The following is a 51,323-nucleotide window of genomic DNA, read 5'->3' on the forward strand; positions in this document are numbered from 1 at the left end:
ATTTCAACGTTCCACCGAAGTGGTCCGTTTTACTCACTCGTTGTTCAGTTTTCAAAGATCAACTTCTTTGTCTTTCGCCGAAAACTCGTTTTCAGCGGCGACCTTTATAATATATCATGGTGCCCATCGTTTCGTCAAGAACTTTTTTTTGAAAACTTTTTAATTCGACATTTTCTTAACCGAATTATCAAAGTCCCTTTCGAAGGGGCGAGTTATAATTTATCACAGAAACAGGTGGCTCGTCAACATAATTCACCAAATTATTTTCAGGCTTCTTTTAACAAACGTCCTAAGACATCTTTGCACGGTTAAGAACATCTTTTTTCTACACTAACGTTAGATACTGTCTCCTTAGATGCTGTTTTATAACCGTTATATCAAATGCTTCGGCACAAAAAAGAAGGACTCGCGTCCTTCCTTAGTCGGTGTAGTACCGGATGGCTTCAGATCCATAAGATCGAATTCCTCTCCATAGCGGAACTTCCTTCACAAGTGATTGATACACCAGCTTGCGCATTACAATCGGCAGCTCTTTGCATACAGGTGCCAGCTCAGGGTGAAGAATAAGCTCCTGTATCGTCCAAGGATTCCGCCGGCTTCTTAAAACGCGAAGCAGCAGCGCTGCTGAGCTCTCTAGCTTGGATATCATGGAGAATTCATAGGCCAGCAGGGCCAGCTCCACTCGCTGCCCGAGCGTTTCCGTACTGACCGTAAGCTCTTCATATAATTTGCGGACGGGTGTATTCAATCCTGTAATCTGCTCCCAAACAGCCGACTCCGGATGAATCCCCCGCTCGATCAGCTCCAGCTGCCCCCAATGATGTAGACCTTCTAATAGAGTATGGTAAGCATCCAGAACCCGCTCTTCCTTCAAGTGCATCTTGGCATCCATATACTTTTGTAGAAAGTGGGCAAAACCAATAAACAATTTTTGCTCCCGGAACGGTTCAGCAAACCTAAGGAAATCACGGCGCAGATTGGACAGGCGATCTTGATCGTCTTTTATGATATCTCCTTCTAGGAAGCATTTGATCAATACTTTGTGTGTGCCGCTCAGGAGTTCCCGATGCAAACCGTCCAGTCCGATACTTACAACCTGGCAGCGTTCCCCGCCTACAATAGAATGCTGGATGGGAGGCTCATCAGGTGTTCCGTCATACACGACGACAATATTGACCTCAAAATCATAAACAAGTAATCCTTGCTGCCTTTTGTCCGAATTACGGTATGCTATCGCCCCTACAGCTTCCTCATCAACCGTATTTCCATAATAAAAAGAAAAGTTGGTTAATTCCACGTTTCCCTCCATACATTCCTTGGCGAATTTCAGCCATTTCAGTTATAATGTAATTCTACATGTCCATGTAAGTTCCTTCTTTTAGGAGATAAGATCTTATGAAGACGACAAACGAAAATACAAGATTTCATTTCTCGGTTCACGTTATTTCATAAACAACTATTTGAATGACAGGAGTTTTCGAGCCATGATCTTTAAGAACGCAAAAATCAACGCCTTCCGCACTTGGGGATTGCTGCTGACGATGCTGGGTATGGGCCTTATGGTGCTTGGTACAGCCGGAATCGTATTCTTCGGCCAAGCAGGCAAAATATTTGCCGGAATCGGATTGGTGTTTGGCCTGATTATGATGCTGGGGAGTCTCGGCATTTACTTCTGGGCTGGTATGTTATCCACGAGTGCCGTCCAAATTCAGTGCCCGGAATGCAATAAATTGACCAAGATGTTGGGAAAAACCGACCGCTGCATGTTCTGCCATACGATTTTGACACTGGATCCAGGTCAGGCCAACATCACAGCAGAAGAGCTTGAAGCCCAGCAGACCAAATCCTAAAGGGATTTGCAGAACCTGCATATTCAATAGGATTCGCAACTCGTAAGACGATTAAACACAAAGAACCCGGTCATCCTCGCGATAACCGGGTTCTTTATTATGATATGAAGATAAGTTCTGTTCATCCTTAATCATGTATGGTCTTTAAAACATGCCAGGTTTCCGGAATGGCAAAGCTTCGATTCCACGAAGCAATGCCGCCGAGCTTCAGTTTTTTGGCCATATTCACTCGGGACTGCAAAGAAGTGCCGTCCTCCATCCATATTTTCTTGATGGATTCTCCCTCTGTGAATTGAACATAGTTCTGCCCTGTACTGGCATCAAGCGTACCTTTCACTTTTTGTTCTTTAAGCAGGGTCTGCAGCTTCTCCATTCCAATCGCTTTCGAGGATACCTTCGTCTCTCCCGCTTCGCTTGTCTCCGTCCACACCCGTGTATATAACGGTACGCCCAACACAAGCTTGGACGACGGTACCGCGTCCTCCTCCATGATTCGCCTTACCGACTGCTCGGCCCATGGCAATGAAGATACGGATCCCGCTTTCGGACTCGCGGCCCAGTGCTCGTCATAAGCCATCACCATCATGTAATCAACCGTCTCTCCGAGCCGCTTCCGATCGAGAAAGAGCGACCACATCTCGCTGTTGGATTTTGGCGTAACATCAATAGAAACGATCAGCCCTCTGGCTTTGGCCAGCGGCTTCATTTCCCTCACGAACTGAACGACATGATCTTTATCCTTGGTATGGACATTTTCAAAGTCGATATTGATTCCGTCGAGTTTATATTGCTTGGCATAAGACAGCATCTGCTTGATAATATGTGATCTTCTATCAAAAGTAGACAGCGCCTCGGTTGTCATATCAGGGTCGAAGCTGTTGTCCATCAGACCCCAGACCTCCATGTTCCTGTTATGGGCCCAGCTTACATACTGCTTAACGGCTTTGGATTTGACCGTGCCCTCACCATCCGCAATGTTGAACCAGGTCGGACTGACCACGTTGACACCGGGCAGTTCGCCAATGCGATCCGTGCTGGGATTTTTGGTATAAACAGCTTCCCATGCCAGATTGACTGACTGATCCTTCCATTCCAGCTCTGCCCGCGAAGGAGTCTGCGCAAGCAACGGAAGTTCCTTCACGTCCCCAAGTTTAATATGCTCTTTAAGAGCATATCCCGTATACCCGTTATCCGCCTGAACGAATAACCATCCCTCTTCTTCACGCCATACGCGAAGCCGCTCACCGGCCGGCATGTCCAGTACAATCGGAGACCTCTTCTCCCCGCTCTCGCGCAGAGCCACGGTGTCCTCAGGGTTACCGGGTGCTGCCTCGGCAAGCTGAATCGAATCCCCCGCACGCATCAGAATGATGGCGCCTGTCTCCGTGTCCTCGTGAACGACCACACCATAATGCTGTTTGAGCGGCTTAATCGGAACATAGGCAATGCCGTCAATCAGCTTAGGTGCGTAGGGAATGCTGACCGCCTTGCCGTTCAGCTCGCCCTTCGTGCTGTCCATCTTCATGCGGAATACCGATTCCGAAGTCGTTACAATGACGGATTCCGTTTTCTGCTCATAACGGATGTTGGCATCCACGCTCTCCTGAATTACCGTTATCGGCAGCAGCAGCTCTTCGCCGGAGCCCCGTGCAGGCTGTTCCTTCAGTTCCCCCTGAACAAAAATCGGCTTGTCCATTCCACGCCAGTCCGGCACGGTATAGGTCTGGTTCGGAAATAATGTGGTAACAACCCACCAGACCCCCGCCGCAATCAACAACAACCCCAGAAAGAAAGAGCTTCCTCTCGTACGCCTCTTCTTTCCCCGATATCTTCTTCTTGCCAACCTACTCCCCCATTTCACTCTTGCTCATGACTAATCCCTTGATACAGAATAACGCCCTTAAAAATAAAAACGTGTGGAATGGTTCATTCCGCACGTTCATTTATAATAACCGGCGTCTATTGGCAGGACTTGCAGAGCCCATACAGCTCCATTCGTAGTCCCTTTACTTCAAACCCGGTGCTTTTCTCAGCCTGTATTCCAACATCTTCAAGGGACGGATAGCTGAAATCTTCGATTTTACCGCAACTCTGACATATAACATGATGATGATCCGATACGTTGGCGTCAAAACGACTCGAGTTATCCCCGTACGTCAGCTCACGCACCATGCCGGCTTCAATAAACATTTTTAGATTGTTGTATACTGTGGCTACGCTCATACTAGGAAAATTAGGTTCCAGAGCCCGATAAATATCATCCGCTGTCGGATGGCACATAGATTCCACCAGATACGTTAAAATCGCATGACGTTGCGGCGTGATACGGACACCGGTCGTTTTCAGTTGTTCCAGCGCATGCTGTACGGACGTTCCCATGGTTGCCCACCGCCTTCAAGTTTAACTGGTTTTTACAAAACCTATACCGTTCTTAGACTTCATTGTACGGCGTTTCTTGGATTGTTGTCAATCCGGCAGAGGCGTCCAGCCCCCGCTGTTCCGGCCTTCCTCCTGCTCCGGATAGCTTCGGTAGATGTTCAGATTACTGTTTCCCTCAATACGTATGGAATGTTCGCCTGTACCGGATTCACCGGAGATGGTTTTCTGTTCGATCAAGAGATTGGGCAGCGTCGTCAGAATTCTGCCGTAGCTAATCGTCCCTTCTAGCTTGTAATCGCCCTCGAGCGGAATCTGAAGATTCATCTCTCCAACCGCACTGTATATATTCCAATCGCCGCCAATGCGGGATGAACGTATAGCCACTCCACCATTGAGAGATTCAGCGCTTAATTGCGACTCTGCCCCGCTGATCAGAATATTGCCGTTCCTCGTCTGAGCCCGGATAAGATCGGTCGTTCGCTTTACCGTCATATTCCCTACTTGCGTGGTTAAATCCGTTTCGCCCGTAATGTCGACGGCCAGCATATTCCCACGATTAGTGGACATTTTAATATTACCGGTAACGCCGCGCGCCGTAATTTCGCCATTTAAGGTCTTGCCCGTAACATTTCCGTATATCCGATCCATCGTAATAGGCCCATTACCGCTCTCCAGCAAAATATTCTCAATCGCTTCCACGCGGTTTAACGTAATGGCTCCGTTCATCGTCCGTATCTCAAAATTGAATCGTCGATCATCCGGAACCGCGATGTTCACGTTCATACGGGGCTGCCGTTTACCCGATTCTCCATAGGCCTTCCCCTTGGAACGAATCGTGATCGTCTTGCCTTCCCCCACTTCGATCGTCGACTGCTCAGCGATCGCTTCAGCTAAACCGGGCTGCTCATGATCGACCCACACTTCCGTCTCCACCTTGATATCGTCTACATCCTGCCGTGTGATGGAGATATCCCCGTTTAAGTGATCAACGATAATTTTCTCGGTTCCAAGCTCCACCGGAATCTCCAATATCGGCTTCTGGAACCGGTTATCTTCAGCTTCGCTGTAATCCACTCCCGCTGCCGTCAAGTTCAGGCTCACCCGGTTCCAGAGATGGAGAAAATGCTCCTGCTGGGAAATGACGAATACGGAGGCCGTAACAGCCACTGCCAGTAAAATCCCCCTCATGTCTGGCCGAAACCGAAATTCTTTGCCTCTGGCTAAGAGACGCGACAGCGTGTACCTGACTAAATATTCAACGCCGAGCAGGATAAACAACAGCGGCCACCAACGCTGGAGCGTAAATATATAATCCGTGCCTCTCCACTCGTCCAGCAGCAATAAAACGCCTGTACATACAAGCAGCAAAGCGGCTGTATATCGTCCCACTCTAATTTTATGTTTCATCCGTCTCCTCCCTCATCTGTTGGGCAGCTATCACCGTACACTGTGTGCGTTATAGGAACTTGCCCTTGTCTCTTCGGTGCCGGAGAGCTTCCCGGATGCCTGCCCATATCCCGATAACGATCAGCATGATGGCAGAGGCTTCCGCACCATAGTCGCGGATTCCTGTCTGCAGCCAAGGCGGCTTCTGATGAAACAAAATAAGCAGGGTCCCGGTAACAACCAACATGATGCCAAAAGCGATTCCCCGTTCACCCCGGAACGGATGGTTCCGTCCTCTTCCGTCCTCGGAGGCAGCGGCTACCTCACCACGTTTTTTTCGGGAAATAATATATTCTGCTGCCTGCAGCACGTCATACACGTTATAGAAATACCCTACCGGAATCAGAAGACCCAGGACGACAAGCAGCGGTACATTGATCTGCATACCGATGGAAGAGAAATATAAAAGCGCCGATATATCCAGCAGCAGCAACATAATAAATGTTATCCCCTTGCGGTACATACCGAGGTATAAATGACCCAGGCCCGGAATGAGAGCGGCTAATAGAAGTGCATATAACTTCCGCTTTTTTCGCTGCAGCCCCGGGTGACGCTTAACCTGGACCTGATGCCGTTTCTTCTTGCTGACTTCGGTCTGTGGTTCGGGTGTTGGATTCATAAACTTCTCGCCTCCTTCCAAACATCCTGGGACAGGCGTTGTTTTACGATGTTTTTCTTTGATAGTACCCCAACGAGGAGCCGAAGTAACTGGCAAAAAACTGGATAGACCGTCCACAGAAGGCCGGCAAGCCCGCAAAAAAACGGCACCGCCGGTGGTTCAGCAGTTGCCGTTTGTTATGGTTCATTCCATATCCTATTCAGCCGTTACCATCGTTACATGACCGACTCCCCGCAACTGCCGGGTAATCTCCATCGGTTCGAATTTGCGATCGGTCAAGACGTGCAGCGAAATTTCGAGCCCTAATACCGCAGGCTGCAGCTCCCCGTATGCCACACTACTTCGTTCGTTAACGATAAGCTTCTTGATCACGAATTCCTGTTCCTCCAGAACAGCGGATATGTCCTCCAAAATATTCGGCGTATTCGCTGCATGGACAGTGATGAGATGTAGTTTGCTGCCGCGGATGTAACGCTGCTCCAGCTTATTGAAGACAACCAGATTAAGAAGAATTAGTACGGTCGATACAATCGAGGCAAAATAAAAGCCAGCCCCGACCGCCAACCCTACGGCTCCCACAACCCAGATGGACGCAGCAGTGGTTAATCCGGTAATGGATTTACCCGTAAACAGAATGGTACCGGCACCCAAGAAGCCAATCCCTGTAATGACGGCCGTTGCCAAGCGCGCAGGGTCAATCCGAACGTTAATCTCGTCTACAAAATCAGAAAAACCGTAAATGGATAACAGCATAATAAGTGTAGAACCCAAGCATACCAATATATGCGTGCGCAATCCTGCAGCATGGTTGGAACGTTCCCGTTCAAAACCGATCAAGCCGCCAAGCAGCATAGCCAGCAGCAATCTTAATAGAATGGATACATTATCTATCACCCAAGGATTATTCAAAAGAACGATACTCCCCTCACGTCGGCTTCAATCGCTTATGCTATATCATTCATTGTATATGAAGATGGAACTCGGTCAATTCCACGCCCGGAGCAACCTCAAAAGCGTGATTCTTTACAAACCCGAATTTCTCATACAACGTTACTGCAGGCGTATTGCGCGTCCCTGTCGAGACCACGAACATGGGTGCCTCCTTGTAGGATTCCAACACATATCGAATTAAAGTCCCCGCGATGCCTTTGCGAAAATGACCCGGATGGACCATCATCCGTGATATGGTGACCTGCTCCTGTTCCGGCTCTACCGCAATAGCTCCGACAAGATCGCCTTCTTCATTTATATAACCAAAAAAGGTTTCCCCGCTCGTACGGATCGTATCGAAGGTATCCTGCAGCGGAGGGATTTCTGAGAATCCAATTAATTCAGCTTCCAAAGGGTACGCCATGTGCTGCAGACTCCATATCTGCTGGACGGTATCCCTATCCTCCAAGGATAATGCTCTTATCATATATTCATCCCCTAACCCAAGTTATTATTTCTGATATCTTAAAAAGGAACTTGCCCCTGATGCGGGGCAAGCTCCCATTATCTAAAAACAATTCGGGAACATGACGGATAAACGTTGATTATCCGTTCAGCACCTCAACCAGCAGTTTGTTGGCCAGCGCAGGATTGGCTTTCCCCTTGCTCTCTTTCATCACTTGACCAACCAGGAAGCCGATCGCTTTCTGTTTACCTGCCTTGTAGTCCTCCACGGATTGCGGATTGTTTGCAACCACCTGCTCGACAATGCTCTTGATCGCACCTTCATCGCTGATTTGGACGAGGCCCTTCTCCTCAACGATTTGCGCAGGCAGCTTGCCGCTCTCCAGCATCTCTTTGAAGACGGTTTTGGCGATTTTGCTGCTGATGGTTCCCTTCTCGATCAATCCGATCATCTCGCCCAGACCTTGGCCCGTGATCTTCACTTCAGACAGCTCCAGATTGTTCGAGTTCAAATAACCCAGCAAATCTCCCATGATCCAGTTCGATACGGATTTGGCATCCTTCGTATAGTTCAAGCTGTCCTCGAAGAAGTCGGCGAGCAGCTTGGACGACGTAATGACCGCAGCATCATAATCCGGCAATCCATACTCCGAAGCATAACGTGCCTTACGGGCATCCGGAAGCTCCGGAATCGTCGCACGAATCGCTTCTTTCCATTCCTCGCTAATATGCACTGATACCAGATCCGGGTCCGGGAAATAACGGTAGTCGTGCGCCTGCTCCTTCCCGCGCATGGAGAAGGTTTTTGCCTGTGCTTCGTCCCAGCGGCGGGTTTCCTGTACGATCACGCCACCCTCATCAAGAATTTCCGTTTGTCGGTACTGCTCATATTCCAAACCGCGCTGTACACCGCGGAAGGAGTTCATATTCTTCAGCTCGGCCTTGGTGCCGAATTCTTCCTGTCCCCATGGACGAAGGCTGATGTTGGCGTCGCAGCGAAGCGAACCCTCCTCCATCTTCACGTCGGAGACGTCGCAGTATTGCATAATCGCACGTATTTTCTCCAGATAAGCCTTGGCTTCCTCGGGCGATGAGATCTCCGGTTCGGACACGATCTCAACGAGCGGCGTTCCTACGCGGTTAAAATCCACCAAGGAAGCATATCCGCCATCCACGTGCGTGAGTTTACCGGCATCCTCCTCTAGATGAAGCCGGGTAATCCCGATTCGCTTCGTCTTCCCATCCACCTCAATATCGATCCAGCCGTTTTCACCGATCGGCTGATCGTACTGGGAAATCTGGTATGCTTTCGGAGAATCCGGGTAGAAATAGTTCTTGCGGTCAAATTTGCTGATATCGCCGATGGTGCAGTTCAGCGCCATCGCAGCCTTCATAGCATATTCCACAGCCTGGCGGTTTAATACGGGCAGCACGCCGGGATGGCCAAGACAGATGGGACATGTATGCGTGTTCGGCGGGGCTCCAAACGCAGTGGAGCAGCCGCAAAATATTTTGGAATTCGTATGCAGCTCTACGTGCACTTCCAATCCGATAACCGTTTCATATTTTGATGTAGACATCGATTGTTTCCCTCCTTCTCTGCCGCCGGTTTACAGTTCAGGGCGCCGTTTATGGTGTTCAGTATTTTGCTCGTAGGCATGTGCGACGCGCAGTACGGTCGACTCATCAAAGGCTTTGCCGATAATTTGCATACCTACGGGCAGTCCGTCCGCGAATCCGCAAGGAACACTGACTGCCGGCACACCTGCCAAGCTGACAGGAATCGTCAGGATATCATTCAAATACATCGTGAGCGGATCGTCCACCTGAGCTCCCAGCTTGAAAGCCGTAGTCGGAGCTGTAGGTCCGATGATGACATCATATTGCTCGAATACTTTATCGAAGTCCTGCTTAATGAGCGTACGGGCTTTCTGTGCCTTCAAATAATAGGCGTCGTAATAGCCCGAGCTAAGCGCATAGGTGCCCAGCATGATGCGGCGTTTCACCTCATCGCCGAAGCCTTGGCTGCGGGACTCATGATACAGGTCGATCAGGCTGCCTGCATTGTCGGAACGAACGCCATAGCGTACGCCGTCAAAGCGGGCCAGGTTCGAAGAAGCCTCCGAAGAAGCGAGCAAATAATACGTTGCTACCGCATAGTCGGTATGTGGCAGGGAAACTTCATCCCAGGTAGCGCCCATTGCTTCGAGCACCTTCAGTGCATTCAGGACGGTTTCCTTCACTTCAGCGTCAACGCCCTCGCCCAGGTATTCCTTAGGCACGGCAATGCGAAGACCCGTAACATCTCCGGATAACGCGCTCAGATAGTCAGGCACGTCCACTTTGGCAGATGTCGAATCCATTGGGTCATAGCCGGCAATCGCTTGCAGGACATACGCGGAATCTTCCACATTTTTCGTCAAAGGTCCGATCTGATCCAGCGATGATGCAAAGGCAACAAGGCCGAACCGGGATACGAGGCCATAGGTTGGTTTCAGTCCCACGACACCGCAATAAGAGGCAGGCTGCCTGATGGAACCGCCTGTATCCGACCCTAGCGCAAAGTATGCTTCACCTGCAGCTACAGCCGCAGCCGAGCCGCCGCTGGATCCACCGGGCACCCGATCTAAATCCCATGGGTTTCGCACCGGGTAGAAGCTGGAGTTCTCATTGGAGCCTCCCATTGCAAATTCATCCATGTTCAGCTTGCCGATTGTCACCGTATCCGCTGCACGCAATTTACCGACAACCGTCGCATCATAAACCGGTGTGAAATTGGACAAAAACTGACTTGCACATGTGGTGCGAAGTCCTTCTGTCACGATATTATCCTTGATTCCGACAGGAAGCCCGAACAACAGCCCGCGCGTCCCCTCTGAAGCCAGCTTCTCATCCAAAGCCTTGGCGGATGAACGTGCACCTTCTTCGTCCAAAGTAATAAATGCCTTCACCCGATCCTCACGTTCGGAAATACGAGTAAAAGCTTGGTCAACCAGATCGGTTACAGAAAGCTCCTTATTCTGCAGCTTATTATGTATCTCCGTTAACTTATAATCAAACAGACTCAAGTGTGTATCCTCCCTTCAGGCTATTCCAAAACAGCAGGTACTTTAATTTGATCGTCTTCTTCATCCGGTGCGTTAAGCAGCACTTTCTCGATGGGCAAGCTCTCGCGTACTTCGTCTTCTCTCATGACATTGCTGAGATGAAGCACGTGTGTAGTCGGCTCAACACCTTCTGTATCCAATTCATTTAACTTCTCGGCATATTGTAAAATCGCATTCAGTTGGCCGGTAAACATCTGCTCTTCTTCAGGCGTCAAATTCAAACGGGCCAGCTTCGCTACATGCTGAACATCCTTATCGGTAATGCTCATGGCTTTACATCCTCCTTCATGCCCCTATCCAGTTAAAGGGGTAAAGTCTGTCACGACAACTTTTCTCATTATATTGTAGAAGCATGCAAGATTCAATCCAAACAGCTTGAAGCTTGCTGCTTCAAAGTTACTTTTCCATCCCATCAAAAAAGAGTCGGCCTCAGCCGACTCTTCTAAATCCAAGCACGAAGATTCACTTGTTTGATGAAATCCGCCTGGGATATTGCTTCCTTAGTCTCTTCTTCCTCTTCAACACTTTCCAACTCGCCGTTCATCACTTGATGAAACAGCTTCTCATTATATGTCGACAGGGCGAAATCGATGAGCGCTTCCCGCTCGACCCGCTCGGCTTCCTGTTTCAACACGATTGATTCCAGCTCTACATCATCTGCCGGAACAAAAAAATTACGGTTGAGGCTCGGAATCCGAATGACGTAATCGAACGCATTGTCCGGATTTCGGTCATAAGCGATGATATAACCGTATTGACCGATTGGAAGATTCTGCTCAAAGGCGTCCGCAACGATTGTAATCTTTTCCCCTAAACGCAGCATCGTCTACCTCCTGAGTTGTCTATCCTTTTTTAAGAGATAAGAAAATATAAACTTCAGAGGCTTATCATCCTTATCTCGCAAGAAAAACTTCCGCTAAATACGGTCTCTCTTCTGATAACGTACGTCGATAGACGTTTTTCTTGTCTTCATAGTCTACTAAAAAAAGATAGAGATGTCCATGTGATTCAGATAAAACCTGAATCTCCCATGGAAACTAGGATTGCGGGGACAATGGACTCCTTCTGAGCAGCTTGGCGGCAACGATAATCGACACCACCATAATCAGCATGGCAACGAGTATCGGTGACCACGCGCTGCTCCCTATGCCAAGGATTCGCTCCGCGGCCATGCTGCTTAACCGGCCCGGGCTCCATTGAACGCGGGAGGGCAGCAGCCCGGATAAGAGCGAAAGTACGCCGGCAACGGCCAAGCTGATGAAGGCCGCAGCTGGCCCGCGAAGGAAGGCGCCGAGCGGCAGCACAAGCGTTACGATCCAGGCCAGCCATACCGCATATAAACCTCCGCCGCTGGTAACCGCTCCCCATTCCAAAGGACCGATGAGCTGATACGTGTAATAAGCAGCACCGCCAAGCCCAAGCGCAAAAGAAACGACCATCAACGTCATCATGGCAGCCCATTTGGCAGCCATCATGGGAATCGTGGATACCGAGCGGGCGAGAACAAGCTCAGCCGTGCCGGTGGCCCGCTCCCCTGCTACCGTGTTCATTCCGGCCAGCACAAGCACCAGCAGGCCGATGGTACTGAATTGGCTCAAGGTTGATGCCATCACGCTCTCAGCGGGCGGGACAGTAAATAACGCCGCTGCCTCCGGGGGCAACTCCCCGGCCATGGTAAGAATCTCCGGCAAATAATAAGTGGATACCGGCTGCATAATGCCAAGAAGCAGAAAGACCGCGGGGACCCAAATCCATTTATAGGTCCGACCTGCCTCGAGCATTTCTTTTTGATAATAAATCCAGAACGGCTTCATGAGCCCACCACCTTCATAAACATATCCTCGAGCGAAGACGTGCCCGCTTCAAAACGAAGCAGCTCGATTCCGTCATCGGCAAGCTCCTTGATTAACGCAGCACGCGCAACATCCATATCCGTCACCATCAGCTTGGCGCCGCGTTTGCCGAGCTCGATCTCATGCACATAAGGACGGCTCGCAAGACTGTCGAGCCAAGCAACCTCCCGCTCCCCCGGTTCAACCTCAATCGATAGGACCGGCTGGCGGTATTTCGTGCGAAGTTCACTAAGGGCGCCTTTCTCCGCAATTTCCCCGTCTACCATCAGTACCATGTCATCGCAAATTTCCTCCGCATCGTGAAGCACATGGGTAGAGAACAGAACGGTGACTTCCCCGCGCAAGCGATCCAAAAGATCCATAACCTCACGGCGCCCGATCGGATCAAGCGCCGATACCGGCTCGTCCAGCATAATCAGCTCGGGCTCATGCACAAGTGCCTGAGCAATGCCAAGCCGCTGCTTCATTCCGCCGGAGTAACCGGATATTCGGCGTTTAGCCGCCTGCTGCAGGCCTACCATTTCGATGACTTCCCGACTTCGCTTAATAGCCTCTCGTCCGGATAATCCCGACAGCTTGGCGCTGAAAGACAAGTACTCCATGCCCGACATCCAGCTATAAAATTTCGGGTACTGAGGCAAGTAACCAATACGGTTACGCCAGCCGATCGTTTGCGTATCGGCTGATCCATATCGGATCTCCCCCCGGGTTGGAGGTATCAATCCAGCCAACATCCGCAATGTGGTTGTTTTGCCGGCACCATTAGGACCAAGCAGGGCGGTGCAGCTTCCACGCTGCAATTCAAATGAGATACCCTTGACCGGTGTGATGCTTCCTATGCTTTTGGTCAATTCATGAATGCTTAAAAGCTTCTCCGTCAAACTTCTCGCCTCCCCGCAACGAAATAAGCAACGCTGCCAATCAGGTTGCCCAGCAGTATAATGAGCACCCACATCCATCTCGCTCCACGAATACTCGCAGGCTCTGCCCTGAACAGAGATACAAGTCCTGTCACCGCGAGAATCACTTGCAGTGCAAGGATCGGCCAGATCAATCCCCAAATCATATCCATTCTTAATCCCCCTAATTTTCCATATATAATGTAAGAACTTAAGACTTGCGGTCATCTTTGTGGATGACGAATATCCAGTAAAAGAGCAGCGGCATTGGCATTGTCGTAGACCCCCATATCCCCCAGAACCAGGCCATCTTGCCAAGCCCCCGCTTCCTGGCATCCAGGAAAAGCCATGTCCCTTGGATCAGCACAAGCACAACGGCAAGGATGATCACTCCCAGCGGGCTCTCGTTAACTTCATTCATCAGATTCCCTTCTTTCCGGCAGATCTCAGACTCTTGGAAAATACAAGAACAGAAATCCCGGCAACCATGCCGAACCCGTGAATAAACAGTAGGATCATCGGCGCCGCCAAGGCAGCCATCAATCCGCCACCAACGATAAAGAGTGCAATCAGAAGAAAGAGTATCAACTCGTATTTCATCCGGCGCCGGCGCCGCTCCAAGGTATGAACGGCCAACTTGTGCATTCCTTCCAGAGAGGGCGACGGCACGTCCTCAAACAATTCATCTACTCTTTTCAACTCTTGAGTCAATCCTTCAATCCAAGCATCATCCACATGCTCAGGCCCTTTGACCATCATCACCCATCTCCTTTCGCAACTGCTTGATACCGTAGGCTGTTCGTGATTTTACCGTTCCCTCGGGAATGCCAAGCATGGTTCCGATTTCATCATAGCTGTAACCGTAATAATGCTTCAGCAGTATGGCAATCCGGTGATCTTCGGATAAGCGCGATAATCCATCCAGCATGTCTGTCCAATCTTCTCCCCGCCGCTCCATCTGCCAGCGCATCCGCCTTGCCGACTGAACCGCCTCCTGCTCCAGCCATTTCTTCTCCCGCTTCCTTCGCCGGGTACTATCGATGAACAATCGAGTAGCAATGGTTATCATCCATGAGGAAAAAGATGACGTTCCGTTGTAACGGTCCATATTCTCCATGCATCGAACAATGGTATCCTGTGCAGTATCTTCTGCAACCATCGGGTCCATCGTCACCTTAAGCAAATATTTATAAAGAAAGGAATAATGCTGCTTGAATAATAGCGCCATAGCCGCTGCATCTCCTAATTGCGCTTGTCGTATCAAACCCGCTTCATCAGGGATCATGATGAAATCATCACCTTCTTTCACATTCCACCGTAATACGATTACCGGCAGTCAATCGTTCAAATGAATATTTATATTTATCGTATACCGAATGATATCATTTATTTAAATTCAATCAGGACGGCAAGAAATTCATCGATATCTGTAAAAAAACTCAAAAAAAAGCAGCCGGCAAATAACCGGCTGCCCTCTCCAATAGAAAGAACACATGTAGTTCATGATGAGGGTGTCATGTTCGTATGTCGATCTATTGATTAGATCTTATAACCTGCAGCCGATGATGCCATGGCTGCTGCGCTATCCCTTCATCCTTTACCAGCCTGTCCCAGACAACCGAGGATATTTCCGTCTGGGTCTGCCGGCGGGACTCCGATTGTCGATCAATCGCTTCGCTTCTTGTAGCCCTTCCGTTCAACAGCGATAGATGATCTTTCCTCACTGGCGCTTCCCCCTAATCACGTCCATGCCAAAAAAACTCCCCATAAAATAAAAGAACGCAAACCGGGATAAATTCCACAGTCTGCGTGCTTCGCAAGGGTAACATTTAATTAACCGTATTGTATCAATGTTGTCTATGTTTGTCCAGACAAAAATTCCCGATTTATGTCGGAAGCTATCTTATCGGCTGACAGGGACGTAAGGATTCCGCTGTTTTTCATAGCCAATGGTTGTCCGGGGTCCATGGCCCGAGTACACAACGACTTCATCCGGGAAGCTATACAGCGTATTTTGAATGGAATCAATCAAATCACGTTCACGACCTCCAGGAAGGTCCGTTCGCCCAACGCCTAGACGGAACAGCACATCGCCGGAAAACAGATCATTTCCACATTTGAAGCTCACACTTCCCGGTGAATGGCCAGGTGTATGAAAGACACTGAAGGTATGTCCGATCAGCTGCAGCTCAAGTCCATCCGCCAAATCGTACTCAGCCGGCTCGGTGGACAGCGGTTCCGTTACCTGTGGCCACATCATCGAGCCGTTAAGCTTCGGATTGGACAGCCATTCACTCTCCAGGGTGTGCAGGTAAACCGGGCAGCCCTTCAGCTTGCGGATTTCCTCGACACCCCCCATATGATCAAAATGCGCATGGGTCAGCAGGATCGCTTCAATTTCCAAATCGGCTATTCGCTTCAACAGCGCTCCCGGGTTCATGCCAGGGTCGATGATGACTGCTTTGCCTTCTGCAGGCCCTGTCAGTAAATACGCATTCGTCTGAAGCGGGCCTAAATTAAAAGTCTCAATATGAAGTGTCATAATTAGAACCCTGACATAAGTTCACGCAATTCCTTAATGATTGCAGCGTGAAACTCATACCCTTCCCCGTAGGCTTGAATAATGCTTTGTCGTGTGACCGCAAGGTTGTCCTGATAGTCCGGTGCTTCACGATCCGGATTGTTCTGCTTAAACTCAATCATAAACTTCTGAACATGCGCCGGACGCGGTCCCCATGTACCGAGAACATGTCCTCCAGTATCCGAAAAGATAACAACCGGAACGGAGCGTCCGCCCATGGTCAGGAACTGATCCATGACGTCCAGATTCTCTTCCATAATCAGCACTTCAGTCTCCATCCCCGCCGTCTCCATCGCACGGAATACGACAGGTATATTGCGTGCAACATCGCCGCACCAATCCGCTGCCAGAATGAGGACCCGCAGGTCATCCCGGAAATTCAGGCTTTCGAAGAACTCTTTATCGTCTTCATTCTCCCAGACAAACTGTTCATACCCTGCCTTGAACGTCTCCTGATTCTTCTGCATGCCGTCCATAAATTGCTGTGGAGATATGCCTGTCCCCAAATGATTTGCCATATTCATACTCATTCGTTATTTCGACCTCCCCTTCGATGTTTTTATCCATTTTATCAAAAAATAAAGAATCATGACGGCCAATGCTCCCAGCAGAATTTCCTGCACGTACGGCCCTGCCTTCTCGTCAATATGCTCCCATTGATCACCCAGAAGCAATCCGAGGTATAAGAATAATGCCGTCCATGGAATAACGGCCAGGGTGGTCAACAGCGTAAACCGTCCCACATGCATCTTGGAGATGCCTGCCGGTATGGAAATCGCATGCCGTACCACCGGTACAAACCGTGCCGTAAATATAACGCCGGTGCCGTACTTGCCAAACCATTCCTCGGCGTAATCGATATGCTTCTTCTTAATCAATATGTACTTCCCGTACTTCTCCAAGAAGGGCCTGCCTCCATAACGGCCGATCCAATAAATAAACAACTGTGCGAGCACGCCGCCAACGGTACCGAAGAGCATGGCTCCGAGAAAATGCACCTCACCCAAGGATACCAGATAACCGCCATAGGCGAGTACGATCTCACTGGGAATGACCTCCACCATCAAACCGAGCATGATTCCGAAATAGCCCAACTGCTGGATCCATTCAAACAATCGGCCTATGGCCTCATATAAGAACTCCACGCTTGTCCCCCGCTTTCTCCCTACGTTGATTTCTTATACTAGCCTATTCTAACACAGCCCGGGACATGCCTTCTACTGCGCCCAATTATAAGCGGCACAGTGACTTTCGCCCGTTTCGGGACATATGGTGAAGCAAAAGGAGTGAGTCACGCATGCATTCTCCCCATGCCAAACAACCTGGCCGCAAGCCCCCCTCCCCGCGCGGCATACGGCGGGCCTGCAGCAAAGAATTATACCGCACGACCAAACGTCTCAAGCTGTACCTTCCTCCGGAAACCTTGAAGCAAGGTGAAGAATTGTATTACCGGAAGGTTATCGGCAATTTGATCTGGATCCACGAAAACCACAGTAATAAGAAACTTTTGTGCGACTGGTGGGAAAAGGAAGTCTGCGGCGAACTGGCCGAGCTGTGGGAGGTTCCGGAACGTCAATTGGCCTCGGCTTTCCGGGATGCCTTCGGCGGATAACACTGCTCTTCCTTGTCCGTTGCCTGTTGTGAAATGGACAAATAGGGCACGATTCGCGTTATCGCTGGCGGGGGATATTCACTTCCACTGGCTGCCTTGCCGCATGCTTCCGCGTTCCCCCTTTCAGCGTTTTCTCCAATCGGTTGGCCTGCCGTACCGCAAGCACAGACAGATCGAATTCCCGGTCATTTCGATGATCATCCATCTCATAAAGATCGGCTGCAAGGGACCGATAGCGCTTCAAAATCTCCAATCCAGCCCGAGCCGCTTCAACCGATCTGGCGGAATCTCCTGCCGTCCGGTGCCAATCTGCGAGGGAAGCCAGCTTCAGCACGGCTCGGGTTTGCTTGATTGAATTGAACCGATCCCGATCGATGGCCGCTATATACCAGGCTGCCGCCTCTTCCGATTCACCTCTAAGCGAGTAAGCCTCTGCCAGTTTCCAGCTCAGCCCCGGGTGATTCGGTGCATACACCAAACTTTCCATCAGCAGCGGGATTCGCTGACTTGGGGGAAGCCAATCCGCCAGGCTCAGTGCCGCCTCCGTGTTGGCGGGGCTCCACCTTAACGAGGATTGGAGGAGGGCGATCTGCCGTGCGGGCGATTCCGAGGCGACCCCACGCTCTTTGACCTCGCTGATGCCCAGCACAGCAGCGAGAAGAACCCAGCCCGCGAGCAGAACGATCGTCGTAACCCTGAGCAGTGGCAGCGACTGTAACGACCGATTTCCCTGGTTCCCTTCATAAACGGCTAGCAGCTTCTTCTCTATTTTGAAGGGTTTGCGTCTTTGAGCTGTGTCAGGGCCATTCTGTACTTCCCGACCAGAAGAGGCCGCAGCGAAGCCCATTACTGTAAGCCACAGCAGCAGCAGCCATACCAGGCCAAAGCTCCAGTCAAAGTCCACCGCCGCGTGTCCGATCAGCACGAAGGCAGCGGGCATGAGTCGGGAGCTCACAGCAATGAGCCTCGCAACTATAAAGCTAACCAGAACAAGGACAAGCAGAAACCCGATCACTCCCGCATTCAGCAGGATATCCATATATCCGCTGTGCACCTCGGCACCCACGTAGGGCTGGGACTGAATGGCAAGGTAGGATTGCCGCCACGTCTCCCCTCCCCGTCCCAGCCACAGCGACGACCGGGCCAGCTGCCATGCGTCGCTGTACATGAGGCGGCGCGCGCTCAACGTTGCCGCGCCGCCCAGAGTCCGATCCTGCACCTGATGCAGGATCACTGCTCCGGCTGCGGCAGCCAGCAGCGCCGCAGCCCCCAGGGCCCCTGGCACGGCATACCCCCGCCGCGGGCCCCCGCTGTGCCGCCAGCGGCACAGCAGCAGGCCGGCGAGGACGCCGCCGGCCCAAAGCCCGGCCAGCCATAGCAGGCCGGGCAGCACGGCTGGCGCCAGCTTGGCCTCCGCCAGTTGGCGGTACAGCAGCGCCGCGCTCGCCAATGGCGCGGCGGCAGCCACCAGGAGCGGCGCGAAAGCACGCCGCTCCTTGGCGAATCCGGCCGCGCACGCGAGGGCGGCCGCGAGCCAGGCGCCGCGCGACTCCGTCAGGAGCAGCGCGGCGGTGTAGGGCAGCAGCGGCAGCAGGGCAGCCGCTGCGCGGAGCGTGCCCGTCCCGTTCCGCAGGACGGACGGCAGCGCGAACAGCCGCTCCAGCAGGAAGGCGGCCATCACGGCCCCGAACGTGTTCGGGTACTGAAGCAGGCCACCAAGCCTCGCGCCCGTCGCGCTGATGTCCGCATCCGCCGTATGATAGATCCCATACGGCAGCTCCAAAAGCCCATATACGGCAAGCAAAGCACCGCCGCAAAGCACAGCACCCATCAGATGCCAACCCGCCTGCATCATACGTAAGCCATCACCTGCACGGCATATACGCCAGGCGACAGCTGCAAAGGAGCCGTAGCTTCCCCACAGGATGATCTCTTTCATCGTGCCTTCCAGGGAGAGTGGTCGCCCGATTGCATGAAGCACATACATGAGAATCATTCCGCAGATGCACCCAAGCACCACTCGCAAACCTTTATCCAAATTAACCAATCCAGGCATCATGCCAATGCCATGAACCTCCTGACCTTGGATTCCACCATGCCGTTTAGTTCCCATCATAAGCAGCAGAAGCACTCCAAAACCCGCTCCGATCCCATAGATATCCCCATCAAAAAACATTCCGCTCCGGATACCTGCCACCAAGACAAGTACAATCAGCATCATCCCGCAATTACGATGTGGGGTCTTCCTTGCCATGAACCAACGCCCCCGTTCTCATGCATAACCATTCAACCTCAGCTGCTCCTTACACGGCATCCGTCCTTCTGGCCAAACCAGCTATTAGCCATTGTGGACAAGGACTTACGTCGTTATTCTTTGAAGCAGCGTCTGTGATCTCATCGGGCTATAAGGCCGCTTGATCCCCTAGATTAAGGCTTCGAATGCCATCATAAGAAAAAGTGTCTATTTTGACGTACATTCTCAGAAGAAAAGACCACGCTTAGATGTTCCCCGGCAGAATCGAAATCACCGCAAGCGGGGGTGAAGATATCTGCTCGATGCCAAACTTTCTTGCGATATCTGGAAGTCCAAGCTTCGAAGTTTATACTTTCTGATACTTAAAAAAGCGATGAAAGTGCAGTTGCACTTTCATCGCTTTTCTGAGATCAACATGATGTTATTTTACGTATCCGGCAGCAAGTCCTTGCACGCCCGCTCAAGATATGGCGAGGCGCTTAAAAAATCGCGGAACGCGGTATATTCCTGCCACAGCTGATCGCGATCTCCGGCAGAACCGCTAACCGCACGGATCAATATATTTTTCGGAGTATGTTCCATATCAATAAACTCCAGCAGCTGTGTCTTGTAGCCCATCAGATCGAGGAGCTTGGCTCGAATGGCGTCCGTGGCAAGCGCCGAGAATCGTTCCTTCAGAATACCGTGGGACAGCAGCGGCTCCATAACAGGGCTTTGGACTTGGGAGAACAGCTCATGCTGGCAGCAAGGCACCGACAGAATAACCGAAGCACCCCAACGGACCGCTTTTTCCAGCGCAGCGTCTGTTGCCGTATCACATGCATGCAGCGTGACCACCATATCCACCTGCTCCAGCTCGTCATATTCCGCAATGTCACCGACAAGAAACTGCAATTGGGTGTAGTTCAGTTTTTTCGCCAGCATACTGCAGTGTTCGATGACATCCGCCTTGAGATCCAATCCGACAATATTCAGCTTTCTGCGCGCGGTTACCGCCAAATAGTGATATAAAGCGAAGGTCAGATAGGATTTGCCGCAGCCAAAATCAACGATCGTCAGTGGACGGTCCTCCGGCAGGTGGGGAAGCACATCCTCAACCATCTCCAAAAACCGGTTGATCTGTTTGAACTTATCGTACCGGCGAGCAAATACTTTGCCGTCCTCACTCATGATGCCGAGCTCCACCAGAAACGGAACGGGCTCTCCCTCTTCAAGGATATACGTCTTTTTCCGGTTATGAGACAAATCCGTCTTGGTCTTGGAGGCGGATTTGGTCAGAATCGAAACCTTGTATTTCTTCGAGATCAGTACCTGATAATCCGCTTCCGGCGTATACATCATCGCTTGCCGGAATACATTCTCGAACATGTCAACCAACACCGCCTCCGCCTCATCCGCCGGCACGTTCTGATGGGTGACTTTGGTTCCGGAATAATAGGCGAACTGGTAGTGCAGCTTATTCTTGAGCTCTACGGGCTTAACCGTTACTTTGCTGTAAGTCATGCCTTCCCGCTTGCGAAGCTGGCTTAGCGTAGCCGTGATCAACGAGCCTTCTTCCATGATGTTATGAATCAATTTTCTTAATGCATCCAAAAGGCACATCTCGCTTTCTTTATGTGATAGACAGGTTAATCCCGCTTAGGTAAACGACTTGTCACCGTTCACCGCTGCATGTGGAAAACGACGGTTAAGCTCATCCATTCCTTCGTAGACTTCCTCCAGCGGAAGCCCGCCCTTCGCCAAATCCTCGGGCAGCTTCAGCTGCAATCTTTGATAGAACTGTACGGCTTCGCCATATTCCATCTTGCCGTTATCCAGCAGTTGGTAGAGGGTGTTCTCCGCTTCCGCGTACATCCCCTGCTGCTCCGTATATGCATAGTAATCCCGCATCGCCGTCTCGGGCAATGCGTATGACCTTAAACGTTCTCTCACCATACCGATCCGTTCCGTCAACCCGATCAGCTTCAAATCCGCTCCTTGCAGGGCCGACTTCAAATACAGCTGAAAAACCTTGGTATAGAGCATAACAGCTTCTTCTTCACGCTCCAGCTCAAGCAGCAGGGATGCTTCCTCTTCCATAAGCCTGACGGCGCTTTGCAGCTTGTCCGCTTCCAGATAACCATGACTCCGAAATAACTGTTCAATATCGGCAGCGGACAATGAGCGAAGCAGCTCTGAATTCAACCGGAACTGCCGTTTGAAGAGCTCATCCAGCTCCCATAGGGCTTCTGTGTGCTTGCGCTCCTGCTTCAGCGAAAACACCTTGGCAATCATCTGTGTCATATCCTCAATTAGCCGCACGAGATAATCCCTGCGAAACATTCGCCCACCCCCAACCTGCATCCATGACAAATGCAGCGTATTCTGATCTTGCCGGGTCCACATCCAAACCGGATCACGATTAAATTGTAGGCTATCCGGGGCCAGAATTCCAGTAGCCGGCCCTCCCCCCATTCTCGGCTCTATTTCAACGGCCGGACAAGCGAACGACGGAGAGTACGCTGGGCACAAAAATAAAACGGATATCCCGCAAGGGGGTATCCGTTCATTATAAACTATCGAAAGATTCTCATGCGTTTATTCATGTTCAAGCCGTCCCATGAAAGAAGTGATGACTTCGCCGAGCTTCTCAGGCGTCTCCATCATACTCATATGTCCTGCGCCCTCGATTACAAATTGGGTCACGTTGTCATGGTCTGTCGTAAAGGTACGCTCTGCCGGAATCAATCCGTCCTTCTCCCCGGCTACCAGCAGAATAGGCAGAATGGACGCCGAGAGCACATCGCGTCGGTCCGGACGCTCACGCATCGCCAGCGCCGCTCCGATCGCTCCCTGAGGTGGCGTTAGATAGCCTATCTCCTTCGCCCGCTGAATACATTCCGGCTTGTTATCCTTCGTATCCGGAGCGAATAAGCCGGGCACCAATCCGTCAACAAAAGCCGTAATGCCCTCCCCTTGGATGGTGCTGACCGCCTTCACCCGCTTCTCCTTCGCTTCGTCCGAATCCGGGTAGCCTGTGGAATGAATCAGGCCGAAGGCGTTCAAACGAGAAGCGTAACGCTGGGCGAAGGAGAGCGTGATGTATCCTCCGAGGGAATGACCGAGTAATGCTGCCTTCGGGATGTCGAGCTCATCCATCAATAGCAGCACATCGTCTGCCATCTGTTCAATGGTATACGATCCCATCGGTGCATCAGACCGCCCGTGACCACGGAGATCCGGTACAATGACTCTAAAGCCTTGAAGAAATGGCAGGACCTGTTCCCAGTAGGCGGAGCTTCCGCAGAAACCGTGAAGCAGAATGATTGGCTCACCTTGTCCCTGATCAACATAACAAATCGTGCTGCCGTTGCATTGTACTTTTTCCATAGCGATACCCTTCTTTCTATTCAGCGGATGCCATGTGATAGACACCCATTATTTTATAAAGAATGATCTATTATTAAACAAAAACAACACCGGCTGAAACGCCGTGTCTTACGGCCTAAAGGCCAAAGGCTATAGCGGCTTGCTTTGCTATCTGCTCCGCCATCCCCATGACTTGGTATAGGGACGTCACTTGGAGAGTCCAATATGGCTTCGGTCCATGGACGTTCACAACCGCTGCCACGCTGTAATCTCCCACTGCCGGAAGCCTCCCGCCGACGGACTGGGCAGGCGTCAGCGGGCCATCGCATGTAAAGAAATATCCGACTGACGAGGCTTGTCCCAGGCATGCATCAATGGCAATAATTTCCTTGTCTTCAGGTATACCTTGAAGCCTTGACTCAAGATTAAAGGCGTCACACGGCTCGGGCAGCGTCCCGATCACATGCGGAAAACCGTATTCCATGAGCCGGCTTCCTGTGAGCGGTCCAAGTGCATCTCCTGTGGAACGGTCGGTGCCTATACATAAAAATACGATGCTGTCCAGCGCATGCCGCTGCGAAATGGACCGAAAAAAATCCGTTAGTTCATGCCCCGACATTTTAGCTTTTACAGCCTGTACGCCTGGCGTCTTGCCGGCTTGTTCGCTCATGACGGACCTCCTCCTTGATTACATCGCTTGAAGCCTTGCTCCCGCAGCCTGAAAAACCTTTTTTTCCTGATTTTAACCTATCTCTGTCTCCGATGGCAAAAACATTGGTCGAGCCGCACGGTAACATGGTACAATACAGGGACGAAAATCGTAAATCCGCCTATGAGAGGATGGTGTTAATCCATGGATTTGAGTGAAAAATCCCAAGCCAATGTCGAGTATATGATTGAACAGATTAAAACCAAGCTTCGGATGGCTACAGGGGCTGCTATGCAAGCCTCCGCCTTCTCGGTTAACCAATATGATGATATTTATGATTTGTACGACATGGTCATGAATAAGCAAAACCTTAGTATATCGGAAGTGGAAGCCGTTGTATCGGAGCTCGGGCAGCTGCGTGGGAACCAATAGATCATCATTGCCCGAAAAGCTTGAAAAGATCAAAAAGAAGAGCCCTTGTATAGCAAAGCCCCCGGAACTTCGCTAATCTAAGCAAAGTTCCGGGGGCTTTCTGTCCTTCTCTACGGCATATCAATCATCACCACTTCCGAGTTCCCCTCACTTGAGTTCCCTCGGAATGTCAGCTCATGACGGCGCTGTATCCTGGCCGCGTCACCCGCTGTAATATCAAACATGCCGTCTTCCGATGATATTTCGACTTGACCGCTAATCACGTACAAATGCATTCTCCGACCTTCGGCCAGGCTGTACGTCAGTTCTTGTCCTGTCTCCAGTATGGTACTGTACATTACAACATCCAGCGACTCGGGCAAGCTACGCTCCCCGTGGCCCGGCCCCATAATCGGAAGCACCTGGTTCAATTGCTGTTCTTTTGTAAAATCGCCTTGGTGATGACTGGTCTCAAGGTTCGGCTCCGCAGGTAGAAACCACATTTCCAGATAGCGTACGTCCTCGGAAGATGAGTCATTCTTCTCTGCATGGTACACGCCGGAGCCTGTATTCACGACATGAATCGAACCGGGTGTCAGCTCCATTTCTTTCCCTGTATCATCTTCATACGTTAACGTGCCTTCCAGCACCAAATGGACAATGACCAAGTCATGATGAAACCTTCGATCAAAACCTTCCATCGGCTTAAGCACATATTCATTATGTGCCAGCAAGCTTCCAAAATGCTCGTTATGTGGGTCTGTATAATCACCAAAGGAAAAGCTGAATTCACTATGAATCCCGTCTTTATGGGTCGTATGTCGTTCCGCTGCCGTCATGATTTTAATCATGGCCGGTCACCTCCGCCGTTTTTACTAATCAATACCCCGGCGGTTTCCGGTCTAATCAGTCATGCTTACGTATGAGTCAGCCTAAATGCGGTTTCCACCCTGCCTACTTTAAGGCCTTCATCGTTGTATAAGTCCTTGGGATACGCGGCTTTCAGGCGATCGATGGTTGTTTTGTTGTTATACCCGATTTGCTCCAATATGGACTCCGCTACCCAGCCCCATTCTTCTTCAGAGCCATCTGCAATCTTGAACGAAATGCCTAGGCGCTCCTTCTTCAGACCCAAGCAGTACACACCTTTAAAGCCTCCCTTGGCCACAATATTATCATCTTCCAAAAGAAGGGTGTCCACCTTGTGATTTCCCGCCACCATATAGGGAGATGCATGCATGGCCTCCGTAATTCGGATGACCGCCCTTTGTGTTGGCTCATCCTCAATAAGTTCCGGGGATGCAAGCTTCATATAGGCTGTAGCCAGAGCACGAAGCGGCATGGCAAATACCGGCAGGCCGCAACCATCGGTTCCCAACCGGATATCAGAGGGAGCCAGTCCGGCCAAATCGGAGATCGTCTGAAGGATCTCCTGCTGCAGCGGATGTTCCGGCTGATCGTATCCCGTCAGCGGATATCCTGCCATCTGGCAATAGGCCAGCATGCCATAATGCTTGCCGGAGCAATTATGGTACCATTTACTCTTGTCTCTCCGCTCTCGCAGAAGAGCTTCTTTATTTTCCTCATCCAGCGGCCAGCTGGACGCGCAAACCATGTGAGCTTCGCTAATATTCACCTTGCGGGCAAAGCCTTCCAATACTTTTATGTGAGCCGGCTCCGCCCGATGCGAAGCCGTCATGATCGCGATTTCCTTATCCGTCAGTCCATAATGGTCAGCAAGCCCGCCGCGGATGGAGGGGATCGCCTGCATCGGCTTGGCCGAAGAGCGCGTAAATGCGACATATTCCGGATCTCCCGCGTAAGCCTGAACGCTTCCTTGTTCATTAACAATACATATATGTCCATTGTGGACGCACTCTAATATGTCCGCCCGATATTCATTCACTAATACAGTGTCCATGTTGAATAACTCCTTCTATAACCGTCTGTGACCGTATTCCTGCCTTAAAAACCTCTTCATGTGTGGTACCTATATTCCTCGCTTATTCGAGGATTATTGCAAATCTGTATTCAGTATAGTACAAAAATCTGCAAATAACAGCAGGCTAAATTCCGTAGGGGACGGACACTCCATTTTATCTCCCGTTTCACGCTGTCCTGTTTCACGATGTGCCCTTAGGTTTAATTACGAGATAAGCAAGCCCACTCGAAAAACATTGCTCTTTAAAAAGGAGGCGATCGTATGTGGGGAATCATCATCAGCATCGTAATGGCAATCATCATCGGGATTATCGGGGATGCACTGGTTGGTCATGAAATGCCGGGCGGAATTATCGGATCCATGATCGCTGGTTTCGTGGGCGCATGGCTCGGACCATGGCTCTTCGGAGCATGGGGGCCTGTCATTGGCGGATTTGCCATTGTGCCCGCTATCATCGGTACAGCTATCTTCGTATTCTTGCTCGGTCTTGTTGCCAAGCTATTTAGACGTACAGCCTGATTCTCGTGTCTATATTCTTTTTATATTAACTAAAAGGAGTGAAAGTTATGAATCACACAGAACAAGAACATCGAGTACAAAGCGGTTCCACATTCTTCAAGGGTGCTTTCATCGGTGCCTTGGTCGGAGCGGCAGCAGCTCTGTTGTTCGCTCCAAAGCCAGGCCGCGAACTGCGCGGGGATTTGTCCGAGAAACTGAGCATGGTAACGGATAAAACCAAGGAAGTTGCTTATACCGTAGGCGATAAAGCTTCTGAACTGGCCAAAACCGTGGGCACCAAAGCCTCCGATGTGATGGCCACCGTGAATGAAGGCCGCCAAAACATTATGTCCAGCGTCAAGGAAGCATCGGCGGACGTGTCCAGCGAGGTTTCTAATGCTTCCAAAGACGTAAAGGATCAAGCGATGGACACTTCTTCCGATGTCAGCCGTGAAATAAAATCGACAACGAATGTTTAATTCGTGAGGTCACGAATAGCCAGCTGACACAGCTGGCTATTTTTGTGCCAGATCTTGACAGTCAGCTTATAAGCATCATATGGATTGATAATTGAAATGAAACGGCGCATCTGCCTAGAAAGCGGGGATATCTCATGAGTAAAGCGAACCCATATCATAGCGGCTCCAGCTTCTCGACCCGGAGCGGCGATCGTTCGACACGACGCGAGGAGCCACGAATGGAATCCGAAACAAGTAAAGAAAGGCGCTCCCGGGAGACGGATGATATCCAGGAGCATCCCTTTGAACTGCGGCACGAAGTAAAGAAACTGAACACGCGTCTGGACAAAATTGCCACCACGCTGGAGAAATCCGAAATGAGGGACATGATCGATCATTACATGAATCCCAAGAAACGCATCATCGCCAACCTCACAGCCGGACTATCCCGGGGGCTAGGCTTAACGCTTGGCACGGCACTCGTGCTGGGTCTTCTGGGTTATATTCTCAGCTTCTTTGTCAACGTACCGATGATCGGGGATTTCATCTCGGATTTGCAAGGATATATTGATCAATCCAGATCCTAGTGTGTCTTTAACTCATGAACACGCCCGGTGCCTTTAGAGGTCACCGGGCGTTGTGATCATTCTTACTGCCATTCATGCATATCCTTCGTACCTTAAAGGTTTTTGTTGCTGGACTTCACTTGAAGCAGGTCCCCCGTCCATCCCTTCGCACGCATCCAAAGATACATCCCCCCGGTCCACAGCAGGGTGAAGCCGCTGATTGCCGTAAATCCCCAGAACGTCTTAATGGCGGGCAAATTCTCAAAATTCATACCCCATATGGCTCCAACCACGGTTGCCGGCGTGAGCACGACCGTAAAAATCGTCAGTGTCTTCATAATTTCATTACCACGGAACGCAGAGATTGCATCGTCTATCGATACCAGCGTATCGATTTCGCGCTCATAATGATGAATCAGCTTTTCCATTCGTTCCACTCGATGAAGGAGCTGTTGAAACGAGCGGCTGCTATCCAGCTCGCCATGATACCCTTCCTTTGCTGCGGCGATCAGCTCCTGAAAAGGAATAAACAGATTACTCCACTCCAACAGCTCAAACCGGGACGACAGTATGCTGTCCATTAAGGACCTTCGGTTGCGTGTACGCATATCGCTTTCAACAAGACGCAGGTTATGCTCGAATTGGTCCATTCCCGCATGGTAATAATGCAGAATGGCCCGAGCCAGCACAAACATGCCGTCGACAGGCTTTTGGCATTGATGAAGCATGGAAGCTCTATCGGACTTAGCCATCACGCTTCGGGTATGCTCATCCAAATTGATGGTGATCAGCACTTGGTGGTCTGTATAAAAATAGAACTGTTCCGACTTGTAATGATCGGCATCATCCGTAACCTTATAAAGCATGGTTCCCATAATGACCGGCTCCACCCCATCCTTGAATCGGACGGATAAGTAGTTTCGTTCCTTTAACGTCGATGCCAGATCAAACCATTCGGCTGTATAAGGATAGCGCGTCCGAAGTTCACCGATCCAGGAGGATTGCCAGTCATCCGTTCGAACATCGTACCACTTCCATCCCCCTGCAAAAGTATAAATATCCTGACCTTCCATCCTATCCGGCCCCAGCATGTTTCCTTGCCACTCCCTTCTATAAATACGAATCGCAGGTTCCAAAAAGGCACGCTTTCCTGTAATGGAGGAAGCGTGCCTTATGTTGCTATGCGTCTGATTCTACGAGGCTTGTCCATATCAGTAAGAAGAATTGGACATGATCTGCTTCAGTTTTTCCGTTGCCCGCTTCTGGATACGCGAGACACTCATTTGCGACACCCCTAACCTCTGAGCGATCGCTCTCTGGGACTGTCCCTCCTGAAATGCCAGCAATAGCACCTTCTGCTCTTGCTCCTTCAACTGGCTCATCGCCTGCTGAAGATCCATGCGCTTCTCAACGGAATCAAAATCATTTACATCCGAACTGATTAGCTCTCCAAGCGTCGCTCCGGTTTCTTCCTGAGATAAAGGGGAATCCAATGATACATAATGATAGCATTCACGTCCGGCTAGTACTTCAACCGTTTCCTCAACGGAAAGATCCAGGTAGGATGCGATCTCATTCACATCGGGAGATCTCTCCAGCTTTACCATTAATTCATCAATCGCTTGCTGAACCAAGGCACCCTTCTCCTTGATTCGCCTTGGTACTTGAATGTACCATGATTTATCGCGGAGGAAGTTTTTCATATGTCCGATCATGCTCTTCATGGCATAGGGCTCAAACGGAATCCCCAGGCTGATGTCATATTGCTGCAGAAGGCGAATTAATGCCATTTGGCCAACCTGATACAAATCCTCATACAGGTCGGGCCGATTTCGGGCAATCTTGCCTGCCGCCATTTTAACCATCGGTTCATATTTCTTAATCAGCACCGTCGCGATATCGTTATCCTTCGTTTGCTGATATTGTTCAATTAAATGAACGGCTTCATCTCTGGACTCTTGGGGAGTCGCCTTATCACTCATACCGGTTCCTCGCTTCTTGCGAGCCGCTTTGTCAGCATAACCTCGGTTCCCTTTCCAGCCTGGTTTGTCACGCTTACCTCATCCATAAGCGCCTCCATCAGGTAGAAGCCTAGTCCTCCGATTTGGACCTCGCTGAGATCTTTATCATGAAGTGTACGGTTGCCAACCGCTCCCACACTGTCGAAACTCTCCCCTTCGTCTCTGACCGTAATGGATAGCGAATCGCTGGTCACTTGAAATAAAACCTCTACCATTCCGCCTTCCTGACTATATGCATACAAGACCGAGTTATTACAGGCCTCCGACACCGCAACCTTCATATCTTCGATCTCTTCATAGGAAAAGCCCATCTTGGATGCTATTCCATAGAGATTCAGTCTTACAATATCCACGTATTCAGCACTGGCAGGCAAATTAAGCGTTACTCTTTGTACATCTGAATTCATTCTTTTCGATCCTTTCCTATTGGGAATTCTTCTTACGACTGAAAGAACTTCGCAATACCCGTCATATCGAACAGCTTTTGAATTTGCGGCGGAACTTCCTCGACTGCAAAGCGTGCTTCCATGCCATGTCTGGCTTTCAGTATCGACAGAAGAATACCAATACCCGTGCTATCAATATATGTCATGTCCTTCATGTTGACGATCAAGTCTACTTCGGAATTGCCGACAAGAGGCTCCATGACTAACCGAAAATCCGGAGCGACGGACAGATCAAGTTCACCGCTCAAAAATACCGTGCATACGCCCTCGTTCATTTGGGTCTTAGCATTGAACTTATCATTCGTTTTTGTATTCATAGACACTCTCTCCCAATCATTTGTTTTCCCTTTACATAACCCGTTATCTCGCTTGTTGAAACAGGTTAAGAGGGTTGTAGACACGCCAATATATGGAAACCGATTGCTGCGCTAACCGTTGATGATGCGAACAGGGCTTGGGGTGATATCCCACCCTTCCGGTTCTACCGGTACATACCGGGATATCAAATGCTTCACACAGCTGATTTTGACCGGCTTGCTGATATATTCATTCATACCCGCGTCGGAGCAGCGCTTCTGAATCCCGTTCATCACATTAGCCGTCATCGCAACCAGAACGGGAGCCTCAGCCTCCGGTTTCATCTGGCGGATCAGACGCGCTGCTTCCAGACCATCCATTACCGGCATCTGCAAATCCATGAAGATCATGTCGTAGACTTTAGGACCGGCAACCATCTCAACCGCCTGCCTGCCGTCCTCCGCCATATCCGCTTTCATCCCCATCTTTTCAAGCATGCTGTCCATCAGCTTTCGATTAATCGGATGATCGTCCACAATCAGGATGTTTGGTTGCCTCTCTCCATGCACACGATATCTTGCCGAACGCTCCTCTTCCCGGATTCGACGATACTCTTCCTCATGCGTATGAACGCAGATCGTAAATACGAAGGTGGCTCCTTTGCCTTCCATGGACTCAACCGCGATCTCTCCGCCCATCATCTGTACGAGCGATTTACAGATCGCAAGCCCAAGTCCTGTTCCACCATAGCGCCTTGTCATCGAGGAATCCAATTGAGAGAACGGCTTGAATAACCGATCAAGCTTCTTGGATGAGATACCGATCCCCGTATCCTTCACCGTGAATTCAAGGGTTAACCGGTTCTCTTCAGCTTGGGCAAGCGAAACAACCAAATACACGCCGCCCTCACTCGTAAACTTCACGGCATTGGATACCAGATTCACCAACACTTGACGAAGGCGTCCCATATCACCGAATATGATCGCAGGAATTTGATCCTCGATGTAATACGTAAGCTCCAGGTTCTTCTTGGAGGCTTCTCCGGAGAACAAACCAAACACTTCCTGAACGCAGGACTTGAGATCGAACGGATATTCCTCCAGCTCCATTTTGCCTGATTCCATCTTGGAAAAATCCAGAATGTCATTAATGATGTTAACCAAGGCATCCGCGCTGTTGCGGATAATCGTTGCGTATTCCCGCTGTTCATCCTGGAGGTCGCTGTCCATCAGCAAATCAATCATCCCGATGACGCCATTCATCGGCGTGCGGATCTCGTGACTCATCATCGCCAGAAATTCCGTTTTGGCTTTGGCGGCAATCTCCGCTTCTTCCTTGGCCAGCACAAGTTCTTGATTAATCTTTTCAAGCTCCTGGGTCTTCTGGTGCAACTGCATGGACTGAATTTTCAGCCTGTTATTGGTCCGGTACATATCGACAAAACCCTCGATCTTGGACTTCAAAATTTGAGGAATAAAGGGTTTAACCATATAGTCGATTGCCCCCGCAGAGTATCCTGCAAAAAGATGCTCCGCGTCCTTGCTGTTCGCAGAAATGAATATAATCGGAATATCCTTTGTCTTGTCTCTCGCCTTGATCAGCCTTGCTGTTTCGATACCGTCCATGCCGGGCATTTGTACATCGAGAACAATCACGGCAAAATCATACTTCAAGAGATATCGCAAAGCCTCTTCCCCCGAAGTAGCTTTAATGAGCGTGTATTGTTCGCTGTCCAGAACAGCTTCGAGTGCAAGTAAGTTTTCAGGGCGGTCATCTACCAACAGAATATGAATCGGTTCGTGAAACCCCATGAGATCCTCCTACAAAACTTCTATTTAATCTTCCGGTATATTTTCTCCACCCGGTCCATCGTCTCATAAGCTTCACTATAATTCGTAAAGTGTATGGACTCTTTAGAACCCAGTACGAGAATACCAAAATGGCTTAGACTCTCGTGAAATAATCCATGTACGTGATCCCGCAGCTGATCATTAAAATAAATCATGACATTCCGGCAAAAGATCACATTAAACTCGTTAAAGGAACGGTCTGTTGCCAAATTATGCTCGGCAAATATCATGTTTTTCTTCAAAAACGGTTGGAAAATAACCGAATTGTACTTCGCTGTATAGTATTCGGAGAACGAGCGGGTACCGCCCGCCTCCATATAATTCTTGGTGTATTGCTTCATGCGTTTGATGTCGAATACGCCTTCCTTGGCCTGCTGGAGAGAACGTGAATTCATGTCTGTCGCATAAATCCGGGATTTCTCATACAGTCCCTCTTCATGAAGCAAAATGGCCATGGAATACACTTCTTCTCCAGTCGAACAGCCGGCATGCCAAATCCGTATATAAGGATACGTACGAAGCAATGGAACTACCGACTGCCTGAATGTCAGGAATAGTTTCGGATCCCTGAACATTTCCGTAACCGGAATCGATAGATTATATATGAGCCGTTCAAAACAAGAACGGTCGTGAAGCACTTTATCCTGAAGGGCTGAGATTGTGGATACGCCCTCGGCATGAACATGATGCCAGATTCTCCGCCTCAATGAGGGAATAGCGTAATTGCGAAAGTCGTAACCATAGAATCGATGAATTCCTTCCAAAAGAAGCTCAATCTCGATCTGTTCCAGCTCACGTTCGCTTTCCTCTGTTAACAACAGTTGTTCTGATTCCATATGGTCACTAGATGACATTACGCTTGCACCGCTTTCCCCGTGTTTATTTGCTACTTGTACTTTACCCACAAAAGCAGCTTACGAATACAACCAAACCCTCATAAGCGAAAGAAGTTGCTCCGTTTGTATCGGCTTCTTCATATAATCGGAAGCTCCTGCTTCAATACATTTCGCGCGATCCTCTTTCATGGCTTTGGCTGTCAGGGCAATAATCGGCAGTTTCTCGAATTCCGGCATTTCGCGTAAACGTCGCATCGCTTCATAACCGTCCATCTCCGGCATCATCATATCCATTAACACCAGATCAAAATCCGGATGTTCCTGAAGCAGCTCGATTGCTTCCCGGCCGTTCTCAGCGAAGGTAACTTCCATATGGTATCCCTCCAGCACGCTGGAGAGAGCAAACACGTTGCGGATATCATCGTCCACCAGCAGAATCTTCTTACCTTCAAACAGCTCTTCCTTGTTGTGCAGCTTCTGCAGGATTTTACGCTTATCTTCCGGCAAATCAGCCTCGACCCGATGGAGGAACAGTGTCGTTTCATCCAAAAGCCGCTCTGGCGATTTTACGTCTTTAATGATGATCGACTCCGCATATTTGCGAAGCTGCATCTCTTCCTTCGAATCAAGGTCCTTGCCTGTATAAATAATAATCGGCAGATCCACCAGGTTCTCATCGTCGCGGATCTGATCTAGCAGCTCAAAACCTGTCATGTCCGTCAGCATCAGATCAAGCACCATACAATCATAGTGCTGTTTGCGCAGCTCACTGAGCGCTTCGGCGCCTGTGGATGCCGCCGTAATCGATACATCGTCATGACCAATCAATTCAATAATGGAATTCCGCTGAATGTCATCATCCTCGACAATCAGCAGATGCTTCATCGATTTTTCCGTATAGGATTCGATATGCGTAAACGCGCCCTCCAGCGCTTCTCTGGATGACGGCTTCTTCAAGTAAGCGATCGCTCCCATCATTAATCCTTGCTTCACTTCATCCACGACCGAAATGACATGCACTGGAATGTGGCGCGTAACCGCTGAGCTCTTCAGCTCGCCCATGACAGACCAGCCATCAATAACCGGAAGCTGGATATCCAGGATGATGGCATCCGGTTTGTACGACTTGGCCATCTCCAGACCGATATCCCCCTGCAATGCAACCAACGCCTTGAAGCCGCGTCCTCTGGCCATATCCATAAGAATTCTGGCAAACTTCACGTCATCCTCTATGATAAGCAGCACTTTATCTGTCGGTCCGAGCTGGTTGCGATCGTCATCCACCTGTACGGACGGCTGAACCTCTTTCGTAATCATCTTTGCCTTCGGCACGATCAGATTACGCTCCGGTGGCGCCTCAATTGCTGCGGCTGCCTGCTGTGTACCTTCTACCAAATCCGGAGGACTAGCTGGCAGGAAGAGTGTGAAGCAGCTTCCCTTGCCTTCTTCCGATTCAACCAGAATGCCTCCGCCCAGCAGACGGGAAAGCTCGCGGCTGATGGATAAACCAAGCCCGGTTCCCCCGTATTTTCGGCTGGTTGTGCCGTCTACCTGCTGGAAGGCTTCAAAGATTAGATCCGTTTTATCAGCCGGGATACCGATTCCGGTATCTCTGACAGCAAAGGCCACATAATCCGCTTCGGCATTCAGGTAAAGCGGAAGTTTCTCCTTGTCGGCTTTCTCCACATGCAGCTCGACAGAGCCGCTATTGGTAAATTTGAAGGCGTTCGACAACAGATTACGAAGAATTTGCTTCACACGATGGCTATCCGTGACAATGCTCTGCGGAATATCTGCACCAATGTGCACACCCAGGTCAATATGCTTGCGCGATGCAACGGCGGCAAAATTCTGCTCCACGAAGGCTTCAATATCCGGAAGCTGAACATCCTCATATTGGATCTCCATTTTCCCTGCATCCACTTTGGACAAATCGAGAATCTCATCAATCATTTTCAGCAGATCGGAGCCCGACATGTAAATAGTCTGTGCATATTCAATCTGCTTATTGCTCAGATTTCCATCCTTATTCTCCGACAACAGCTGTGATAATATCAGCAGACTGTTAAGCGGGGTCCGCAGTTCGTGGGACATATTGGCCATGAACTCCGACTTATATTTGGTTGTAATCGAAAGCTGCTTCGCTTGCTGCTCAAGCTGCATTCTCGCCTTCTCGATTTCATCGTTCTTCTCTTCCACTTCCTGCACCTGTTCCTCAAGGGCACGCGTCTTGGCAACAAGCTCGCTATTGTAATGCTCCAACTCTTCCTGCTGGCGCTGCAGCAAGTCCTCGGAACGCTTGAGGGCATTGGTTTGCTCCTCCAGATTTTCGTTCGTACGGCGAAGCTCTTCCTGCTGGGTCTGCAGCTCTTCCGATTGAACCTGCAGTTCCTCGGTCATGGCCTGCGATTCGCGCAGCAGCTGCTCCACCCGCAGACGGCCTGTAATATTGTTCAGAATGATGCCAAGAGATTGACTCAGCTGAGATATTAGCTGCTGCTGTAGTGAGGTTGTTTCCTCAAAGGCTGCCAACTCCATAACACCCAACACTTCATTTTCAAACAGAATCGGATAGATCATGACGGATACCGGCTTCGATGATCCCCATGCGGATTCCACCTTCATGTAATCCTCTGGTGCGCTTTTCAGTACGATAGGTTTCTTGTCGAATGCAACTTGACCAACAAGCCCTTCCCCGATCATGAAAGAAATCTTCGGTTCTTCGCCGCCTTCATGGGCGTAGGAGCCCTTCATCTCCAACTTATTCGGATGTTTGTCTTCTTGACGGATATAGATAGCTCCATAATGCGCACCCAAAATCGGCGTGAACTCACTGATGAACCGCTGACCGACTTCCTCCAGGGAATTGATCCCCTCCAGCAGCTCCGTGACTCTGGCCATATTCGAGTTCAGCCAGGACTGATCACGCTGCGCCTGGAGATAGATTTCCTCGATACGCTGCTTCTCGATAATGTCTTCCGACAGGTCTTTAAATACCCGAGCCACATCGCCAAACTCATCCTTGGACGTAACTTTAATACGACGGATCGCCTTCAATCTGCCTTCGCCGAAGCTCTTCAGCATCATGGAGACCACGTTGATGCCCCGGGTAATGCTTGGGAGAATCCATAGAATGACCAGCATTCCGATTAATAATCCGCCAGCCATGATATAGATGAACATTTGGACAGAGCGGTCATATGCCGCTTTTGCTGCTGTTATTTCATCATTGATCTTCTGGTTCTCATAGCTGCTAAGCTCGTTCAAACTCGTCAGCATCTCTTCCTGGACAGCTTGTCCAGTCGAGCTGCGTAGCAGATTGGCCTCTGTTGCATTGCTCTTTGCCAATAGTTCCAATGTCTTGTTTTGATAAACGATATATTGATTCACCGCACGATCAATCCTGACTAACAATTGCTGCTCTTCGGCGGTATTTGCACTTTCCTTGATCGCTTTAAAATACGCCTGAGCTTGTGTTGTCATCGTTTCCAGTTCCTGTTGGGACACAGCGTACGTGGACTGGTCATTACTCAATATCATATTCGTAAGCTCGCGCGCCATATCGTTGACCTCTCCGCGCATTGCGCTGGAGTTTCGTACCTTTTGATAGCGCTCCTGATAGACCTGGTCCATCTGGTCGTTCATATAAGTGATTCGGTCATAACCAATCAAGGTCAGAACCAGCATGAGCGCCAGTAAAGTCGTAAAACCAATGACTAACTTGCTCCTAAGCTTCATTGATTGGTTTCCTCTCCTTTTTTAAGAGATATCCAAACCAGGCATTTATCGTCCTCTCGCTCCTGCGATGGATCATCCACAAAATATTGCTCCTTCATTTCATCTTCTCGCCAATGATGAGGGCCGCCCAAATGTTCCTTCAGATAATCCAGCTTCTCGTCATGACCACCCTCTACCAGTTCGAGCAGGCCATCCGTATACATAACCAAATGTCCTTCGCCTTCATACTGAAAGCTTCTTGGCTCCATGTCTTCGATCCGGTCGAATAACCCCACTGGGCAGCAGCCTTGATCCAAGGTCATCACATCCCCGCTTTCCTGAAAGAAAAGAGCCGGAGGATGCCCTGCGTTAACATAGTCCACCCGCTTCAAACGGGTGTCTACAACAAGATAGATCGCTGTAAAATAGTATTGTATCAGTTGTTCGCCGAGGTTTAACTGATTGAACCTGCGATTCAATTCCTGAACCACCTTCTCCGGTTCGACATAAGTTGTCACCGTGTCCTTCAGAACCGAAGCGATGAACATGCAAAATAGGGACGAAGTAATCCCGTGTCCCATCATATCCAGCAGAATCACGCCATAACGGCCATCGCCAAGCGGGTACCATGCATACAAATCCCCCGCAAGCTCCGCTGAGGGCTGGTATAGCGCATGAATCTCAAGCTGATCATCTTCAATTGGTGAGCTCAATACGGCATTCTGAACCATGGCCGCCAGCTTCAATTCAGCCTGGACCCGCTGTTCCCTCTCAATATGCCAGTCTTTCTCATGCTTCAACCGGAGCGCCAGGCGAATCCGTGCCATAAGCTCCACCTTGTTGATCGGCTTCGTCACATAATCGACGGCTCCGGCATCCAGCGCTTCCGCCAGCTTCTTGGAATCCCCGACGGCAGTGACCATAATGATCGGTATATCTTTCAAATGCTCATATTGCTGTACAATACGGCAAGCTTCAATTCCATCCATCTCAGGCATCATCATATCGAGCAGAATCAGATCGATATCCGCTCTCCGGGGATGCAGCTCACGGCTGCGATCGCCAATCCCCAGATGTTCCAGCATTTCCAGGGCTGAAGATGCAGATAAAGTATTCTGATAGTTTTCCTTTTTTAAGATTTCTCGAATAATAATGACGTTAGTCGGATTGTCATCTACGATTAATATTCTCATTGCCCTCTCCCTTAACGTTACGGATTATACGACAGAAATCCTTTTCCTACTATTATACTATAATAACCTTCTGATCAATTGCCATAGAAAAAGGCTCTATATCTTGAATCTTCCACCTTTATAAGGTTTATGGAACATTCTTTTAAAACATAGATAAGGAATGAGACGTCCAAGGTCTCATTCCTTATCTATGTTTTAAGTCCTATAACGCCTACTATTTGATGCTGCCATAAGCTGAGTTTTCGATGCTATATCATTCATCTTTTTTAGCGATGACGAGTACTTTGCCTAGATCCAGCTGTTTCTCATAGAATCCAGCCTCAGCCTCCGTGAAGCCAAGCGATACGATTTTGGCGCGGAGCTCATCGCCGCGGGACCGGAATAAATTCGCAAAGGCGTCAAACACGCCTTCTTCCTTGATGCCTACGTTGTTGGCATCGGATGCATCCACGATCCGGCTTGTCTTGTCCGAATCATGAGCCAATACATAAATCCGATCCTGATCGTAACCGGACTGGCGTAGGTTCTGAACCTCCTGAACCGCTTGTGTACCGTTCTCAACGACTTTGGCATATGACTTCGTGTTGGTAAATTCCATTGTGAAAACCTCCCCTAATAGTGTAAAACCTCAGTAGGTTGTAGTCCATTTGTTATTAAACTGATTTCTTAAGGTTGAAACAAATTTACTCGCTATAATCGAAAAACAAATCAATTCCTGTAATTTCACCGGAGTTCCGGTCAATAAACACCTTAAGCGCATGATGGTTCTCAAGGTACACATCCCCGTCCTCCGCTTTAAAATACGGCTTACCCAGAGATGCCCGAATTTGATTGGTTGTCATACCTATACGCTGGTCTTCAACCTGAAAGGATACGGCAGAGGGCTTCACATGAACATATTCCGTGTAGCCGTTGCGGACCCCAACCTCCAAATCTTTGTAATCCAGCTTGGTCATTCCGGTCAGCTCCTCATGCTCAATTCGAGCCGGTGCTCCCAGCTTGCGAATGACATCGCGCTTGTTATCCGTTAACGAAATCCCGTTTAAAGTTCCATAGCTCTCCGTAGAGTTGTCGCTGGTTTGTGCTTGTCCAACATCCGATGCGGCATGAATAATAGGCGGTGGCGACATCCCGGCAGAAGGCTGCGGCTCTGCCACAGCACCTCCACCTCCGGAGTAAATCAAGAGCCCTACCATCAACAGTGCGACATTCCACATGCGACCTCCTCCTTTCTTCAGCTTGCAGAGCTATACCCGGGCTTGGCTTTTTTACATTTATCTGGCTTTTTGACGACGAAAGCTGTTCCACAGACCAACCGCTGTATCCACGTAGGCTAACCAATTCCGGCCGCGTGACTTTTCTTCTGCTTCCGTATGCTGGTATACCGCATCATAGGACTGGAATGTACGATCCTGGGCCGTCAAAGGCACTTCCGTACGGGCAGGCTGCTCTTTCTTCTGTTCCATCCGGGATTGCTTAAAGCGGCTAACCATGCCGGAGGATACCTGCTTCACCGCATAGGTGACTTCGCTTAAAGCTTCCCCCAGATTCTTAACGGTATCCAGTACCGGATCGATCTGTCTCATCTTATGCTGAACATCCACCGTAATATCGTTCGTATTTCGAATGGTCTGCTTCACTTCATAAGTCAATTCGTCCACCGTCTTTTGGACATCCTGGAGTGTTTCTGTTACCTTTTCGAGCGATTGTGTCGCAGCCTTTAATGTCTTGATTAAAAAGAAAACCAGAACCGCAAATGCCACGGCAATAATGGCAACACTGATTTGGGTTAGCATACGTTGTCCCTCACTTTCAAGTATGTTGGTTTCGGATACGCAATAGTTACCCTATCCCCCAACTCACGAAACAAAGGGACGGTTGCCATTCATACCATTGTTCTGCAGCTTGTTTCATCCTCTGCCGCCCCGGTTAAAGAACACTACGAAGGGCGCTGTGGCAACAGCCGATAGCTCCCTACCGAGCTTCAAATTGGGTATATGCCGCTTCTTGGAGCCTCATGAGACTACTTGCTATATCCAATAAAATCGATAAAGAAAGCAGGGTGAATAGGATGTTAAAATGGTCCGTAATTTTTCTAGTTGTTGCACTGATTGCAGGGATCTTTGGCTTCTTCGGCATCGTTGAGGCTGCAGCCAGTATCGCGAAGGTGCTGTTCTTCATCTTCGTTGTCCTGTTTGTGATCTCTCTCTTCACCGGACGCAGACGAAGTATGTGACGCTGTCACATACTAAAGCCCATGCATTGAATATACACATTTGGAAATGAAAAAGGGTGTCCTCCGTTTGATAAACGGATTGGACACCCTTTTTATGCGTTATGCGCAACGCAAAATCGGATCGGGTTATACGTTCGTTGCTGCAGCCTCCTGATTTCCTGATGTTTTCGGCTCTTCCGCCGGCTTTGTCTTCTTGATAAAGAAAGCCAGGATCAAGGAAGCGACGCTGATCCATGTGGCAATAACAAAGGCATAGTTAATGCCATAAATGGTTGCTTCATTCCCCAGCTTGAGCAGGTCGGCTTGATTCTCCGGATCAAAAAGTCCCGATTGCATCAGGGCTTCCCCTTTGCTCTCTGCCTGGGTGGACATTACGGTAACAAGAATCGCCGTTCCGATCGAGCCGGAAACCATGCGGAGTGTATTGGACATGGCCGTACCATGGGCGTTCAAGCTCCGCGGCAGCTGATTTAGGCCGGCCGTCTGGATCGGCATCATGAGCATCGACATCCCGAACATCCGGGCCGTATAGATGATCATCATGTGGCTGTAAGACATGGTTTCGGTCAAATTACTGAACTCCCACGTCGTAATGACCGTAATCGCCAGACCGATTACAGCCAGCCATCTTGCGCCAACCTTATCGAAGATCGCTCCCGTGATCGGTGACATGATTCCCATCAGAATAGCGCCGGGAAGCATAAGAAGTCCTGATTCCACCGGCGTAAATCCACGAATCTGCTGCAGATAAATGGGCAGCAGGATCATGCCGGCATACATCGCCATCGTGACAATGACATTGATAAGGGTAGTTAGCGTAAACATATTGTATTTGAATATCCGGAATTCTAGCATCGGATTGTCGGTCTTCATCTCCCGCCATACAAACAGGATGAGGGCAATCGCTCCGACCACTAGGGTTGCAACAACCGGCGTGCTGGACCAACCGTCATTCCCGGCATCACTGAAGCCGTACAGCAAACCGCCAAAGCCCAGGGTGGATAAAATGATCGCGATCATGTCCAGCTTCGGCCGGCTGACCTCGGTCACATTTTTCAGGAAGAAAACTCCGATTAGCGTAGCAATAATCGAGAAAGGCAGAATCATGTAGAACAGCACACGCCAATCATAGTGCTCCACAATATATCCTGAAAGCGTAGGTCCGATAGCAGGAGCAAATATCATGGCGATCCCCATCATCCCCATCGCCTTGCCGCGGTTCTCAATAGGGAAAATGTTCAGAAATACAACGGTCATAAGCGGCATCAAAATACCTGCACCCGCAGCCTGAACGAGGCGTCCGGTAAGCAGGAACGCAAAATTGGGGCTGACGGCACACAGCAAGGTGCCAATCGTAAACAGCGTCATCGCACTGATGAACAGCTGCCTTGTCGAGAAACGCGCAATCAGATAAGCGGTAACGGGGATCAAGACCCCGTTCACCAGCATAAAGCCTGTGGTCAGCCACTGGGCTATTGTCGGTTTAATGCTCAAATTTTCCATGATGCTCGGCAGAGCAACATTCATCAATGTCTGGTTAAGAATGGCGACGAAAGCGCCAATCATAAGTGCAGCAATGATAGGGCCTTTCTTAACAGGCTCGCCGGGGCGAGCAACGGTATGGGTACTCATGTGCAGCCTTCACTCTCTTTCTAAGTAAAATCATACATATAGCATGTTAGTTCTATGTGGACATCTGACCTTGGATGTGCTCAACATTCGTCAAAATTTTGCGGTATAGGACACTCAATTGCTTAACCTCTTCGTCCGTTAGAAAACCGTATAACAAATCGCTCAACTCGGCACGTTTATTGGCCAGCTGTTCGATCAGTTCCCGCCCAAGCGGCGTAATCTCCAGATGGATGACTCTTCGGTCGGTTGTATCCCTTATTCGGCGCGCGAACCCACCTTCGATCAATTTATCGGATATGCCTGTAACCGCTCCGCATGTCACATGAATGGAATCGGCCAAATCCGACAATCTCAAAGCTCCCTGTTCATGAAGCATCTCCAAGGCGGTATACTGGGTTCTGCCTAGTTTAGGAAATCCCTCCTTCTGCCATTCATGATGCACTGTCCGAACCATCTTTTTAAATAGCATCTCCAACTCCAGAATTTCATTCCGCATGGACATCTATTTTTTCACTCCTTTAAAAGGTCCAGCACTCCTTCAACAGAGACAGCCTACTTTGCCTCTATATACTTTAGTACTAAAACATTTATTTCTAAACATTTATTGATTATAGTGGCGGATGAGTATAGTGTCAATGTTTACATATGTATTTTCTTCATAGTTTTTTTCTGAAAATAATGACATCTCTTGAAAAACACAAAAAAAAGACCCAGACATTCTTCCCTTGTCTGAGTCTTTAGCCGATTCCCTTGCTTTACTTAAATAGCGACGGAATGGACATCCAATCCATGGTGAAGTTCAATTCCAAGCCATCGGACAGAAATTTCACATTTTTCACAGTTACCAGATCCGGTAAATAGTCCTTGAGCGAAATTTGAATCGGGTCCAGGCGGAACATATTCAAAGGGATCTCAACTCCCCGAATCGTCGTCGATTCATGTGTCAGGTGAAGATGGCTTCCCTCGGCCGACATTTGAAAGCGCAGCACAGCGCCAAAGGGAAGGATCCCCCATTGCCCGTTCATACGGGCCGTCATTGTGGTGCCATTCATCATGAAATCGGCGCCTGTAATATCTACGCCCAGGTCATGGGTGCTCATATATTTGACCATGTTCTTCTTGCTGAGTTCCCCGACTTCTTCTGTGCTCAGCAGCATGCGGGTATCCCGATTTGATACCATAGTCATCAACTTGTCCTTAAAATCAACGGAACGATATCGCATATCAAGAGATTGCGTAGGATAAACAAACCAGACCAACGCACCGATAATCACAAGCAGAAGGACAAATATACCCAGCAGGAAACGTCCGGCTCTTTTTTTTCGGCGTACCATTCAAAGTCCCTCCTCCCTAGGATATTCCTGCAGTAACAAGGCTTTTCCCATCTCCAAAGTATATAGGAATCCATGAAACTTGTCACGATTTGAGAAATGTACCCAACTTTCTTGATTCAAAACATCCAAATCGTGGTTATTACGATAGTGTGTTAAAATAGCGTGTTAACATCATACTTCGGTCCCAAGGAGGAATTATTCCATGAAAAAAACTCTAAGCATTACTGCAGCCCTAGCACTCACCCTGTCCCTGACCGCCGTAGCAAGCGCAGACCCGATTAACGGGACGGTATCCGAAACTTCAGGGACGGTAACTGAAACTTCAGGACCGGCTCCAATCTCGACGACAGACCCTATTATCAAACCGGAAGAAGTCGTGTTGGTGCCTACACCTATGATCGAGATTGCGGAAAGAACCTACTTCTATAACGCTCCAAACGGCGAGAAGCTTGGTGCCTTGGCTTCGCAAAAAATCGACACAACCGGTAATCGAACGGGTGTCGTGCTTGGCGGCGAATGGGTTGAAGTTTATACATGGCTCGGTAAAGCTTGGATTTATGTAGCGTAATCTTGTATGACTGCCGGACTTCATGATCCCTCATGTATCCTAGCAGATTAAATGGCAGGTCAAGATGATCTTGGCCTGCCATTTGTATGCATACCTCTTCGGTTCCCCTAGGACGATCCCTTAGGCTCCACATGAATGTGGACACTCATAATATTGTGAATCTTCTCCATCTGTTCTTCGATCTGGTCACTGATCTGATGACCCTCCAAAACACTGATGTCCGGGTCCACCTCGATGACAACATCCACCAGCACATGATTGCCGTGAATTCGGGCCTTCATGTCCTTAATCCCCTCGACACCGGGCGTACGGGCAATCGTACTGCGCAAGTCCGACAAACGGTTTTCATCAAAACCGTCCGTTAGACTATAGGTGCAATCTCTGAATATTTCCCAAGCCGTTTTGCAAATAATGACACCCACCGCTACCGCCGCTACGGTATCCAGCCAAGGCAGGCCGAATTGAGCGCCGATAATACCAACAGCTGCCCCCACACTGACAAGTGCATCCGATAAATTATCCTTGGCCGCTGCCATGAGTGCCTGGTTATCGATGCGCCGTGCGAGATTCCGATTGTACCGGTATACGCCAAGCATGGCAATGGCACAGATGCCGGCCACGCCGGCAGACCATAAATTCGGTATTTCCTTAGAGCCTTCAAAAAATGAACGAACGGCTTCAACCAGCACTTGGATACCCACAACCGCCATAATAAATGAAGCAACCAGAGCCGCAATCGTTTCCGCCCTTAAATGCCCATACGCATGATCGGAATCCGGCGGTTTCTGGGAAATTCGCAGTCCGATCAATACGGCGAGTGATGCCACAATATCCGTCAGGTTGTTGAAACCGTCAGCAAGCAAAGCACTGGATGAAAATAAGTATCCACAGAATATTTTAAATGATGACAACACGAGGTAGGCGGCAATACTGATCCAAGCCCCGCGTTCCCCTTGTTTGATGTTATCATAGGCATTATTCACTTTACACGTCTCTCCTTTGCTTGCTCTTATGCAGGCCTCAAGCGATATCCATCATTATCCATATTTAATCCTAGCAAAGGTCATTCGTGTGGGTCTAGAGAAACATAATTGCTTTCGGTCAAAGAGAACCATGGGCGTAGAAAATGGTATTAATCATTGTTACCCTTGCCGGGCGATTTAAAAACGAATAAAATGAGGACAAGCGAACACAAAGAGGAGGGTGATACTATGCCCGAGAATAATAATGAGTCACGTAAAGTGAATTTGGCTGATGCAATCCGGCAAAAGCTGGAACAAAAGAAACAGCAAAACTCATCCGCGAACAAGCCCGGACAATTCCAGGCCGGTTCAGCGCAAAAAATGAAAAGCCAAAACAATAAAAAACCAAACAACCAGCGTCGTCGTACCGGCGGTTCGTAGAAGAGCCCGTCCGTGCATAACGCAAAAAATGCTGCACCTCCCATACTTGGAAGGTGCAGCATTTTTTAATGGATCGTGCGAGATGAAAGCTCGCGCCATCATCTTCGCCGCCGTATCCTATTTCTTAAACTTCAACCGGGTACATGCTTTCGCGAAGACCCTTGATCTCTTCACTCTCAAGATACTCATCATAACTCATACTGCGGTCGATGATGCCATTTGGCGTAATCTCGATAATTCGGTTGGCAATCGTCTGAATGAACTGATGGTCATGCGAGGTGAACAGAATCGTTCCGTCGAAATCGATCAGACCATTGTTGAGTGCCGTGATGGATTCGAGATCCAAGTGGTTCGTCGGCTCATCGAAGATGAGCACGTTCGCGCCGTTCAGCATCATTTTGGCCAACATACAGCGGACCTTCTCGCCCCCGGACAAAACGCTTGCTTTCTTCAACGCTTCCTCACCCGAGAACAGCATGCGGCCAAGGAATCCGCGCAAGAATGTCTCATCTTGATCCTTGGAATATTGGCGCAGCCATTCCACAAGGTTGATATCAACACCGTCAAAATAAGCAGAGTTGTCTTTCGGGAAATACGCCTGGGTGGTTGTTACACCCCAGCTGTATTCACCGGCATCCGCTTCGGTTTCTCCTGTAATAACCTGGAACAGCGTCGTTTTCGGCATACCGTTCGGTCCAACAAATGCGATTTTGTCGCCTTTGTTTACAACAAAGCTGACATTATCCAGAACCTTTTCCCCATCCATCGATTTGGTAATGCCCTCAACCGTAAGCAGCTGCTTGCCCGCCTCGCGTTCAGGCTTGAAATGAAGAAACGGATATTTACGGTTCGAAGGACGAAGATCCTCCAGCGTAATTTTATCGAGCTGTTTCTTACGGGAAGTCGCCTGCTTCGATTTGGAAGCATTCGCCGAGAAGCGTTGAATAAATGCCTGCAATTCCTTGATCTTCTCTTCCTTCTTCTTGTTGGCATCCCGTTGAAGTTCAAGCGCCAGCTTACTGGATTCATACCAGAAGTCATAGTTGCCGACATACAGCTGTATTTTACCGAAGTCGATATCCGCAATATGCGTACACACCTTGTTCAGGAAGTGACGGTCATGGGATACCACGATAACGGTGCCTTCATAATCCATAAGGAAGTTCTCGAGCCACTGAATCGATTCCAGGTCCAAGTGGTTGGTAGGCTCATCCAGCAGCAGGTTATGCGGACGGCCAAACAATGCTTGCGCCAAGAGAACGCGTACCTTCTCATTACCGCTCAGCTCCGACATTTTCTTATCATGCAGCTCACGTGGAATGCCGAGACCGATCAGGAGCGCTGCCGCATCCGGCTCTGCATCCCATCCGTTTAGCTCTGCGAATTCGCCTTCCAGCTCACCCGCACGCATGCCGTCTGCTTCAGAGAAATCGGATTTCGCATACAGCGCATCCTTCTCTTTCATGATGTTATACAGCCGGGCATGACCCATAATAACCGTCTCCAGGACTGGATACTGGTCGTATTCATAGTGGTTCTGCTTCAGAACCGCCATCCGTTCATTCGGTGTCATATGAACCTCGCCTTGGTTCGGTTCAATCTCACCGGAGAGGATTTTCAGAAATGTAGACTTACCCGCCCCGTTGGCGCCGATGAGGCCGTAGCAGTTACCCGGGGTGAATTTTATATTGACATCTTCAAATAGTGCTCGTTTGCCATAGCGGAGCGTTACGCCGCTTGTACTGATCATTAAGCATTACCATCCTTTATCACTATTGGTTTCAGCACATTATAGCATAAGTACGACGGTTATCGAAGCTTCTGGACGATATAAAACGGTTTTAAACAAATATAACCTCCTGCTTGCACCCTTTTCTCAAGCGCACAGGGCAGGACGCTGTCGATTAAAAACTACTTTTTCTAGTTTAATAGAAAAAGTCCAACTGAAAATGGGCCCGAGAGGTTATAAAAAACCTTCCGGGCCTTCTTTTGGTAGTCTATGGTGTATGTTGATCAGAATCGCTTGTACGTTTCAGTTACGATGTCACACTTCTCCGCTCAGGCTGAACCTTGAAGGTCTCTCCGTACTTTAATACGCGAATCCGCTCCTTGGCGATCCCCAGCCGCTCGCGTTCCGCTTCCATCCTATCCAGCGCTTCTCTGGCCGTATCGTCTGCCAGCTTGAAGGTGCCATAATGCATTGGAATCATCGTCTCAGCCTTCACGTCCTGGAACGCCTGCAGCGCTTCTTCCGGATTGACGTGCTGTGACGTCATGAACCATTCCGGCTCATATGCCCCGATCGGCATCAAAGCAAGGTGAATGTTGAAACGTTCTCCGATCAGCTTAAAGCCCTCGAAATAACCGCTGTCTCCGGCAAAATACAAATTCGGCGGAAGCAGGCGGGTACCATCCTCCGCGACAGGTTCGTTATCGCATGGCGATTCATCGGAAGAACCCGAATCCCTCTTCGCATCCTGCAGCACGGGCTCCATCACGAATCCTCCCCAATGGGATGTATTCGTGTCAAATGGCGTACGCCGAGTCCAATGCTGTGTCGGCACGAAGGAGAACTTCACGCCCTTGATGGTTTCGGATTCCCACCACTGCAGTTCGATCACGCGGCGAAAGCCTTTGTTGATCATTTTGCGACGCAGACCAACGGGTACAATGATCGTGGTGTCCGCACGGTACAGCCTACGGATCGAGGCAACATGCATATGGTCATAATGGGAATGCGAGATTAAAATGACATCGATCGGGGGGATCTCATGAATGGGAAGTCCAGGTTCTCCAAGGCGCTTATTAAACCCCATTCTCCGCGCCCATACGGGATCAGTCACGATATTCAAGCCTTCATATTGGATGAAGAACGTAGCGTGCCCGATCCAGGTAACGGAGGTTTCGTGCCGGTTGCTATGCAAATACTGAAGATCCGGCGTCAGGTTCGGAATGCAGTAGGAATAATCCTTCTTCTTCTGACGACGTTCGTCGCGCCACTGCTTGAATTGTTTAAGTGTTTTATCCGTGCTGACGTTATCGATATTGTTATAGCGAATTTTTGGCATGCAGCCTCCTCCTTCCATTACCCTGTATTTTACCCCGTATTGACCTCTCTGCTCAACTTTGCGTATGTTGTTCTTTTTACACCGAATGATTCGTGGCGAAACAACCCGTATTTGCCTTTGTTCAGAATCAATCCGATGGATCTTTATACTTGACGACGTAGATCGCCATAAAGGCTACAGCAGCCAGTACGGTGATCAGCGGAGCTATGAAAATGCCGAAGTCCTCCATTTGCCTCACCCCTTCTTCGCGGATTTGCCGCGAATGTAGTTTGCATCGAACAGAAACAATCGCATCAGCAGGATCAGGGAAGGAACCAATACGCAGAAACCCAGGATAAATGCGGTAATCAAAGCGATCGCCATCGTATCGTTGGTAATACTCTCATGAATATGGATGTAATCATAGAGAATATACGGCAGATGCGAGCGTCCATACCCATACCAGGCAAAGGCAAATTGGAGCATGACCATGATAAAAGCGATGCCGAGACGGATTCGTTTCCATACGAGGTACACCGCAATGACAAAGCAGATGAACGACGCGATAAACATCCATGCGATATCCAGCATCTGCCCAAAATGCACCGGGTTCTGATGGTTGATCTGAAAAAACGCGAAAACCGAAGCCAGGATCGTCGGTCCGCTCCACCCCAACGCATAACCCCGGACCACGCCGAACGCTACCTCATCCCCCGCACGCTGCGCGTAATAGGATAGGAACATCGCCGAGATGTACAGAACGCTCACAAGCGCAAGCAGGATGACCGACCACGTGTACGGGTTCGTGAAGAACGTATACCAATGAAGCTCCACCTTCCCGTTGTCCATATAGATAATCCCACCTTCCGAGATGGCCAATATCGTTGACAAGGCGGCCGGGATGAGAAGCCCCGTTGCCCCGTAGAGCCCCATATACACGATATTGTTCCCGGTCTGGCTGCCATACGTGTGATAGGCGTAGTAAGCGCCGCGGATCGCCAGCAGCACAAGGGCCAAGCTGCCCGGAACAAGCAGCGCGGTGCCATAATAATACGCAGCATCCGGAAAGAATCCGACAAGCCCGACCACAAAAAAGATCAGGAACACGTTGGTCACTTCCCAGACGGGAGATAAATACCGCTGGATGATGTTATGAATCTTGTTCTCGTGTCCAGTGAGCACGCTGAAATAGCTGAAAAATCCGGCACCGAAATCAATCGAGGCCACCAGCAAATAGCCAAACAGAAATGTCCACAGCACGGTTATTGCTACCATTGCATAGCTCATTTGCGGTCTCCCCCTTCGATTTCGAGTCCCAGCAGCCGGATTTCCTCTTCGGCGCTTTTATTCCGGAACAATTGGCTCAGCACGCGGATCGCGGATACGGATAGCACCAGATACAGGATAATAAACAGCACCAGCATCCAGCCGACGCTTGATGAAGTGGTTGCCGCATCCGATACCTTCATGTATCCCCGCACAATCCACGGCTGCCTTCCGATCTCAGCAAGGAACCAGCCCAGCCATATGGCTGACATCGATAGAGGCCCCAAAGCCAATATACTGAGCAGCAGCCATTTTGGATAAGGCCTTTTGCCAGGAAGTTTCTTTCGGAACATATACAGGAGCGGAATCAGAACGATCACGGCGCCGCTGGTCACCTTCAAATCGAAAAAATAATGCACTGACATCGGCGGCCTCTCATTCTCCGGAAATTCATTCAGACCAACGACCTCCGTGCTGGGGCTGTTTCCCGCCAATATGCTTAGCGCATAGGGAATCTTCAATGCATACTTAATCTCGTTATTCTCATCCAGAAAGCCGCCGTAAATGAGCGGGGCTTGTGTCATCGTCCCAAAATGCCACTCGGCCGCCGCCAGCTTCTCGGGCTGGTATTTAGCCAAAAATTTGCCTGAGAAATCTCCGATCATCACGGTGGCCACTGCAAAAACAAAGGTAGACACAACAGTAAGCTTCAGCGCTTTCTTAAAGTAGATGTGCCTGCTTCCCCGCAATAAACTGAAAGCGGCTATGCTGGCCAGCGCAGCCGCACTGGTCGTATACGCTGACGCCAGCACATGGCTCACCTTGGTCGGCGTTGCCGGATTGAACATGGCCACGAACGGATTCACATTCGTAAATACCCCATCCACCAGCTCGAAGCCCTGGGGTTGATTCATAAAAGCATTCATGCTCGTGATAAAGAACGCTGACGCGGAGGAGCCGATCGCCACGGGAATAAGCAGCAGCAAATGGGTCCATTTATTTTTGAATCGATCCCATGTATAGAGATAAATGCCAAGAAAGATCGCCTCCACAAAAAAAGCAAAGGTTTCCATAAACAGCGGCAGCGCAATGGCTTTACCGGCTACACGCATAAAGGTGGGCCATAACAAGCTAAGCTGCAAGCCGATGGCAGTACCTGTCACAACGCCGACGGCCACCGTAATCACGAATCCCCGCGCCCAGCGCCTGGCGAGCAACGTATAATGGTTGTCCCCTGTCCGAATCCCCCTCCATTCCGCCAGAGCCAGCATAATCGGAATCCCAACGCCGATGGTTGCCAGAACAATATGTACAAACAGGGTCAAACCGGTCAGGATCCGGCTCATCAGTACGGGGTCCAGTGAAGACATCAGGTTCACTCCTCGGTTTCTTTATCCAAAATATTTCATATAGCGCAGATACCCTTTCACGGCGCCGTATAGCATAATGGCCGCAACAATAAAGCATAGAATCGCAAGCTTTCGCTCCTGCTTCCTGTGCATCCGTCAGCCTAGCCTCCTTTAGAGGTTGTTCAAAAAGTCTGCTTTTGATAAGAAAACCTCTATCGAGGCCACTTCAAGGATGAGCGACCGCGATGCATAGGTAGGTTT

Annotated in this window: 58 protein-coding genes; 10 read left to right on the forward strand and 48 right to left on the reverse strand. The window is 49.6% G+C overall.

From position 1 onward, the window contains the following. A partial coding sequence (locus CRG97_RS33900) for a hypothetical protein (protein ID WP_237566603.1) occupies positions 1–312 on the forward strand: 312 nt, incomplete at its 5' end. A 106-nt stretch (positions 313–418) separates the two neighbouring features. On the opposite strand, the gene CRG97_RS28235 is transcribed toward CRG97_RS33900, so the two are convergent. After that, positions 419–1,297: a nucleotidyltransferase-like protein gene (locus tag CRG97_RS28235; RefSeq protein ID WP_098748915.1), complete on the reverse strand. Its 879-nt coding sequence runs from the start codon at positions 1,295–1,297 to the stop codon at positions 419–421. A 187-nt stretch (positions 1,298–1,484) separates the two neighbouring features. On the opposite strand from CRG97_RS28235, the gene CRG97_RS28240 reads away from it, so the two are divergent. Continuing rightward, positions 1,485–1,850 carry a YgzB family protein gene (locus CRG97_RS28240; RefSeq protein ID WP_076325456.1) on the forward strand — a complete coding sequence of 122 codons (366 nt, stop codon included), beginning with the start codon at positions 1,485–1,487 and terminating at the stop codon, positions 1,848–1,850. A gap of 127 nt (positions 1,851–1,977) precedes the next feature. Here CRG97_RS28240 and CRG97_RS28245 read toward each other — a convergent pair whose 3' ends face one another. The 20 genes from CRG97_RS28245 to uptA form a co-directional block, all read right to left on the reverse strand. Next, positions 1,978–3,693 (reverse strand): glycosyl hydrolase family 18 protein, encoded by a 1,716-nt coding sequence (locus CRG97_RS28245; RefSeq protein ID WP_098748916.1) that lies wholly within the window; start codon positions 3,691–3,693, stop codon positions 1,978–1,980. 116 nt (positions 3,694–3,809) lie between these two features. After that, entirely contained in the window at positions 3,810–4,229 is a 420-nt protein-coding gene (gene perR / locus CRG97_RS28250; RefSeq protein WP_098748917.1) for a peroxide-responsive transcriptional repressor PerR, read from the reverse strand. 87 nt (positions 4,230–4,316) lie between these two features. Further along, a complete protein-coding gene (locus CRG97_RS28255; RefSeq protein ID WP_098748918.1) occupies positions 4,317–5,636 on the reverse strand; it encodes a DUF4097 family beta strand repeat-containing protein in 1,320 nt (439 codons plus the stop codon). Positions 5,637–5,685: 49 nt separating this feature from the next. Continuing rightward, positions 5,686–6,294, reverse strand: a complete 609-nt coding sequence (locus CRG97_RS28260) for a hypothetical protein (RefSeq protein WP_098748919.1) — start codon at positions 6,292–6,294, stop codon at positions 5,686–5,688. 195 nt (positions 6,295–6,489) lie between these two features. Next, the gene (locus tag CRG97_RS28265; protein ID WP_076325452.1) at positions 6,490–7,203 is read right to left on the reverse strand and encodes an MgtC/SapB family protein; all 714 of its coding nucleotides are present in this window, start codon (positions 7,201–7,203) and stop codon (positions 6,490–6,492) included. 49 nt (positions 7,204–7,252) lie between these two features. After that, complete coding sequence (locus CRG97_RS28270; RefSeq protein ID WP_098748920.1) at positions 7,253–7,711, reverse strand: GNAT family N-acetyltransferase; 459 nt, start codon at positions 7,709–7,711, stop codon at positions 7,253–7,255. A 118-nt stretch (positions 7,712–7,829) separates the two neighbouring features. After that, positions 7,830–9,269 carry an Asp-tRNA(Asn)/Glu-tRNA(Gln) amidotransferase subunit GatB gene (gene gatB, locus CRG97_RS28275; protein WP_098748921.1) on the reverse strand — a complete coding sequence of 480 codons (1,440 nt, stop codon included), beginning with the start codon at positions 9,267–9,269 and terminating at the stop codon, positions 7,830–7,832. A 30-nt stretch (positions 9,270–9,299) separates the two neighbouring features. Next, positions 9,300–10,757, reverse strand: coding sequence for an Asp-tRNA(Asn)/Glu-tRNA(Gln) amidotransferase subunit GatA (gene gatA / locus CRG97_RS28280; protein ID WP_076325449.1), 1,458 nt, complete (start codon positions 10,755–10,757; stop codon positions 9,300–9,302). A gap of 20 nt (positions 10,758–10,777) precedes the next feature. Beyond that, complete coding sequence (gene gatC / locus CRG97_RS28285; protein WP_071219587.1) at positions 10,778–11,065, reverse strand: Asp-tRNA(Asn)/Glu-tRNA(Gln) amidotransferase subunit GatC; 288 nt, start codon at positions 11,063–11,065, stop codon at positions 10,778–10,780. A gap of 173 nt (positions 11,066–11,238) precedes the next feature. Then, a complete protein-coding gene (locus CRG97_RS28290) occupies positions 11,239–11,619 on the reverse strand; it encodes an ATPase (protein ID WP_071219588.1) in 381 nt (126 codons plus the stop codon). A 214-nt stretch (positions 11,620–11,833) separates the two neighbouring features. Further along, positions 11,834–12,610 (reverse strand): hypothetical protein, encoded by a 777-nt coding sequence (locus CRG97_RS28295; RefSeq protein WP_098748922.1) that lies wholly within the window; start codon positions 12,608–12,610, stop codon positions 11,834–11,836. After that, complete coding sequence (locus tag CRG97_RS28300; RefSeq protein WP_098748923.1) at positions 12,607–13,530, reverse strand: ABC transporter ATP-binding protein; 924 nt, start codon at positions 13,528–13,530, stop codon at positions 12,607–12,609. The genes CRG97_RS28295 and CRG97_RS28300 overlap by 4 nt, the downstream gene beginning before the upstream one ends. Next, positions 13,527–13,721 (reverse strand): PLDc N-terminal domain-containing protein, encoded by a 195-nt coding sequence (locus CRG97_RS28305; protein WP_098748924.1) that lies wholly within the window; start codon positions 13,719–13,721, stop codon positions 13,527–13,529. The genes CRG97_RS28300 and CRG97_RS28305 overlap by 4 nt, the downstream gene beginning before the upstream one ends. Positions 13,722–13,759: 38 nt before the next feature. After that, positions 13,760–13,969 (reverse strand): hypothetical protein, encoded by a 210-nt coding sequence (locus CRG97_RS28310; RefSeq protein WP_071219592.1) that lies wholly within the window; start codon positions 13,967–13,969, stop codon positions 13,760–13,762. Beyond that, positions 13,969–14,307 carry a YxlC family protein gene (locus tag CRG97_RS28315; RefSeq protein ID WP_237566604.1) on the reverse strand — a complete coding sequence of 113 codons (339 nt, stop codon included), beginning with the start codon at positions 14,305–14,307 and terminating at the stop codon, positions 13,969–13,971. The genes CRG97_RS28310 and CRG97_RS28315 overlap by 1 nt, the downstream gene beginning before the upstream one ends. Next, entirely contained in the window at positions 14,288–14,833 is a 546-nt protein-coding gene (gene sigY / locus CRG97_RS28320) for an RNA polymerase sigma factor SigY (protein WP_098748926.1), read from the reverse strand. The genes CRG97_RS28315 and sigY overlap by 20 nt, the downstream gene beginning before the upstream one ends. A gap of 247 nt (positions 14,834–15,080) precedes the next feature. Then, positions 15,081–15,272 (reverse strand): hypothetical protein, encoded by a 192-nt coding sequence (locus tag CRG97_RS28325; RefSeq protein WP_098748927.1) that lies wholly within the window; start codon positions 15,270–15,272, stop codon positions 15,081–15,083. A gap of 179 nt (positions 15,273–15,451) precedes the next feature. Next, positions 15,452–16,090: an MBL fold metallo-hydrolase gene (locus tag CRG97_RS28330; protein WP_098748928.1), complete on the reverse strand. Its 639-nt coding sequence runs from the start codon at positions 16,088–16,090 to the stop codon at positions 15,452–15,454. 2 nt (positions 16,091–16,092) lie between these two features. Then, positions 16,093–16,659 (reverse strand): thioredoxin family protein, encoded by a 567-nt coding sequence (locus CRG97_RS28335; protein WP_098748929.1) that lies wholly within the window; start codon positions 16,657–16,659, stop codon positions 16,093–16,095. Between the two features lie 3 nt (positions 16,660–16,662). Continuing rightward, entirely contained in the window at positions 16,663–17,274 is a 612-nt protein-coding gene (uptA, locus tag CRG97_RS28340; protein ID WP_098748930.1) for an undecaprenyl phosphate transporter UptA, read from the reverse strand. Positions 17,275–17,426: 152 nt separating this feature from the next. Between uptA and CRG97_RS28345 the strand changes: the two genes are divergently transcribed. Then, positions 17,427–17,741: a hypothetical protein gene (locus CRG97_RS28345; protein ID WP_098748931.1), complete on the forward strand. Its 315-nt coding sequence runs from the start codon at positions 17,427–17,429 to the stop codon at positions 17,739–17,741. 58 nt (positions 17,742–17,799) lie between these two features. Here CRG97_RS28345 and CRG97_RS28350 read toward each other — a convergent pair whose 3' ends face one another. The 5 genes from CRG97_RS28350 to yyaC form a co-directional block, all read right to left on the reverse strand. Continuing rightward, a complete protein-coding gene (locus tag CRG97_RS28350) occupies positions 17,800–19,995 on the reverse strand; it encodes an O-antigen ligase family protein (RefSeq protein WP_098748932.1) in 2,196 nt (731 codons plus the stop codon). Positions 19,996–20,421: 426 nt separating this feature from the next. After that, positions 20,422–21,597 carry a class I SAM-dependent methyltransferase gene (locus CRG97_RS28355; protein ID WP_098748933.1) on the reverse strand — a complete coding sequence of 392 codons (1,176 nt, stop codon included), beginning with the start codon at positions 21,595–21,597 and terminating at the stop codon, positions 20,422–20,424. Positions 21,598–21,633: 36 nt separating this feature from the next. Next, positions 21,634–22,317: a DUF6483 family protein gene (locus tag CRG97_RS28360; RefSeq protein ID WP_098748934.1), complete on the reverse strand. Its 684-nt coding sequence runs from the start codon at positions 22,315–22,317 to the stop codon at positions 21,634–21,636. Between the two features lie 255 nt (positions 22,318–22,572). Beyond that, complete coding sequence (locus CRG97_RS28365; RefSeq protein WP_098748935.1) at positions 22,573–23,364, reverse strand: alpha/beta fold hydrolase; 792 nt, start codon at positions 23,362–23,364, stop codon at positions 22,573–22,575. 115 nt (positions 23,365–23,479) lie between these two features. Next, positions 23,480–24,013 (reverse strand): spore protease YyaC, encoded by a 534-nt coding sequence (gene yyaC / locus CRG97_RS28370; protein ID WP_098748936.1) that lies wholly within the window; start codon positions 24,011–24,013, stop codon positions 23,480–23,482. 183 nt (positions 24,014–24,196) lie between these two features. On the opposite strand from yyaC, the gene CRG97_RS28375 reads away from it, so the two are divergent. After that, positions 24,197–24,424, forward strand: a complete 228-nt coding sequence (locus tag CRG97_RS28375) for a DUF1128 domain-containing protein (protein WP_015737472.1) — start codon at positions 24,197–24,199, stop codon at positions 24,422–24,424. Positions 24,425–24,534: 110 nt separating this feature from the next. Here the strand turns inward: CRG97_RS28375 and CRG97_RS28380 are convergent, their stop codons facing one another. Both CRG97_RS28380 and CRG97_RS28385 read right to left on the reverse strand, forming a co-directional pair. Beyond that, complete coding sequence (locus CRG97_RS28380) at positions 24,535–25,254, reverse strand: pirin family protein (protein ID WP_098748937.1); 720 nt, start codon at positions 25,252–25,254, stop codon at positions 24,535–24,537. Positions 25,255–25,319: 65 nt separating this feature from the next. After that, positions 25,320–26,324: an asparaginase gene (locus CRG97_RS28385; RefSeq protein ID WP_098748938.1), complete on the reverse strand. Its 1,005-nt coding sequence runs from the start codon at positions 26,322–26,324 to the stop codon at positions 25,320–25,322. 282 nt (positions 26,325–26,606) lie between these two features. Here CRG97_RS28385 and CRG97_RS28390 point away from each other — a divergent pair, with 282 nt between their 5' ends. From CRG97_RS28390 to CRG97_RS28400, 3 genes are all read left to right on the forward strand, one after another. Then, positions 26,607–26,864 carry a GlsB/YeaQ/YmgE family stress response membrane protein gene (locus CRG97_RS28390; RefSeq protein ID WP_006212694.1) on the forward strand — a complete coding sequence of 86 codons (258 nt, stop codon included), beginning with the start codon at positions 26,607–26,609 and terminating at the stop codon, positions 26,862–26,864. Positions 26,865–26,911: 47 nt separating this feature from the next. Further along, positions 26,912–27,322 carry a YtxH domain-containing protein gene (locus CRG97_RS28395; protein ID WP_098748939.1) on the forward strand — a complete coding sequence of 137 codons (411 nt, stop codon included), beginning with the start codon at positions 26,912–26,914 and terminating at the stop codon, positions 27,320–27,322. Positions 27,323–27,456: 134 nt separating this feature from the next. Then, positions 27,457–27,888 carry a DUF5665 domain-containing protein gene (locus CRG97_RS28400; RefSeq protein ID WP_098748940.1) on the forward strand — a complete coding sequence of 144 codons (432 nt, stop codon included), beginning with the start codon at positions 27,457–27,459 and terminating at the stop codon, positions 27,886–27,888. Positions 27,889–27,980: 92 nt separating this feature from the next. On the opposite strand, the gene CRG97_RS28405 is transcribed toward CRG97_RS28400, so the two are convergent. From CRG97_RS28405 to CRG97_RS28455, 11 genes are all read right to left on the reverse strand, one after another. Beyond that, positions 27,981–28,958, reverse strand: a complete 978-nt coding sequence (locus CRG97_RS28405) for a magnesium transporter CorA family protein (RefSeq protein WP_098748941.1) — start codon at positions 28,956–28,958, stop codon at positions 27,981–27,983. A gap of 120 nt (positions 28,959–29,078) precedes the next feature. Further along, a complete protein-coding gene (locus tag CRG97_RS28410; RefSeq protein WP_009594120.1) occupies positions 29,079–29,849 on the reverse strand; it encodes a sigma-70 family RNA polymerase sigma factor in 771 nt (256 codons plus the stop codon). Further along, positions 29,846–30,295, reverse strand: coding sequence for an anti-sigma B factor RsbW (gene rsbW / locus CRG97_RS28415; RefSeq protein ID WP_098748942.1), 450 nt, complete (start codon positions 30,293–30,295; stop codon positions 29,846–29,848). The genes CRG97_RS28410 and rsbW overlap by 4 nt, the downstream gene beginning before the upstream one ends. A gap of 32 nt (positions 30,296–30,327) precedes the next feature. Beyond that, positions 30,328–30,651: an STAS domain-containing protein gene (locus CRG97_RS28420; RefSeq protein ID WP_009594079.1), complete on the reverse strand. Its 324-nt coding sequence runs from the start codon at positions 30,649–30,651 to the stop codon at positions 30,328–30,330. A gap of 111 nt (positions 30,652–30,762) precedes the next feature. Next, positions 30,763–32,442, reverse strand: coding sequence for a response regulator (locus CRG97_RS28425; protein WP_098748943.1), 1,680 nt, complete (start codon positions 32,440–32,442; stop codon positions 30,763–30,765). Between the two features lie 20 nt (positions 32,443–32,462). Beyond that, on the reverse strand, positions 32,463–33,317 hold the full coding sequence (locus CRG97_RS28430) for a CheR family methyltransferase (protein ID WP_397330390.1): 855 nt from the start codon (positions 33,315–33,317) through the stop codon (positions 32,463–32,465). A 78-nt stretch (positions 33,318–33,395) separates the two neighbouring features. After that, positions 33,396–37,055 carry a response regulator gene (locus CRG97_RS28435; RefSeq protein WP_098748945.1) on the reverse strand — a complete coding sequence of 1,220 codons (3,660 nt, stop codon included), beginning with the start codon at positions 37,053–37,055 and terminating at the stop codon, positions 33,396–33,398. Further along, positions 37,052–38,227: a PP2C family protein-serine/threonine phosphatase gene (locus CRG97_RS28440; protein WP_098748946.1), complete on the reverse strand. Its 1,176-nt coding sequence runs from the start codon at positions 38,225–38,227 to the stop codon at positions 37,052–37,054. Before CRG97_RS28440 ends, CRG97_RS28435 begins: the two co-directional genes overlap by 4 nt. Positions 38,228–38,480: 253 nt before the next feature. Beyond that, positions 38,481–38,825, reverse strand: a complete 345-nt coding sequence (locus CRG97_RS28445; protein WP_098748947.1) for a YflT domain-containing protein — start codon at positions 38,823–38,825, stop codon at positions 38,481–38,483. Positions 38,826–38,910: 85 nt separating this feature from the next. Continuing rightward, positions 38,911–39,444 carry a hypothetical protein gene (locus CRG97_RS28450; protein ID WP_098748948.1) on the reverse strand — a complete coding sequence of 178 codons (534 nt, stop codon included), beginning with the start codon at positions 39,442–39,444 and terminating at the stop codon, positions 38,911–38,913. 57 nt (positions 39,445–39,501) lie between these two features. After that, a complete protein-coding gene (locus CRG97_RS28455) occupies positions 39,502–40,023 on the reverse strand; it encodes a DUF948 domain-containing protein (RefSeq protein ID WP_098748949.1) in 522 nt (173 codons plus the stop codon). A 275-nt stretch (positions 40,024–40,298) separates the two neighbouring features. Between CRG97_RS28455 and CRG97_RS28460 the strand changes: the two genes are divergently transcribed. Next, positions 40,299–40,463, forward strand: a complete 165-nt coding sequence (locus CRG97_RS28460) for a DUF1328 domain-containing protein (RefSeq protein WP_006212708.1) — start codon at positions 40,299–40,301, stop codon at positions 40,461–40,463. Between the two features lie 126 nt (positions 40,464–40,589). Here CRG97_RS28460 and CRG97_RS28465 read toward each other — a convergent pair whose 3' ends face one another. The 3 genes from CRG97_RS28465 to CRG97_RS28475 form a co-directional block, all read right to left on the reverse strand. Further along, positions 40,590–42,095 carry a DHA2 family efflux MFS transporter permease subunit gene (locus CRG97_RS28465; protein WP_098748950.1) on the reverse strand — a complete coding sequence of 502 codons (1,506 nt, stop codon included), beginning with the start codon at positions 42,093–42,095 and terminating at the stop codon, positions 40,590–40,592. Positions 42,096–42,147: 52 nt separating this feature from the next. Next, positions 42,148–42,597 carry a MarR family transcriptional regulator gene (locus tag CRG97_RS28470; RefSeq protein ID WP_098748951.1) on the reverse strand — a complete coding sequence of 150 codons (450 nt, stop codon included), beginning with the start codon at positions 42,595–42,597 and terminating at the stop codon, positions 42,148–42,150. A gap of 253 nt (positions 42,598–42,850) precedes the next feature. Then, positions 42,851–43,429, reverse strand: coding sequence for a hypothetical protein (locus CRG97_RS28475; RefSeq protein WP_098748952.1), 579 nt, complete (start codon positions 43,427–43,429; stop codon positions 42,851–42,853). Positions 43,430–43,631: 202 nt separating this feature from the next. Here CRG97_RS28475 and CRG97_RS28480 point away from each other — a divergent pair, with 202 nt between their 5' ends. Continuing rightward, positions 43,632–43,997: a hypothetical protein gene (locus CRG97_RS28480; RefSeq protein WP_098748953.1), complete on the forward strand. Its 366-nt coding sequence runs from the start codon at positions 43,632–43,634 to the stop codon at positions 43,995–43,997. A gap of 107 nt (positions 43,998–44,104) precedes the next feature. On the opposite strand, the gene CRG97_RS28485 is transcribed toward CRG97_RS28480, so the two are convergent. Next, positions 44,105–44,980 (reverse strand): cation diffusion facilitator family transporter, encoded by an 876-nt coding sequence (locus tag CRG97_RS28485; RefSeq protein WP_098748954.1) that lies wholly within the window; start codon positions 44,978–44,980, stop codon positions 44,105–44,107. 228 nt (positions 44,981–45,208) lie between these two features. Between CRG97_RS28485 and CRG97_RS28490 the strand changes: the two genes are divergently transcribed. Next, positions 45,209–45,400 carry a hypothetical protein gene (locus tag CRG97_RS28490; protein ID WP_076325415.1) on the forward strand — a complete coding sequence of 64 codons (192 nt, stop codon included), beginning with the start codon at positions 45,209–45,211 and terminating at the stop codon, positions 45,398–45,400. Positions 45,401–45,524: 124 nt separating this feature from the next. Here the strand turns inward: CRG97_RS28490 and CRG97_RS28495 are convergent, their stop codons facing one another. The 5 genes from CRG97_RS28495 to CRG97_RS28510 form a co-directional block, all read right to left on the reverse strand. Continuing rightward, positions 45,525–47,150 carry an ABC-F family ATP-binding cassette domain-containing protein gene (locus tag CRG97_RS28495; RefSeq protein ID WP_098748955.1) on the reverse strand — a complete coding sequence of 542 codons (1,626 nt, stop codon included), beginning with the start codon at positions 47,148–47,150 and terminating at the stop codon, positions 45,525–45,527. A gap of 286 nt (positions 47,151–47,436) precedes the next feature. Continuing rightward, a complete protein-coding gene (locus CRG97_RS28500; RefSeq protein ID WP_098748956.1) occupies positions 47,437–48,468 on the reverse strand; it encodes an MBL fold metallo-hydrolase in 1,032 nt (343 codons plus the stop codon). A 127-nt stretch (positions 48,469–48,595) separates the two neighbouring features. Further along, on the reverse strand, positions 48,596–48,697 hold the full coding sequence (gene cydS / locus CRG97_RS34320; protein WP_448867448.1) for a cytochrome bd oxidase small subunit CydS family protein: 102 nt from the start codon (positions 48,695–48,697) through the stop codon (positions 48,596–48,598). A 5-nt stretch (positions 48,698–48,702) separates the two neighbouring features. Next, on the reverse strand, positions 48,703–49,734 hold the full coding sequence (locus CRG97_RS28505; RefSeq protein ID WP_098748957.1) for a cytochrome d ubiquinol oxidase subunit II: 1,032 nt from the start codon (positions 49,732–49,734) through the stop codon (positions 48,703–48,705). Further along, positions 49,731–51,083: a cytochrome ubiquinol oxidase subunit I gene (locus tag CRG97_RS28510; RefSeq protein WP_098748958.1), complete on the reverse strand. Its 1,353-nt coding sequence runs from the start codon at positions 51,081–51,083 to the stop codon at positions 49,731–49,733. Before CRG97_RS28510 ends, CRG97_RS28505 begins: the two co-directional genes overlap by 4 nt. Positions 51,084–51,323: the final 240 nt, after the last annotated feature.

The sequence above is a fragment of the Paenibacillus sp. EZ-K15 genome (assembly GCF_002573715.1).
Taxonomy (GTDB): domain Bacteria; phylum Bacillota; class Bacilli; order Paenibacillales; family Paenibacillaceae; genus Paenibacillus_AQ.

Coding starts and splice junctions, on each gene's coding strand:
- CRG97_RS28350 (WP_098748932.1), bottom strand. CDS start 19,995: ATGGCAAGGAAGACCCCACATCGTAATTGCGGGATGATGCTGATTGTA.
- CRG97_RS28380 (WP_098748937.1), bottom strand. CDS start 25,254: ATGATTAAAATCATGACGGCAGCGGAACGACATACGACCCATAAAGAC.
- CRG97_RS28290 (WP_071219588.1), bottom strand. CDS start 11,619: ATGCTGCGTTTAGGGGAAAAGATTACAATCGTTGCGGACGCCTTTGAG.
- CRG97_RS28295 (WP_098748922.1), bottom strand. CDS start 12,610: ATGAAGCCGTTCTGGATTTATTATCAAAAAGAAATGCTCGAGGCAGGT.
- CRG97_RS28365 (WP_098748935.1), bottom strand. CDS start 23,364: ATGGAAAAAGTACAATGCAACGGCAGCACGATTTGTTATGTTGATCAG.
- CRG97_RS28465 (WP_098748950.1), bottom strand. CDS start 42,095: ATGAGTACCCATACCGTTGCTCGCCCCGGCGAGCCTGTTAAGAAAGGC.
- CRG97_RS28440 (WP_098748946.1), bottom strand. CDS start 38,227: ATGAGAATATTAATCGTAGATGACAATCCGACTAACGTCATTATTATT.
- CRG97_RS28310 (WP_071219592.1), bottom strand. CDS start 13,969: ATGAATGAAGTTAACGAGAGCCCGCTGGGAGTGATCATCCTTGCCGTT.
- CRG97_RS28450 (WP_098748948.1), bottom strand. CDS start 39,444: ATGTGGAATGTCGCACTGTTGATGGTAGGGCTCTTGATTTACTCCGGA.
- CRG97_RS28360 (WP_098748934.1), bottom strand. CDS start 22,317: ATGTTTCGCAGGGATTATCTCGTGCGGCTAATTGAGGATATGACACAG.
- CRG97_RS28315 (WP_237566604.1), bottom strand. CDS start 14,307: ATGATGGTCAAAGGGCCTGAGCATGTGGATGATGCTTGGATTGAAGGA.
- CRG97_RS28475 (WP_098748952.1), bottom strand. CDS start 43,429: ATGGTACGCCGAAAAAAAAGAGCCGGACGTTTCCTGCTGGGTATATTT.
- CRG97_RS28410 (WP_009594120.1), bottom strand. CDS start 29,849: ATGAGTGATAAGGCGACTCCCCAAGAGTCCAGAGATGAAGCCGTTCAT.
- CRG97_RS28480 (WP_098748953.1), top strand. CDS start 43,632: ATGAAAAAAACTCTAAGCATTACTGCAGCCCTAGCACTCACCCTGTCC.
- CRG97_RS28405 (WP_098748941.1), bottom strand. CDS start 28,958: ATGCTGGGGCCGGATAGGATGGAAGGTCAGGATATTTATACTTTTGCA.
- rsbW (WP_098748942.1), bottom strand. CDS start 30,295: ATGAATTCAGATGTACAAAGAGTAACGCTTAATTTGCCTGCCAGTGCT.
- gatB (WP_098748921.1), bottom strand. CDS start 9,269: ATGTCTACATCAAAATATGAAACGGTTATCGGATTGGAAGTGCACGTA.
- CRG97_RS28255 (WP_098748918.1), bottom strand. CDS start 5,636: ATGAAACATAAAATTAGAGTGGGACGATATACAGCCGCTTTGCTGCTT.
- CRG97_RS28330 (WP_098748928.1), bottom strand. CDS start 16,090: ATGACACTTCATATTGAGACTTTTAATTTAGGCCCGCTTCAGACGAAT.
- CRG97_RS28420 (WP_009594079.1), bottom strand. CDS start 30,651: ATGAATACAAAAACGAATGATAAGTTCAATGCTAAGACCCAAATGAAC.
- CRG97_RS28470 (WP_098748951.1), bottom strand. CDS start 42,597: ATGTCCATGCGGAATGAAATTCTGGAGTTGGAGATGCTATTTAAAAAG.
- yyaC (WP_098748936.1), bottom strand. CDS start 24,013: ATGAGCGAACAAGCCGGCAAGACGCCAGGCGTACAGGCTGTAAAAGCT.
- CRG97_RS28395 (WP_098748939.1), top strand. CDS start 26,912: ATGAATCACACAGAACAAGAACATCGAGTACAAAGCGGTTCCACATTC.
- CRG97_RS28435 (WP_098748945.1), bottom strand. CDS start 37,055: ATGAAGCTTAGGAGCAAGTTAGTCATTGGTTTTACGACTTTACTGGCG.
- CRG97_RS28430 (WP_397330390.1), bottom strand. CDS start 33,317: ATGGAATCAGAACAACTGTTGTTAACAGAGGAAAGCGAACGTGAGCTG.
- CRG97_RS28425 (WP_098748943.1), bottom strand. CDS start 32,442: ATGGGGTTTCACGAACCGATTCATATTCTGTTGGTAGATGACCGCCCT.
- CRG97_RS28375 (WP_015737472.1), top strand. CDS start 24,197: ATGGATTTGAGTGAAAAATCCCAAGCCAATGTCGAGTATATGATTGAA.
- CRG97_RS28510 (WP_098748958.1), bottom strand. CDS start 51,083: ATGTCTTCACTGGACCCCGTACTGATGAGCCGGATCCTGACCGGTTTG.
- CRG97_RS28495 (WP_098748955.1), bottom strand. CDS start 47,150: ATGATCAGTACAAGCGGCGTAACGCTCCGCTATGGCAAACGAGCACTA.
- CRG97_RS28390 (WP_006212694.1), top strand. CDS start 26,607: ATGTGGGGAATCATCATCAGCATCGTAATGGCAATCATCATCGGGATT.
- CRG97_RS28260 (WP_098748919.1), bottom strand. CDS start 6,294: ATGAATCCAACACCCGAACCACAGACCGAAGTCAGCAAGAAGAAACGG.
- CRG97_RS28490 (WP_076325415.1), top strand. CDS start 45,209: ATGCCCGAGAATAATAATGAGTCACGTAAAGTGAATTTGGCTGATGCA.
- sigY (WP_098748926.1), bottom strand. CDS start 14,833: ATGATCCCTGATGAAGCGGGTTTGATACGACAAGCGCAATTAGGAGAT.
- cydS (WP_448867448.1), bottom strand. CDS start 48,697: ATGGAGGACTTCGGCATTTTCATAGCTCCGCTGATCACCGTACTGGCT.
- perR (WP_098748917.1), bottom strand. CDS start 4,229: ATGGGAACGTCCGTACAGCATGCGCTGGAACAACTGAAAACGACCGGT.
- CRG97_RS28500 (WP_098748956.1), bottom strand. CDS start 48,468: ATGCCAAAAATTCGCTATAACAATATCGATAACGTCAGCACGGATAAA.
- CRG97_RS28455 (WP_098748949.1), bottom strand. CDS start 40,023: ATGCTAACCCAAATCAGTGTTGCCATTATTGCCGTGGCATTTGCGGTT.
- CRG97_RS28345 (WP_098748931.1), top strand. CDS start 17,427: ATGCATTCTCCCCATGCCAAACAACCTGGCCGCAAGCCCCCCTCCCCG.
- CRG97_RS28445 (WP_098748947.1), bottom strand. CDS start 38,825: ATGGAATTTACCAACACGAAGTCATATGCCAAAGTCGTTGAGAACGGT.
- CRG97_RS28385 (WP_098748938.1), bottom strand. CDS start 26,324: ATGGACACTGTATTAGTGAATGAATATCGGGCGGACATATTAGAGTGC.
- CRG97_RS28460 (WP_006212708.1), top strand. CDS start 40,299: ATGTTAAAATGGTCCGTAATTTTTCTAGTTGTTGCACTGATTGCAGGG.
- CRG97_RS28505 (WP_098748957.1), bottom strand. CDS start 49,734: ATGAGCTATGCAATGGTAGCAATAACCGTGCTGTGGACATTTCTGTTT.
- gatC (WP_071219587.1), bottom strand. CDS start 11,065: ATGAGCATTACCGATAAGGATGTTCAGCATGTAGCGAAGCTGGCCCGT.
- CRG97_RS28355 (WP_098748933.1), bottom strand. CDS start 21,597: ATGTGCCTTTTGGATGCATTAAGAAAATTGATTCATAACATCATGGAA.
- CRG97_RS28400 (WP_098748940.1), top strand. CDS start 27,457: ATGAGTAAAGCGAACCCATATCATAGCGGCTCCAGCTTCTCGACCCGG.
- CRG97_RS28270 (WP_098748920.1), bottom strand. CDS start 7,711: ATGATAAGAGCATTATCCTTGGAGGATAGGGATACCGTCCAGCAGATA.
- CRG97_RS28335 (WP_098748929.1), bottom strand. CDS start 16,659: ATGAGTATGAATATGGCAAATCATTTGGGGACAGGCATATCTCCACAG.
- CRG97_RS28305 (WP_098748924.1), bottom strand. CDS start 13,721: ATGGATATGATTTGGGGATTGATCTGGCCGATCCTTGCACTGCAAGTG.
- CRG97_RS28240 (WP_076325456.1), top strand. CDS start 1,485: ATGATCTTTAAGAACGCAAAAATCAACGCCTTCCGCACTTGGGGATTG.